The following is a 57,671-nucleotide window of genomic DNA, read 5'->3' on the forward strand; positions in this document are numbered from 1 at the left end:
AGATTCTCCAGACCAATTTGCGCAAGAGAAGATATTTCTAAGGGAGTTAGTGGAAATAAGTAAAGGTGTCCATCAGCTAATGATCAGCTTTGATAACATTCTGGATAAGAGTAGCCGATTGAAAAAAGGGCTTCAAATCTTTTCTGGACTCACAGTCTTAGCTGGTGTTTGTCCCGCTATTTTGCTTAATCAATTCCTTGTAGGTGCTTTAATTGGAACAGCTGGGACTGTTGTTTTTCCAGGGCTAATAGTTAGCATCATACAAGATTGGTTTATTAATAATTACGAGGCGATTCAAGAATATAAGAAGCAGGATGAAGTTTACTTGGCTTGGCGTATGGCTTACCCTGAAACTGATAGGTATTTCAAACCATCTAATTCTTGAACAAATTTTGAGGTGATTATACTTAACCTTTTGAGCTATTTGCCTAACAATTCGCTTGGAGCGGACTTTCGGCGAATCTTGGTCATGGCAGAAGTTATCTTCAGCCGCTCAAGCGAGCCGTTAGGTTCACTCAAAGCCATGTTCTGAACTGTAACTTGATGATCAAGAGGTTCAATAACCAGTGCATGAAAGGAAGCTGGCAAAGGCTGATATGGAGAAGACTGGTCCAATGATGGTTTGTCGGCTAGTCTTGCAGAACCTTTCTAAGCTCTCCGAAGCACCATTTTTATGACAGACGGAACCCAGACCCATTTCGCGACAAGTTAGGTTATCAGAGGATCTAGCATGACTGGCCAGGCACATTCCCACGCTGATCTCAACTCCGGCTCTGAGTTCTCCTCGTCTGAATGCATGAAAAAAGTCGAGCTCTTGCAGGGTTACTTAGAAAGTTCGATCAAGGATGTTGGCAGAAAGCGGAAGATAAATCAGCAGCGAGCCACTTCGATCAAGGTCTTGATTCTCTGTCTTTCAGGCGGAGCTACCGTACTGCTCGGGCTCGACATAGGCATGCATGCTCAACTGCCCCTTAAAAATCTTGCTTTTGCCTTCACAGCTATCGTTACTGTACTGAATGCTCTTGAACCATTCTTTAACTATCGTGCTCTGTGGGTTGAACATGAGCGAGCAAATGCTTCGCTCTATCAGTTAAAAGACCGACTTAACTTCTACGTTACAGGAAAAGAAAAAACAGGCTTAGATATCAGCGAACTAGAAGAATTCTATGCTCAGTACGAGCAGATATGGGAGATGCTAAATCAAGCGTGGATTGCTCAACGTCAACGATACCACGAGATTAGCTCTCAGCCGAATGAATAGAAAATAAACCTTGCCAAGGTTAGAGCGATCGCAGATCGCCTGTAGGTTGGGTTGACGAAGGAAATCCAAAAAGCTCGAAAGGGTTTTGCTCCTGAACCATCGTGTCTTAAAGGGTAATATCTTCATCAACTCCCTAATCATTTTGGCTGAATGATTGCGTTGTTTTTCTAGATGTTGGGTTTAGCTAGCTCAACCTAACCTGCTGACTAGCAAGAATTAAGAACTGAGTTTTAGTTCTCTATACTGAACTGAGTCTAGCCCAATTTCTGAGGCAGACAAGCAGCGGTGTGGGCTAAAATAGGGAAAGTCGCTGCCCACTTCCTACATGAGTGAAGCTGTCTACATTGAAACGAGTATCTTAGGATACCTCACTGCTCGACCCAGCAGAGACCTGGTTGTGGCTGCCAATATTGAGATCACCAGAGAGTGGTGGGATACACGTCGCAGTAAATTTCAGCTTTATACATCTCAAGCAGTCGTAAAGGAAACTTCCCAATGCGACGCTCAAATTGCAACCCAGCGGCTCGAAGTTATTCGTGATTTTGATTTGCTCGAACTGAATCAATCTGTCCTTGACCTGGCGGAGCAATTCCTAGAGCGTAGTAGTCTTCCTGCGAAAGCCGATGTTGACGCGGTTCATATCGCCGCCGCAACGATTCATGGAATGGATTATCTGCTCACATGGAACTGCAAGCATATCGCTAATGCCCAAATTCAGAAGAAATTGGCAGAGATCAGTTTCGATTCCGGGTATGAGTTGCCGATTCTTTGTACACCCTATGAACTGCTTGGAGATTAACTATGTATCAAGATGTAATTGTGGAAGAAATTCACAGAATCCGTGAAGAGTATTCACGGTCGTTCGACCATAACTTGAAAGCACTTTTCGCTGATCTGCAAAAGCAACAAGCTGAGAGTGGCAGAAAAGTTGTGAATTTGTCGCGGAAGCACGGTCTAACAACTCCAACGCAGCAGACGGACGAAAGTCGCTGATGCTGAGTTCGAGGTTATCTGCCGTCGCTGGTTGGGAACGTTGGGCCGCTTAAGGTAATCTGTTAGACGGTTATCCGAGCATATCGACTGAGTACCAGGGGTTGAATCGAATCAAGGCATTTAACGTCAGCATGTATTGACGATGTAAATACATGCTGCTTACAATATGGGGTATGGATGTATATTTCGTGCTCAATGGCGTTACCTTCGTTTGGAATGACGAGAAGGCCAGGGTTAATCCCCTAAACCACGATGGAGTTACTTTCCAGCAAGCTGCAGAGGCTTTCTTTGATCCATTCCTTTCGGTGATTGATGCAAGTCGCAATGAGGAAGCCCGCGATGCTGTCATTGGTTTAGACAGACGCTGGAATCTTTTATACGTCGTCTATATAGAGCGTGAAAACGACACCATTAGGATTATTTCGGCTCGTAAAGCGACACGCAAGGAACGTGAGTACTATGAAGGTTGATGCTTTGAAACAAAGATTGAATAGGGATCGACCCATGACAACGATCACTATTCGGATGCCAGAAGATGTAATTGAGGATCTGAAGCGTCTAGCCCCAATATTGGGTTTTTCCGGGTATCAACCCTTGGCACGTGCTTATATTGGTCAAGGGTTGCGTAGTGACCTTGAGCGATTAGAGGGAGATACCGTCTCTGCGTTGATTGCCAGTTTGAAGCGTCATGGTGTGAGTGATGAAGTACTTCAGGAGGCATTGGGTGAGGCTACTCAGCGCTAGCTTTAAGTCTACGCTACAGCCAGCAGCCCAACACTGCGTTGGTGCGGACGGTACAGAGGTTATCGGTGGGAGTTCAAGCCTGTCTGCCGCCGCACAACTTCACCGTTATGTCGCCGCCACCCCCCTCAATGGCATCATGGCTTTATACGATTGAATCAACTGTGACAGATGGCGAAACTCTACTACTGCGGTATGGCAGAGCAAAATGGTAAACCCAGGATTGGACGAAGCGCCCGATTGTTAGGAGTCAGACCCGGTGTTGACATCGATATCGAGAACGACTTGTTGCTAGCAAGCTAATCTAGAGCGATCGCTCTCGGCCTTCTATGGCATTTCTATCCGTCGCTGCCGCTGGCTTCCTACCCCCCAATGCCACAGCGCCCCGTGTGGACCTACACACGGGGCGCTGACTCAAAGCGGGATAACCCTGTCACTGGTGGCAAAGGTGACTAATGTTTGTGCCAGCCGATACTAGCCAGCGATCGCGCTTAAACCCGAAATTGACATGGCCTAGCGGTTTACCGCAGTTGGGCTAGGGCATCTGCTGGGGGGCGCACCACACGCTTAGCCAAACCGACCACTTCCAGAGTCCGAATCGCCCACCAGGTAACATCAACTTCCCACCAGCGCCAGCCCGCTGGGGCCACATTGGGAAACGCATGGTGATTATTGTGCCAACCTTCGCCGTAGGTCAGTAGGGCTGTCCACCACAGATTACGAGAGCCGTCATCCACATTAAAGCGACGCTTGCCCCACATGTGGGTAGCCGAGTTAATCAGCCAGGTGGAGTGCCACAGGGTGACAATCCGCAAAACACTGCCATAAATCACAAAAGACCAACCACCCAGGGCAAATAAACCGATCGCCACTGGAATTTGTAGCAGCAGAAAATACTTATCCAACCACAAATAATAGGGATCACGGGCGATATCAGGGGCAAAGCTGCGATAGATCTGACGGTCAAAAACCGACGGCTCAGGATAAAGCATCCACAGTATGTGGCTCCACCAAAACCCACGGCTGGCGGCGTAGGGATCTTTTTCCGCATCTTCAGTGTAGAGATGATGTTGACGATGTCCTGCTACCCAAAAAATAGGTCCACCTTGTAGCGCCATTGCCCCCACCGTGGCCAGCACGTACTCTAGCCACTTCGGTACCTGTAAACTGCGATGGGTCAGCAACCGATGGTAGCCCAGACAAATGCCGATGCTACCAAAAAGCCAATGCAGCAATACCATTACCCCCAAAGCCGACCAAGAGAAAAACCAGGGTGCCAATAGGGCGATGCCGTGCATTAGGCCAAAAAAGCCTAAGACACTCCAGTGCAGCTTGGCAGCTGTCGGCTGGGTGGGTGGCCGCGTCATTACTTGAGTCATAGAAAATCCTTATCCGTAAGTGCTTACCAAGGTCGTTTGATCAATGACGTAACGACCTCCAGGTAGCTACGCCTTGGCTGGCCCTGTAAGATTGCCTGCGCCCGGTGTAGCATGCAAGTGTTGCTTGCAAATACAGACTAACAATTTCTTTGGTAATATGCAAGTGTCACTTACTTTTATGCCAAGTCCAACTCGGCATCGATCGTGTCCGCTGGCAACACCTACCCTCTGGACTTGGATTCAATTGATCTATGGCAGTCAAACGCAAATCGGCGCGACAGCGCCTTATTAATGCAGCATTCCAGCTATTTTCCAGTCAAGGGGTAGCCGCCACCACCACTCGCCAAGTGGCCGACTTGGCTGGGGTAAATGAGGTGACGCTGTTTCGTCAGTTTGGCAGCAAGCACGGCTTGCTTTCTGCTGTGATGGAAGAGGCTGAGGTTCTGTCTAGATTAGATAGCTGTTTCGATCGCGAGACAGTCCAACAAATGACGCCGGATCAGGCGTTAAGAAACTATTTTGTACAATCCTTAGACACCCTAGACCAGTTAGCCGAGTTAGTCTGTTCGGTGGTGGGGGAAGCCGGGCAGTTTTCGACCACGAACCAGCAGGCTGTGGGACGAGGCTTACAAAGCGTCAAGGGGTTTACTAATGACTATTTTTCCCTGATTTTGGCTGATAGTGAATCCTCCAGCCCCCTAGCCACCGATCAAGTGGCTGGCCTGGTGACCGCACTGCTGGTGAGTTATGCCGTCATTGATGGTACGACGCCATACCACGCTCTCTGGCCCAACCGCGAGACCTTGATCGAGTGGCTGGTGCAGTGGCTCCTGTGTCTGCGATCGCGCCCACCCACCGGCCCCTACCTCAGCTTGGCCCCAGTCACACCAATGGCCAGTACCACCGCCGATCTACCAGCCCCTGTGGTCCATCGCATTTTGCAGACAGCCCGCAAAGCTGGGGCGCAAAGTTATGCCATTGTCTATGTTCTCTTCGGGGCAGGGTTAACCCCAGAGGAAATTGCCCAATTGCAGAGGGTCAATGCCGTCTATGATCAGCGGCAGCACATTCTGCAAGTGGGCCATCAGCCCCGTCAGGTACCCGTCAATCAGTGGATTATGGGCCATCGCTACGGCACTTACACTAAAAATCCCCTGACCCGCTGGCTCAAAAGTCGTAACGACGAGGCTGCGGCTATGTTTATCGGCAGTGCTGGTCAACCGATGACAACCCCCTTGGTGCGACAGTTGTGGACAGACCTAACCACTGACATTGTTGCCCCCACTGGACAGCCTCCCGCGATCGAACAGGCCCGGGCTACCTGGTGTATCGAAATGCTGCTTAAAGGACTGACCCCCCAAGGGCTGAGCTTACTGACTGGGTTGGCGGAAGATCAACTGATCCCATTGGTACAAAAAGCCCAAGAGCGAGCAGCCCTAGAAGAAGCGTTGCGGCTTGACCGTCAGCCTGATTAAGACTGGGTTAGCACGTAGCGAAGGATATGACTTAGATAAGCCCGATCACCTCAGCTTCAGTACTGCCCTATACAGCGTTCGCTGAAGGGCCGACCAGTAAGATAAAAGAAATGCGCCGCAACGGTACCGAGGCTAATGCCATGACCCCCCTATTTAAAAAGTTAAATTTCAAAGGGCAAACAGACCTGCTAGTGGTGAATGCTCCAACCAGTTTTGAGCCTGAGCTTGCAGCCTTAGCCGGAGTAACGATTCACCGCCATGTAGACAGCTTAGCGAGCATTGAATTTTCCTTAGCCTTTGTCATGCAGCAACAAGAGGTTGACCATCTAGCGGCCATCATTGGTCCCAAAGTGGAGGGGGATGGCCTCGTCTGGTTTGCATATCCTAAGCGCAGCTCAAAGAACTACACCAGTAGTATTAACCGCGATACCGGCTGGGCGGCCTTGGGGCGACTGGGCTTTGAACCCGTGCGGCAGGTGGCCATAGATGCAGATTGGTCAGCCCTACGATGTCGCCGGGTAGAGTTCATTAAAACGATGACTCGTGACGCTAAACGGTCCATTTCTGCCGCCAGTCAGGTCAAGACGACTCAGCCATAACCACCAGGACACTGACCATCTCTAAATCGTAACCAGGTCCAGCCGTAACAGTTCGCCTGGGAAAGCTACAGCTACAGATCCCGAGCTGGGCTTGGTATAAACCCGTAATTCTTAGACACCACTCTTTCTTCCTGTAACCATGATTTTAGCGTCAACCACCTCTGATACAGCCGTTCTGCTGGAGACGCTGCACTTTGCGGCCGTAAAACACCAAAACCAACGGCGCAAAAACAAAGAGGCCACCCCCTATATTAATCATCCCATCGCCGTAGCTAGACTATTGGTCGGCGAGGGGCAGGTCACTGACTTGGTCACCTTACAAGCGGCCATTCTGCACGACACCCTAGAAGATACCAACACTACGGCCACAGAACTGGACGAGCATTTCGGTGCTGCGGTGCGACAGGTGGTCGAGGAAGTCACCGACGATAAGCGTCTGCCCAAAGAAGAGCGCAAGCGATTGCAAATTGAGCATGCGCCGCACTTATCTAGCCGGGCGAAACAAATCAAAATCGCTGACAAAATTAGCAATGTGCAAGACATGATTGCGTCGCCCCCAGTGGGTTGGCCCTTGGAGCGGCGGCTAGCCTACCTGGACTGGTCCGAGCAAGTCATTGCCGGTTGCCGGGGTTGCAGTCCCTCCCTAGAAGCCCTGTACGATCAGATCATGGAGCAGGGACGGCAAAAGTTAGCCGCCAATCCTACCTAACCCGAAACTAGGATAACGCTGTCCCCTGATCGGGAGGGGTGGATCAAAACGCATACATCAGTAGTATCAAAGCCCTTAACGAGACTTGAACTCGTGACCTCTCCCTTACCAAGGGAGTGCTCTACCGCTGAGCTATAAGGGCCTATTTAACGTGGTGGGCCGGGCTGGATTCGAACCAGCGTAGGCGTAGCCAGCGGATTTACAGTCCGCCCCCATTAACCACTCGGGCACCGACCCGCCCTATCCACGATTTATAATCCTAGCATGGATGGTGAAGGATTAAAGGTCGCCAATGAAAATCACCCGAATTATTTTACTGAGAGTGAAATTTGGGGATCAGCCCCCGGTCAAACCTAGCCCCGGTAGATCAACCAGGCCAACCCCCAACCAATCAGTACCCCTATCCCACCAAATCGCGCGGCTTGCCAAAAGGGCTCTCGCAGGTGCTGCCAAGACAGGACTCGACTGGCCAGGTCGAGTTCAAAGTCAGTGACCTCGGCTTGAAGTTGGGCCACTTCTATCTGGACCATCTGGTGGTCTGAGTTGGACCCAGCGTCTTGGACCTGCTGAAGTTGAACCAGGTTGCCCACGCCCGTCCGCAGTCGTTTCAGGCGTTCTTCTAGATGGCTCAATTGCTGTAATAACTCTGGCAAAGACGATGATGGGACATTAGCCCCCTGACCGTCTGATCCTGGGCCAAGGGAACCTTGTTGAGAGGAGCGCCGAACTTGGCGATCGCGGGGCTTAATCATGCACAATACAGAAAGAAACAGAACGAACAGCGTAACTCTGCTGTTCTTAGTTAACCCCAATTGGCGCTTGAAACCATGCCACCTGCACCAGATTTTTCGCGACCTGCTACCTCAGATCAGCTCCTGAGCGAGTTATCTACCCTTGAATTGGCTCAGGCCCTGGCTGAACGCCTAGCCATACAACCCTTAGACTGGCATCGGTTAAACCGCGATCGCAAGATCCGAGCTGGCGAGCAACTGGCTGCCGCCTTGGTTTACCTACTCCGCCAACAACCCGACGAAGCCCTACCCCGAGCCGAGCAAGCGGTAGGCTGGCTAAACCAGACACTGACCCCTCCCCCCTGCCCCACCCATGGCGAGCGAGCTCAAAAAGCAGCCCATTAAAGCTGAGAATCACCTGAGCGATATATTCGGCATGTCCTTTTTGACTGCCTCGGCTAGCCCTGATGGGCTAAGCTCTCCTATCGAATCAGCGGCAGGCGCTTGGGTACTTTCAACGCTTTTCCCAAGTGCAGCTCCCGGCCCCCTTGATTCCAAATCACCTGATCAAACACCTGATACAGGATGTAGAGCCCCCGACCACAGTCCTCGGCATGAAAAATGCATTCCCCAGGGAAGGTATCGTCACAGCTACAGGGATAATTAAACCCATGCCCTTGGTCGGCAATCACCCACCAAAGAAAAGTACCGGAAACAGCATACTTAACAGAAACCTGCTTCGTGGGATCTAGACGATTGCCATGTTTAGCGGCATTGACCAAAGCCTCCTGTAACCCCAAGCGAAGCTCAGCATGCCAGGACTGAGGCACCTCCGCCAAGAGTAAATCTAGAACGGGGTGGAGGTATAAAGTCGAAACAAAGCTCAACGTGCTCCATTTCTGTCGGCTAACTGGCGGAGAAACTGCAACCACTCAACAATCTCCAGAGCCTCTAAGGACGCTATATAGCATCTGAGCAAGTTTCTCAAAGCTGCACTCTGAGTCAGTTACTGCATCAGTTATTTTGGATACCGTAACCTTAAGCTTCAGCCCTAGAGGTATTCACTCTGGGCTGTAACAGCTTGAGTCAAGCTAGCTCGAATGCCGAAAATTCAAATGATTAGAAACTAACAGGCAATTTATTATTTAAGTCTACTTTTTCACTATAGCAAACTTCGTTATGTATGCTTATGTCATTGCCTGGTGCTGCTGAGCGGCTTCAGCCACAATGGGGGACTCGTCTTGGGCGAGTTGCTGTAGGGCGGCTTTGGCTTCAGGCTGGGAAAATCGAGATAGCGCCTGCACCAGACGATGGCGCACTTGCCAATCGGGATGAGTGGTAAAGGGCAGTAGCACGGGCAAAGCACGATCGTCTTGCAATTCTCCTAACGCCCCAATCGCAGCGGTGGCAATCAACTCGTTGTCAGAGGTGACGGCCCCTTGCAGCAGGGTAAAGGCTTCAGGTTCGCCGAGTTCGCCTAAGGCCGCCACAATGCTGAATTTTACCAACCACTCGTCGGTGCTGTGGTACAAAGACATGAGTTCACCATAGATGCTTTTCAGCTGTAAGCCACCAATGGTATCGGCTGCGGCTGCCTGGACATCAGGTTCTGGATCCCCGGTGAGGGCTCGACGCAGCAACGCTTCTGCGGTGACTAAATCTTGGTGGCCCAGGCTGGCCAACTGGCTAACAGCAGCGTAACGAACCCGGGCGTTGCCGTCATTGGCCGCTAGCTGGACCAGTTCAAAGGCTGCGGCAGGGTCCAGTTCCCGCATTTGATTCACAGCTCGCAGCCGATCCCCATAGTCTTCGGAATGGAGCAGTTCTCTGACAGAATCTGGGGTAATAGCCATAGCGTAGTCTTCGGCACACATCTGCTCTTTCTACTATCGGCTATTTCGGGGATCAGCGATAGCCCCCTGGGGCGGTTCTCCTGTGGCAAGCTTGGCCTTTAGTCCAACCATCCAATCATCATGCATCTCTCCTCACTGCCGCCCAATTACCATCTGAGACCAGCCCAAACCCACGATCGGTGGCCGATTCGATGGTTGGTGCTGCGGGCCATGCTGGACCCTACCCAACTGCGTTGGCAACAATTTTGGCTCATTGAATGCGATCGCCACATTGTGGCTTGTGGGCAGTTACGCACCTTTGCCGACAGCCAAGAATTGGGGAGTTTGGTAGTGCGCCCTGGTTGGCGGCGACAGGGATTGGGGACAACGTTAACCCAACACCTGATCCAGCAGGCCACTCAACCGCTGTATCTGGAATGTTTGGGGACTGGTCTAGCCCAGTTTTATCGGCGGGTGGGGTTTGTCCCCATTGGTGACAAAGAATTACCCCAAGGCTTGCGGCGGAAGTTTGGGCTGTCTGGGGCGATCGCCCGTCGCTTGCACCTACCCCTCTACCAAATGTACTGGCCAACATCTGGGCCAGACTAGTGCTAATCAGTGCTTCGGGCCATTTCCCGCACAATATCGCCCCGGGTTAGCATCCCGACCACTTGCTTTTGGTCATTCACCACCGGTAGGCGACGAATTTTCTTGTCATGCATCAGGTGGGCCGCATCTCGTAGGGACTTGTCAGGGGTAATCGTAATCACTTTATCCGTCATCACATCTTTGACTAACTGCCCCAGGGCTTTGTGTAGCTCCTGGTTGTATTGGTTCGGATTCTTTAGATAGATGACGCTATCTAGCAGCATGATGTAAGCGGGCACATCAACGCCAGTGGTTTGCCACATCAAGTCAGATTCCGACAAAATACCCACCAAGTTATTGGCGTCGTCAATTACGGGAAGGCCACCGATGTGGTTGTCTGCCAGCAACTGAATGGCATCTTTCAGAATGGTTGTGGGGGTCACCGAAATCGGGTCGGTGGTCATCACGTCAGCAACGGTTTTAGCCATAGGTAGGGGTGAAAGTTGAGGGATGGTCTTGAGTATAGCTATCACCATGGGTGTGGGTGGTGACTTATGGACTAAGCCAGCAGCTATAGCTTCATTCTAGAAAAGGTTTTCACCCAACCGATCCCCTGTCACAGGTCGTTACAGTAATGTTCTAAAATGTCGGCGCAATGGGCGATCGCCCCCAGATGGGCAATCTCATAGCCATGGGTGTTGTGGGTCGGGAAGCTGAGACAGGCGGCTCGGGCCACATGGCCAAATTTCATCGCGATCGAGGCATCGCTACCAAAACCGCTGATGGTCGCCAGTTGAATTGGCAGGTTGTGCTGGGTGGCGGCACGGCGTAGCTCCCAGTTCAGCCCTTCATCGTAGAGGCCATAGCCGTCCTGGGACAGCAACACTGGAGCATCCCCCGCCTGGATCGGGTATTCAGCGGCGAGGGGGCAAATTTCCAGAGCAATTAGGGCATCTAGGCGCTGCCTTTGGGTGAAATATAGCGCCCCCAGGGCCCCCACCTCTTCTTTGGCTGAAGCCACTAAATATACGGTGACGGGTGGAGTGGTCAGGCGCTCTGCCAGGGTCAGCAAAATGGCCAGGGACGCTTTGTTATCAAGGGTGTAGCTGGCGATGTAGTCCCCCAGGGCAAAAGGCTGCTTGCGGTGCTTCCCTACCACCACCCGGGTGCCAGGGCGAATCCCGGCTGCCGCTAGTTCTTGGGGCGATCGCTTGGTTTCAATCCAGGCGGTTTCCCAGCGGATGGGCTTAGTCTCCTGCTGGGCTTTTTGGGGCGACTCATGGGACACATGGCGGGAACCAAAGCTCAAAATGCCGCTGATGGTGTGATAGTCGCCGATTAAGTCCACTACCCCTTCCCCATACACCCAGGGGTAAGCGCCCCCTAAGTTACGCACCGCCACTCGCCCATCGGTATAAATCGTTTTGACGATCATGCCAATTTCGTCTTTGTGGCCCGTGATCGCGATCGCGCGGCTCTCATCCTGCCCCGGAATTTTGGCAATAATATTATCCGCCTCATCCTGCCAGTGTTCGACCCCCAGGTCAGTCAAGAGCTCGATGAGTCGGTGGTTAATTTCCGTCTCGGCCCCACTGGGGGAGTGGCAGAGGACTAGGTCTGCGATGCATTGGAACAGGAGAGTGTGGTGGGGCATGAGGATTGGGGGGAGATGGGGAAGGTGGGGAGGTGGGGAGAGAATTTTGAATTTTGAATTTTGAGTTTTGAACTTTGAACTTTGCTGCCACTGAGTGTGGGCAAGGCCCTACGCACCAGCTAAGTTCTTCCCTTTGCTACGCACGGGCTACGCCCTACGTTTTTCGTTCTTCGTTTTTCGTTCTTATTTTGAGGAGGCCAAAGAGATGGAGAGAATTAGATCTATCTACGGCATTGTGCGGAGGGGCTGTTAGAGGCCAGGTGGCCTTGGGTTGACTAGGGCAGACGAGTCTTCCATTATGCTGTGCATCAATCCCATTCTTCCCACCCTCAACCGCTACGGTCTCCATCCACTCGCATCACCATCTATCGGTCCAAGCCCGCTTGGCGGCGCTGGCCCTGGTGGAAGTGGGCTATTGGATTTGGGGTGGGATTGCTGCTGGTTTTGGGGATCAGCCGCCAGTTTCAGGGCCAGGCTTCCCTAGAAACCCTGGATCCACTACCCCAGGATCCTTACATTCAGGTGTATTTCAACCAAAATCAAGCCGCCTTCTACACCGATCCCTATCGCCAGATCACGCGCCACGGCGATGATTTAGAGCAGGTGCTCGTGGATGCGATCGCCGCCGCCAACACCTCCATTGATGTCGCTGTGCACGAGTTTTCCCTACCGGGGGTAGCCCTGGCCCTGGCCCAACGGCAGCGAGACGGTGTCCCAGTCAGAGTGGTGATTGAAGACACCTACAACACCTCCATGGCAGACCGCAATCGCGGTACCATCGCCCAAATGGAGGACAGGGCCAGAACGAAAGCATCCGATCAGTTTCAGCTGATCGACACCAACCAGGATGGGGTGCTCAGCGACGACGAATTAGCTGCCCGAGACGCCTTAACCATTTTGGCCCAGGCCCACATTCCATTAATTGACGATACCGCCGACGGCAGCAAAGGCAGCGGCCTGATGCACCACAAATTCATGGTGATTGATGGCCGTACCGTCGTCACTGGATCCGCTAATTGGACCATGAGCTGTGTCCACGGGGACTATGCTAACCCCGATAGCCGAGGCAATGCCAACAGCCTGGTGGTGATCGATAGCCGAGAACTGGCCCAACACTTTCAAGCAGAGTTTAACTACATGTGGGGGGATGGTCCTGGGGGGGCGGCTGACAGTCTATTTGGCCTGCAAAAACCCCATCGCCCGTCCAGCCTGGTCTCAACCCCAGGTTCAGTGCTGGAGGTACAGTTTTCCCCCACCTCTAGAACCATCCCCTGGGCCGAGAGTGTCAATGGCCTGATTGCCAAAACCCTGGGCCAGGCCAGTCGCACCATTCATCTGGCGTTGTTTGTCTTTTCGGAACAGGCCATTAGCGACCAACTTTGGCCCCTAGCCCAACGGGGGGTACAAATTAAAACCCTGATTGACCCTGGTTTTGCCTACCGCAGTTACAGCGAAGGATTGGACATGCTAGGCATGGCCCTGCCTGACCACCGCTGCCAGTGGGATGCCAATAACCGGCCTTGGCCAATTCCGATTACCAGCGTTGGTGTCCCCAGCCTTAACGACGGAGACAAACTCCACCATAAATTTGCCGTTATGGATCAAAACACGGTACTGATTGGCTCCCAAAATTGGAGTCAGGCCGCTAATACCGTTAACGATGAGAACCTACTGATGATTCGCAATCCCACCGTGGCCGCTCACTTTGAACGGGAGTTTCAGCGACTCTACGACGATGCTCAACTGGGCCTCACGCCCCAACTTCAGCGCACCAAGGCCCGACTTAGAGAAACCTGTGGGGCATTCTAAGCCCCAATTTATCCAGAGGACTTTCCAGAGGACAGAGACGTAAGGGATACTAGAGGTATATCCTGTGGATTGTCCGGAGGACAGCCATGAGTCGCGGCGAAATCGATAAATTTCCGGTCAGCCAGTTGCCCAGTCGCTACGATCTGGCCCGTAGTGCGGTGTATAAGCGGATGGACCAGTTGGGCATTGTGCCTGAGCGGGTGGGTAATCGCGCGTTCCTCAATGTCGCCCAGGTGAAACTCATGGACGATTTGCACGCCTTTATTAATCACCAGGGGGGTAGTGCCGCTGAATTTATCGAGGCTAGGGGCCTACGGCAGCCTCGGACCAGCCCTGGTAACGCTGGAGGATCTGCAGCCAACGGATCTACATTAGCTCCGACCCCAGGGGACTTTGGCAGTCTCATTAGTGCCATCGTCTCGGAAGTGGTGAGCCGTCTGGGTGGTGCCCCAGCCCCTGATCCAATGCACTATTTCGATCGCTTAGAGGCCGCTGCCCGCAATGGCTGGATGCCTAGTACCAGCGAACTGGCAGAACTCTTAGACCTTTCCCCTCGGGACATTGAACGCTTGGGAGATAGCTTTTTTGAGGCTGGATTTATCTTTACTCGAGCTGGCTACCGCAAAAATGGGGAAGTGGCTTGGCGAGTCACCAAGCGATCGCGGTAGACCTGTCCCAATCCAGCAGCAGATGATAAGGGCTGGTAACAGGTTAAAATAAAAAGACCAGCGGGTTCAGCGCTGGTCTGATCTTCAACGACGTTGATGTTAGCTGTTGTTGTTGTTTCCTTTGGTGATGTTGGTGTTAGCACTGGCATCACCTCTTTGTATTTAAAAAGAGGGATGGACTGTCAACCGCTCTAGCCTTGAGTTTGCTAGGGGAAGCTGCACCCACCAGTGGAGGCGATATCTTCCTGAGCCCTTCAGTCTTGCCCCTATCCTAGCATGTCCTGAGGACAATCCTCAGGACAAAGTCATGTTTATCAGGAAAGTCCTCAGGACAATCCTCAGGACTGAAGTAGGATAAGTGCTTTGCAAAAGCCTTTTAATCTTCAGAGAGGTTGCTTCAACACATTAGGACCTTTCATCCCCTCCCACGGAGGGGTGCCCGGAGGGCGGGGTGGGTTCCTTCGGGCTTGCTTGACCCACCCCTACCCACTTCGACACGCTCAGCGCAGGCCTCCAAAGGAGGGGATTTCGGACATTGATGCCACCAAATCTCTACATCTGGAAGCCCTAAATTCAAGACTTAACAGACCACTAGCCAGGTGAGCACCAGCAACTTAGCCCAAAGCTTTTTCAATGGCGGCTTTAAGGCTGGGATCATCAGGGGCAGTTTGGGGTTCAAACCGGGCCACCACCTGGCCATCGCGCCCGACTAAAAATTTGCCAAAGTTCCAGCCAATGTCAGGACCATCGCCCACCAAAAACTGATACAAGGGGCTGCGGTTGGCACCATTTACGTCCTGCTTTTCCAGCAGGGTAAAGTCAACATCGTACTTAGTTTTAGTGAATTCTTTGATTTCATCAGGGCTACCGGGCTCTTGCTGACCAAACTGGTTACAAGGTACCCCAATGATCACCAGGCCGCGATCGCTGTAGGCCTTGTTTAACTCAACCAACCCATTGTATTGGGGGGTGAGACCACATTTGCTGGCCACATTGACAAAGAGTACCACCTTGCCGTCCAGAGTCTCAGGGGAGAGGGCATTACCGTCTAGGGTGGTTAACGTACTGGGAAGAGTCATAGCGTATAAAAACGTTACACAACGTCTTTATTATGGGCCATAGATGAAAGCTACAGGGGCAGCGGCCATAGAAATCCTGTGACGGACACCATCACTGGTGCCACTGGCTGGCGCACCATCACCATTAGTGTTAAAGGTCTCGCTGATACTCTTCCAGGGCTTGCAACAGATCAGCCTGGCTCCCTGTCGGCATCAGATCGCGCAGGTTAACTTGGGTGCGGCCACCCCCCAGGGGGACAGGCGTGCTCTGTAATATCTCAGCCAGCGAGTCTTCTGACAATTTGTTATCAGTCAGCAGTGGATAAAGTTTCTCAGCCAGGACAGTATGCAACTTGGCATCCCCCAGGTAGAGATGCCATTTCGCCACGTCCAAATACGCCTTATCCCCAATGGCGGCGGCCAGTTGTTCGATCTCCCTAGCGGTACTCGCATTGGCCATGATTATGAATCTCCTTGATCGACAGGGTCAGCCAGGGGTGACAGGGGGGAGGGGGAGTAATCTGCGATCGCAAAGATATAAACACCGTGGGCCATCAGCCCTGTCGCCCAAATCCCCGTCACCCATTGCACCCAAGTCACCCAAGCCGGATTCAGCGTGTGCAAAAACCAGAGCCCCGAGTTAACGGCCAGACAAGCCGCCACATGGACGGCGAAGTTCATCCTATCTTCCAGACGGCGATAGGCGGGATCTTGGCGAGTGGGTTGGCGGGGCCAGCGAGGCGGCATAGGGTACAGTCAACGCTACCCCTCTATTCTAAGGGGCAGCGGTCCTTGAAATCGTCTATGCTGCATCTAGCAGGGCAATGTTGGAAAAGATGAACTCCTGGAGGTCTTTGCCATCATCGGTCCTGGTTTCAATGGAGCGACGAGACAAAATGTGATAGTCGCCGACCTTTTCATACTCATCCTCAAAGGTGCTAAAGCCCCCCTTTTGCTCACCGGTTTTAGGATCGTGATAGACCGAATCGTACCGGTGGGATAAGTAGCCCTCACCAGTGTTGTGACTGCTATGGGTGTGAATGGTCACCACCACCCCATGAATGTGACGATGCACCATAGACACTTCGTTATGGTGCACCTGGTATTTGTCCCCTGTGGCCTTACCCCCCATTAAAATCTCGACCGCGCCATCGGACAGGGTTTCGCCGTAGGTAAAGGTATTGTTGCCATGGGTATCCTCAAATTTGCGCCGTACCCGGTGAATGGACACCTCAAACAACTGCCCATGAATCGCCTTTTGGGCCGCATCGTCATCAATGCCGTTGATTTCAGGCTTCAGATCAGCGCTGACTTTGATCTGGCCTGTATACGTGGTGCCATTATGATTAAACGTGACATCAGCGCTATAGCCAGGGAAATGTTGATCCCAGGTATAGCGGTTTTCGTAAGCCGCACGAAAGAAATCCCGGGCGGAAAGCTGGGTGCCAACCATTGACAAAGTCTCCTAATAGTGTGAGGTTCTAAGGCGCGCTAGCCTTTATAGGCCAGTCATTAACTATCGCCCTAGCCAATCTGGTCTCTCTTAGGATACCGACTTCTACCGGCTACGGGAATGCTGCCTAGGGTTTAGAGGGGGCTAATCCCCACGGCGGGACACCATATTTTCCCCTTGCAGCATACGTTTGGCCGCATCCAGCAGCATTTCTTCCAAATAGGGCTTGGTAAAGTAGCCTTTAGCGCCCAAGTCAACAGCCATTTGACGGTGGCGATCTGCCCCCCGGGAAGTCAGCATGGCAATCGGAATAGGGCTAAGACGCTCATCTTTTTGCATGCGTGACAGCAGCTCAAGCCCATCCATGCGGGGCATTTCAATATCACAGAACACCAAGTCACAAGGCAGTCCCGATCGCAGCTTTTCCCAAGCCTCTTGACCATCGCGGGCCTGTTCCACCCGATAGCCCACCTTGTTGAAGCTCATCGACAGCAGTTCTCGAACGGTGATCGAGTCGTCCACAATTAAGACAGTCGGTTCGCTCTGGGTCGAGTAGCCTGCCGGCTCTTCCACCTCGGGTTGAGTCCACAGAGAAACCCCGGCTTCCCGTCGCATCCGCCCTGTGGCAATATCAATCAGCTCTAGGACATCAGCAATGGGCATCACCCGGCCATCCCCTAACACCGTAGCCCCCGCAATGCCCACGGGTTTGGGCACTGGCCCCTCTAATTGCTTAATCACAATTTCCTGCTCGCCAATCACCTGATCCACTTGCAAGCCCACAAAGGTGCTGGCACTGCGCAATACCACCATGGAAATGACATCCTCATCCTGGGGACCACCATAGACCCGGCCTCGGCCCAGGCTGCGGTTAAATTGCAACAAGTCGCCGAGGGGGCGGAAGGGTAACCTCATATCCCGCCAAAGAACGCTGGCATAACCCTGGGCATCGATTTGAATGCGCTCTTTGGGCACATCAAACATATCCTCTACCCCGTCCATGGGGAAGGCAATCCGAGCCTGGTTATTGACACAACTTAGGGCCTTGGTAATGCTCAACGTCAGGGGCAGACGAATGGTAAAGCTGGTTCCCTTGCCCACGTCCGACTCAATGGTGATGGAGCCTCGAATTTCCGACAGGGCCGTGCGCACCACGTCCATGCCAACGCCCCGCCCAGAAAAGTCATCGGCCTGGTCGCGGGTACTAAAACCGGGCAAAAACAATAAGTCATAGACCTCTAACTCAGACATACCCTCTACCTCGTCGGGGGTAATCAGCCCTTTCCGCAGGGCTTTATCCTTAACAATGGTTGGGTTAATGCCGCCGCCGTCGTCGGCGATGTAAATCACCGTCTGGTTCCCTTGGTAAAAGGCCCGCACCGTAATCGTACCCTCGCGCGGTTTACCGAGGGCGGCCCGTGCTTCTGGTGATTCAATGCCGTGGGTAATGGCGTTGTTCACCAGATGGGTCATGGGATCGTACAGTCGTTCCAAGATCATCTTGTCAATCAGGGTGTCCCGCCCCTCCACCACCAGTCTGGCTTCTTTGCCACACTTAACCGAAATATCCCGTACCGCTCTGGGTAACCGTTCCGCCGTTTGGCTAAAGGGCACCATGCGAGCTTTATTCAGCCCTTCTTGCAGCTGCGTGGTCACCTGGCGAAATTGCCGCGCAATCTGATCGGTAGAGTCAATGGTGAACTCAATGTCGGAGGAGGCCTCCCGGACTCGGACAATCAACTCGATCATCTCCTGGGACAAGGTATGAAAGCCAGTAAACCGGTCCATCTCCAAGGCGTCAAAGGTGGCCCCCGTGGCATGACTACCACTAGATTGCCCCGTTCCCCCCAGGGCAAAGGCCTGACGGTTGGCCATTAACGAGCTTTCTAGCAGCGATCGCTCATATAAATCCCGCATCCGCTGGCCCACATCATTCAGTTGGGACACTTGGGCCAACAGGTTATCCAGAAACTGCCGCAGCCGATCTTGATCTTGTTCCAGGGAGTTACGGTTGACCACCAGTTCCCCCACCAGGTTGCTGAGGGTATCCAGGTGACTGACAGACACCCGCATGGTCTGGTCTGCCATGGTACTGACTCGACGCGGGGTCCGCCGACTGGCCGCAGCTACACTGCCCCGACGGCTGCTGAGCACTGGGGCACTCCCCCCCAGTTGGTCAGCGTCTTCCAGCAGCTTTTCCAAATCCCCAAATTCATCGTCGTCACTGGAGTCCGCCTGTTGAACTGGGGCAACTGGCGCCGGGGTATGGACTGGAAGCGGCTCTGGGGTTGGATCGGGAGCGGCGATCGCATCGTCGTCCAGTAGTGCTTCTAAATCCTCAAACCCTAAATCAGCCTCATCAGCTTGACCAGGCTCAGGGGTATCTAAATCTACCCCTTGGATGTCTGGCTCCCCCATCCCTGGCTCCTCGGGGGCCGTTGCGGCGGCAGCATCAGCAGAACTGCCATCCAGGGGCTGCTCTTGATCCAGGGTGAACTCTACCTCCGGGGCATCCGTAGCTTGGGGGACAGCCTCAGCCGCAGCCACTGGGGGCTCTGGCGTCATCCAGTCAGCGGCCATGTCAGGGGCAGGGGATTCGGAGAAGGTGGCCGTGGCATCCTCTGGGGCCAGGTCCTCTGGGGTCAGGTTTTCTGGGGTCAGGTTTTCTGGGGGTAAGTCCGCTGCCGCCGAGTCAGTCAGGGCCCCATCATCATCTGTGCCCCCCTCATCTAGGTAAAACTCTCCAAACGGATCTGAATCAAGCTCAGAATCACTCTCAGCGTCAACCCCAGCGTCACCCCTAGCGACATCGGCGGTTTCTAGCCAATCACCGAGGTCATAGTCGGTAGCGGTGCTGGTTGGCTGACCGGGTTCGGTTCCTAACCCTAAATCCCAGTCGTCATCAACCGCCGCCGCACTGTCGATCGCGTCATCAGCCCAAAAGTCAGCTTCAGTGGACGACGCTGTGGCGACCCCAGCCGCATCCTCACCCGCCTCAAAGAAGTCCGCCAAGTCCTCAGTGGTTTGTTCGGGGACCGCCACAGACTGATCCCCACGATCAACGGCAAAGAAGTTATCCACCTCAGGCGCAGCAGGAGAGTCCGCCGGTGCTGCATCCGTAGCCATATCCAGATCGGCTTCTAAATCAAGGGACACTTTCGGAGTATGGGTGGGCTCTAAAGTCAGGTCCAACGCCGAGTCTAGATCATCGAGATCAGCTGCATTTACGGCTTCATCCGCAGGCTCGGTCACATCTGGTAGGGCTGACTCGTCATCTAAGTCATAGCCAAATAAGCTGGCCATCTCATCATCTAAGTCAGTGTCAGTGGTCTCATCGATGCCGGAGACTGGCTCAGCGCCTAAAAAGTCGGCAAATTCACTGTCAAGATCAGTCTGATCGTCATCTAGGTCGAAATCAGGGAGGGCATCATCAGTAATCGGTTCCTCTTCCCACATGTCCGCTAGATCGCCGACATCTCCTTCAAATAAGTCAGCCAGGCTATTGAGTTCAGCCATGCCCACTTCTGGGCCCACCTCACCAGGGGCAGCTGTTGCAGCGCCATCTAAGCTGTCTAACATGGCGTCCAGTCCGCTGTCATCAGCGGGCTGGCTGGTCTGGGTAAGTTGCTCTAACCAGCCATCATCCGTATCGCTCGGTGACGGCTCGGTATCATCGACTTCGGCTGTGGCAAACAAATCGGCCAAATCATCGCCGCTAGTGTCGTCATGCAGGGCTTCAGCCAGCAAGGCATCCAAAGCCCCATTGTCACCAACCGCCGCTGACACGGTGTCGGCTGGGACCATCTCTAGCAACGCCGTCGACGTCGTAATTTGGTCAGGGGCCTGCCTCAGCACCTGTTCTTGGGCTTGCTTTAGGTCTTTAATTACGATGGGGGCCAAGGTCCGATAGGTGACCTGGGGATTGCCCACCGCCTGGCGAACAGCATGGGTGAGGTCGCACCAATGGGTTAGTTCAAACTGCTCACCGATACTGTGTAACCGCTGGCAGATATGCGCTAGATCTTGTCTCGAGGTAGGGGTATCGGCCTGTTTGAAGGTGGTCAACATATCCCGCAACAGGGCTGGGATATCGCTGCGAAACACAAGATTTAAAGCACTGGTTTCAGGATTAGAGGCAGGTGCCGCCGCCGCCACTACCGGTACCGGGGTGGGTGCAGATACAGGTTCGAGAACTGCGGCAGGGGCTGTCTTCAGGAGCTGCTGCAGGTGGGTATCGGTTTCGGCAAAAACCGGCTCCAACGTCGCCATGATGGTGGTAGCTTGGTCTTCGGTGAGACCAAAGGGTCCCTGCAATTGTTCTAACTGGTCTTTTAGCCCATCAAAGATACGAAGCAGCAGAGATTCAAGCTCGCGATCGGTTTGGATCGGCGCCTCTTTTAACAACTTGAAGAAATCTTCCATGCGGTGGGCTGTGCGCTGCATGCTGCCGATCCCCAGCATGGCAGCTCCTCCCTTGACCGAGTGAGCTGCCCGAAACACCTCGTTCACCATGTCTGGGTCTTCGATAGTCGCTTGCAGACTTAACAGGCCCTGTTCAATGGTGTTGAGATGATCCTTGGCCTCTTCGATGAAGTAACCCAAGATGCGCTTTTGATCTTCAGGCAGCATGGTGATTCCCTTCTAAACACGTGCTTATTTCCCACCTGGCCCCAACCAGGCTGACCCCTAGTTATCAGCTTTATCTACCTTAAATCGCTCTACCGATGTCAGCAGATCTCGGGCAACCCCCACCAGGTTTTGCAGCGACCCCGACACCCTCTGAGATTCTTGGGAGGTTTCTTGGGCGGTAAGTTCTACCGATTGCATCACCTGAGCTACAGCCCGAGAGGTTTCGGTTTGTTCTACGGTGTCAGCGGTAATCGATCGCACCAGCACATCAATGCGGTTTGACACCTGGATAATGTCTTCCAGGGAGCGCTTCGCCTGTTCTGCCAGGCGAGTCCCTTCAATCACCTGCTGGGTGCCTTCTTCCATAGCGGTCATCACACCGCCAGTCTCACTTTGAATTTGCAGCACAATTTGCTCAATTTCCTTCGAGGCTTTGGCCGCCCGGTCAGCCAACTGCCGCACCTCGTCGGCGACAATCGCAAAGCCCCGACCAGCTTCCCCAGCCCGAGCCGCCTCAATACTAGCGTTGAGAGCCAACAGGTTGGTGCGGGAGGCAATCTGGGAAATTAACGCCACAATCTTAGAAATTTCCTGGGAGGATTCCGCCAGACGCTTGACCTTGCGGGTGGTTTCAGCCACCGTTTCACGAATTTCTAGAATCCCGGCCACAGTCCGTTCCACCGACTCCCCTCCCTTAAGGGCCGTGGTGGATGCTGTGCGCGCCACTTCCTCCGCTTCACGGGCACTCTCGGCCACCCGTTGAATCGAGTCAGTCATCACCTGCACCGAGTTCAGCGTCACCGCTAGCTCTTCCGCCTGGCGCAGCGCATCGGCGGATAGGCTACGGGCAAAAATCTCATTTTCAGTAGAGCCCTTACTGACTTGACGGGCCGCCACACTCACCTGCTGTACAATCTCTCGCAGGTTTTGAATGGTCAAGTTAAAGGAGTCTGCCACAGCCCCCAGCACATCAGCGGTAACTTCAGCCTGAACAGTCAAATCTCCCCGAGCCGCCCCTTCTACATCATCCAGTAGGCGAATCACCTGGCGCTGCAAGTCTTCTTTGGCCTGTTCTTGCTCTTGGGCTTTGCGCTGGGCCTCGCTGGTGGTAGTCAAAATCACCCGAGACATCTGGTTAAAGCTACTCGATAGGCGGCCAAACTCATCCTCTGAAAGGACCGTCGCCCGAGCGGCTAAATTGCCTTGAATCACTCCATTAAACTGGTTTTGTAGATCCTCGACGCTAGCCCTAATCCGGCGGTGAGATAGATGCCCCGCCCCCCAAGCTGCTCCAAAACCCACACCCCCAGCCGCTAGCGCCATCATGGCATGCACGGCCTTGGGGTAATCACGCTCGGGCTCCAAGGTTGAAGCCGCAAAGTTAACCACCCCAACCGCTAGCGCGGAAGCGACCCCAGCGGTAACCGCCACAATCAGCTCCTTGCCCGATAGGGTGGCATTATCCAGAAAGCTTAGCCAACCCTGACCATCGGCTACCGGCTCCACCTCGGCCCTGTCCCCCTGGGTAAAAACGGGTAGGGTGCTGGTTGTCCCAGAGAGGCTGAAAATATCTTCGTCACTCATGACCGATTGGTCACTCACGTCAGCCAGGTCAAAGGCAGAGGTGCCCGCAGTACTATAGTCCGTAGAGTCATCCGTAGAACTCAGCCCTGAGGCCCCTACCGAAGGGGTGGTAAACCCGGCAGAACTGTCCGATAGTTCGAAGTCGGGCAGGCTGCCTAAATCGTCAAACTCACTAAACTCGTCGAGGAAATCCACATTGCTGGACAGTTGAGAGCTACTGTCATCGTCAGCCGTCGGCACATTGCCATTCTTGGCATAGCTATCGCCTACATCATTCGCTAGCCCATCGTCCGCTAATTCATCGTCCGCTAGACCACTACCAGCAGTATCAAAATCTTCGCCCATCAGGTCGGGTTCTGGAGCAAAGACAGTCATGTCGCCACCGTCGTCCTCCAGGGCTGACCAGGCTTGGTCAAAGGACTCATCCGCCAGCCCAACATTTTGGGACGGGCGATCGCCTCTAGCCCCTGAGCGCTGAATCGCTTCACCGTCATCCCCATAGCTCCCAAAATCCTGACCACCAAAGTCTTGATCCCCAAAGGGATCGGCCTGTTGACCGTCCCCTAAAGCATCCGCTGGAGAGTCATCCTCGAAGGTAATATCCTCTAAGCTGTCTGCCAAACCTGAATCCATAGCTGCAAACGGATCTTCAAACGCCTGACTTTCGCCCAGGGAGATGGCGTCTGCTTCAAAGGGGTTGCTAGGGCTGGCTCCAAACGGATCGTCAGGTATGTCAAAGCCAGGATCACCGAAAGGTTGACTGAACTCAGTTTGCTCCGCAGCAAGGCTCTGGGGGGAGTCAAAATCAACAAAACTGTCCTGTTCCAGTAAGGCCTCATCACCTGAGGTGGCCTCTAGGGGCACGGCGGTATCTGCCATTGGGCTGGACTGGGAAGACTCGGGGCCAAAGGCGGTGCTCCCCCCGTCACCATCAACATCGGGAGCTGAGTGGGGCAAAAACTGAGTGGTGTAGTCTAAGCCGTTGGTAGCGTAGTCCACATACTCTTCTTCGGAGGTCACTTGCAGTACTGTGGCATAGAGATCTCGAGCCAGATCGTACTGTTGCAAGCCATAGCAATAGATGTGCCCCCTTAGCAGTAAAACGCTGGGATCGTCAGGGTACTCCTCAGCAAGCTGATCAATGGCCGCTGCGGCATCCTGATAGTTGCCTTGTACATAGGCTCTCTCAGCTTTTTGATAAGCCTGAGAGTAATCAATGCCTGAAGCCATAATCTTCTCCTGCCAGTGCAAATGTCCTAAAGGGGTGAAGCGGGTCTGAGCGACTAGGTAGCCCACCGGGCTGAGCGAATCACGGCAATGTGATCCAGCAGCCGCAGAGTTTTATTTTTATCAGGGTCAATCATCCACTCTCCGCGCAAAAATGGAGCCATGGCATCTGGGCTATCGTTTGGGACCCTTGTTTTATCGGGGTTTAGCCAGCGAGTTCCGACAATTCGATTAACGGCTAAGCCTAGCATAGTTCCCTGATCTTCAACGGCAATCACGGAAATTTCCGGACGGTCTGTATTTAGTATGGAGGAATAACCTAAAAACTGACCTAAATCGGCCACCCAAATCACTCGCCCTTGCTCATTCAGGGTACCGAGTAGGAGATGAGATACGTTGGGAATGGGCGTAATCCGATCGGGGGGATGTTCGATAATGCGACGAATACCGGTGGCGGGCAGGGCGAATTCATCGTCTGAGGTCACAAAAAAACGGAGAAATAATTCGCCCTCAGGGGTTTCAAGTTCCTGAAGCTCTGGGTCTTGATCTTGCCCAGTTTGAGTTAAAAAGTCTGGATTGCCTACCATAATGCTTGTGCGGTTGCTTATCCCCTAAGTAGCTGTTTGACGGTACCAACCAATTCCATCGGCTGAAACGGCTTGGCAATATAGGCGTCGGCTCCCTGTTTCATCCCCCAGTAGCGATCAAATTCTTCCCCTTTCGATGAACACATCACCACCGGCACATTTTGGGTAGCCGGATCGGCTTTAATTCGACGACAGAGTTCATAGCCGTTCATGCGGGGCATGACAATATCGAGCACCACCATATCAGGTGACTGACTTTGGAGTTGCTCTAAGGCCTCCATGCCATCGCTAGCCACAAAGACTTGCAGGCCAATACCCCGCAATAACTCTGAAATCATTTCCCGTTGGGGAAGGCTATCTTCTACCACCAGAACTTTACGCATAAGTTGATGCTGAGAGGGTGAATACCTCGGTGACATAGGCTGACACCCTAGCCTGTCTATGGAACTACCAGGGACGGTTGGCAATCAGTGGAATGCCTTCAGTTGTGATTCTAAGGTACCCGGAATGGCGACTGATCCTGCTAACCGTGGCGAACTCCTCAACCCAGTAGTTCAAATTATGGCGAATCTTGAGGAAATTGGAGCAAGATACCCCTGGACAATAAGGAATGTTACCGGGAAAGGGGCGGGGAACTCAGGTCGATGTCCAGGTCATCTTCGATCGCATCGGCCAGTAATTGATCAGGGGCAGGGCGATCGAGATCCCCAGGACCAACGTACTTCTCCACCAAGGCCAGTAGTTCGGTAGCACCAAAGGGTTTAGTTAAATAGTCTGTGGCGCCGCTCATTCTAGCCTTGACCCGATCTAAAAAGCCATCTTTACCGGTAAGCATGACGATGGGGGTTTGGCAGAAGGCACTGGCATGACGCAACATGGCACAGAGCTCGTAGCCATTCAACTCAGGCATGGCGATGTCGCACAAAATCAAATCCGGTTGCAGCTGAAACAGTAATCCCAGGGCTTTAAGGGGGTTGCCCAGGGAGGTCGCTTCATAGCCCTGGCCAGATAGCATTTGCTCTACCGTCTGGCGAATCGAAAGACTGTCGTCGATACACACAATCCGGGGCAAACGCTCCTGCCAAGGTCGGCCATTGTCAGGCTTGGCGGTCAAGGAGGAGGACAGTGGGCCATAAACCAAGCTAATTTGGCCATGCTGAATAGCTGGCAACAGGCTACGAGCGACGGTAACAAGATCGCGATTGAGATAGCGGGCGATACGCCGGATCGAGGTTTGGCCATCCATCCACTGGCTCAGGCGGTTATAGGCTGCCTCTGACACACTGGCTCGAAAGGCAGCGGGGTCGAGCAGCAGAGGACATTGATCGGGGGATTGCAGATTGGGGTGGAGCTGATGCCAGGTTTGAATTTGCTGGGTTAGTCCACTGACTAAATCGCTAATTTTGTGGGTCATCAGCTGAGGGCTCAGGGCTGAACCCAGCTGGAACACAAAGGCCCCATGGTGCAGACTCAGGAGATCAAAGAGGGTCTCGTGCACCATATGGCTGAGAATTGAGCGTCCTTGGTCTGGGGTGATCAGATGCTGCTCTAGCAGAGCCCAGAGGGTGCCATACTCGGGAGAATTAAATGAGGCGATCGCAGAGGTGATACTCGGATCTGGCAATGACTGGGCTAAACCGTAGCGCTGCAGATGATCCCACAGGCGATCGAGGCTGTTGTCGGTGGTGCCAGCGTACACCAGCTGACCATTCGCTAAAAACACCAGCCATGAATGGCCGCGATCGCTAAATTCCCGATCCGCGTCTCCGGGCTGCCCTAAGGATTTTGGTCCCGCAGTACCATAACTTTCCAAATAAAGCTCACCCGTCCGTTGCCCCAGCTCGATCAGCTGCAGCATGCTGCGAATGTCAATTTCCGACAGATAACCCTGCATGCAGCCCCAAAACCCTCAAACAAATCAACCAAAAGGTAACCCTATTGCCCCTCGTAGGCCTTGATAACGGCGACATCAGCACTACCGGCAGAGCATTCCCCGCCCAAGGGACAACTCGCTGACTTGCTAGAGCCAATCTGGGTAGATCAATCATCTGTTTCCAGTACCAGTATAAGACTCCCTTACTCAAACCTTACCCATCATGTTTCCCCACCAGCAGCAACCGCTCAGGCCACAGCACCAGGAAAATTGATGGAGTCATAGGCTTAGCCCTTTCGGGTTTCCGGGCACATTAATCTTATCTATGTAAATAGATTCAGAGTTCGGTTCCCAAAGAGACCTATGCATCGGGCCAAAATTAGCTAAGATCCGTTGTAGCTTCGGGGCAATTTAGATTCGGGTCATGTTCTACTTAGGTTGTCAAGGCCCACAGTGCCTGTTAACCCGGTATACAAACTGGATCAAGGCCCTGTTTATCGGCTCTTGGAGTCCAGCGCATCTGTTCTGACCTTCAGAGCTCGGGTGACCTATTGGGTTTGACTGACTATTGCTTGACTGACTATTGAAATTACTACGTTTTTAAGCGACGAGGACCACCAGCGTGCTGTATCTTGCAGAAGTCCAAAAAAAGTCAGGATTTATTGGTACTGGTAAACCTGAGTTTAAGTTACTGGCTTGCCAGCGTAGCGAGCATAGCTGGAGCGCCGTTACCGGTGATGAAACCTTAGCCGCTCCTGATGATGCCTCCTACAATGCTGGCGCTCTAGTGATGGTTGAGGTGAGTGGTAGCCGCCAGGTCCAACGTCACTATGAGGCGGGGCGAACCCTGACTAGCATTCTGCAGAACTTTTCTAACCTGAGCAAGAAATCGAAAACTCAGGAAGAAGAAATTGAGCAATGGAAGCAGTCCTTGACCTTCCAAAGCCAAGAGCTAAACCGCCGGGAACTGGAGATTGAAACCCGCCAGGAACAACTGGAACAAGCAGAAGCCGATTTCGAGCAGCTAGACGGCCAGCGGCAGGAATTGGAGCAACTGCGCCAAGCCCTAGAGCAACAGCAGGCTGAGCTCGATCGCAAAAATCAAGACCTAGAGGGAGCCTGGGCTCACCTGAATGGTGAGATGCGGCGTCTGGACGAACTGAAGGCTGATATGGGTGCTGGCACTGGTCTGGCCCCTGGGCAGATTGATCAACTCCAGGCCGCCCTCAACCGCCTCACTGAGACCGTGATGCCGATGGAAGGGCTGCGGGAGCCCTTGACCCACGCCAATGATGGCCTCACGTATCATCAAGGACTGCTCGGAGATTATCGTCAGTCCTTAGAAAACCAGCGTCAAGAGTTGGAGCAGCGTCAGCAAGAGCTGGATCAACAGTTGGCTCAGCTACAGCAGCAGTGGGCTGACTGGCACCAGGCCGAGGCGGCTCTAATCGCCAAAAAAGAAGATCTTAAGCTGCGCCAGCAGGCCATAAAGGCCCAGCAAGATCAGCTGCAAACCCTCTCAGATACGCTCCACATTCAAGGGAATTTGCACCAAAAGTTATACGACCTGCTCAACACCTCCGATAAGGTGCGCTTAAGCAAGAAGGTGGACGTGGCTTCCTTAGAGGCGATGGATCTAGATGCCCTGCAGACTCTAGTCACAGACTTAGAAAAAGATATGGAGAAGGTTTCTCGGTTTGTGTCCGACCAGGAAGAGGAACTGGCCCTAGAGAAGCAGGCCATGGACGATATCAAAGCCAAGATTGAACAGGCCAACGAGTTTGAGCGCCTGGAACTGGAAACGGAGTTGGCCGAAGAGGATGATCGCTACCAAATGTTGAATGAAACCCTGGTAGGACAGCGGCGTAACCTACTGGAACGAGAAGAGGTACTAAGCCAACACCAGGCTGTGCTCAAGCGGCGGCAGGGACTAGTGGTTGAAGAAACGCCGGTTAATGCCGTTGATCTAGAGCCCATTCTCAATAGTGTGGATGAGCAACGGCAACAAACCCTAGATGCCATTAGTGCCCTAGAGGCCGCCATGAAGCAGGCCCAAGAGGACGTGAGCCAACTGAAGCTAGACATTGATGCCGATGACCAGCAACTGGCGGCTGAACGGGCCGAGGTGGAAGCCTTTGACCATCAAGTGCGGCAACAACAGCTTGATCTGGCAGAGGTACGGGGTAAGCTGGGCGTCTGCGAAGACCTGCTGAACCCAGCCCAAGATAGTGTGAATGGTATGAGGCAATCCCTTGATCGCCTGGCCGATGGGGTGGCTAAGTTGCAAGAGGTGAATGACTATCAACTCCAGGCGATCGCCGAGCTACGCCAAGCGGTGCACAATACCACCAACTCGGCTGCACCAATGGCGGCGTCATAACCCCGTGAACACCTCGGCAACTGTGCTCAAAGTGTTACAGTGCTCCGGTACCCTGCTGCAATCGCCTGTCCTATGATTTGGATCAACGAACAAATCGATCCCTCTGGCTTAATTTACTCTTGTATTGCCTGCTGTGATCAGACCCAGGCCCAGGCCTGCCACCAATCCTTTCAAGAAAACTTAACCGATGACCAGATCCAGGCAGGTTGGGTCGCCCAGCTACGCACCGTTGAAAGCTGGGATGAGGTGCCTGTGAATGCCCTGAAGTTGAGTTATTAGCAGCGATTAGATCGCCCCCTGCACCCCTAGTATTGGCTGACAGCAAGATGACTACCTTGGCTGAGGGGGTCAGATATTAGGTTCTAGGTGTATAAGTGTCAGATAGTGATTTGCAGGCTTATGCCGTATTGTACTAGTGACTCGACTGTCGCCAGCGCCAGCGCTGATCTAATAGCGTTTTACTCAAAACCCTGACTGGATCCTGAGTTTCCCCCGAAAATAAGGCGAAATCCACGGGTCCCCAGGTCTGCTCGGCTTGTTCAGCCAGGGTCAGCAGGCTGGGATCATTGAGGGCGATACGATGGTTAAGGCGTAAGGTAATCAGAGGTAAGCCGTTGTGGCCAGCCCCAGAGACAATTCCCCAGTCATACTCATCGAGTACCGTCTGAAGTGGCTCGCTAGCGGTATTCCGAAAGGTCTCTAGCTGCAGCTGCTTTTGCCGAAGCTCTTGCAGGAGTTGTTGATTGGTCAGCATCCTTTCCTCTACGTAGTCAAAAACAACGCGCGGCCTTATCACGAGTGTAAACGGCCTAGGGCTGTCCATACCTGAAGACTTTCTGCTATTAAACCCAGTGGATCCGCTGCTGTTCAGCAGGGCAGCTAGTGCGATACTACTGATAATGCAACCCCTATCGGTATAGGCCCTTTATTCCAAGAGTATGCCCAACATTGACTACATCAAACTCGATCAATTCCTGAAGCAGATGCAGATGGTCTCCACGGGCGGACACGCTAAGTTGGTTGTGCAAAGTGGTGACGTCAGCGTCAATGGAGAAATTGAAACTCGTCGAGGGCGTAAGTTAGTGACGGGCGATCGCGTCGAGTTTGCCGGCCAGTGCCTGACGGTTGACCTGACGCAGTTGAACTAACCTTCTGTGGTTCGGTGATATTCTGGTTTGACATTGCCCCAATCTGCGAACCGATTGATCTATCTTTCAAAGATTTACAGATTTGTTAAGTCCTGTTCAACTGGGGAGAATAACCCTAGTCCTGACTCAACAATCAGAAAGAATAGGGAAAGCAGACTGTCAACCAAGCCAAGCCTAAAGGCGGCGTTTTGCCTGCGGGATAACTCCTGTGGGGCAACGATAGATCCGGAAATGGGCTTGGCATAACCAAATTTCTATAGGAAGACCTATGACCCTAAGTGATATGCTTAATGATTCCAACACCAAAGCAAGCATGGTTCAAGCCTGCACTGGACTGATTGATCAGCAGGTGGCTGCTAAGGGTGGAGTATCTGGGCTGGCGTTTAAAGCTACGTATAGTTTGGTCAAGGGCCTGGGCCCTAGCTATATTCCAGGGGCCATTGATCGACTATTGCCCGACATTGTAACGGCCCTAGAACCAATGTGGGCCGAGGGCTGGCAAGCGGGTGATCCAGTCCAGTACTTGCAGCAAAACAGCGATCGCGCCGCCGACCAGGTCCTGAGTGTTACCGACCGTAGAATCGCTGGGTCTAACAATGGGGTAGTGCGATCTTCGTACCAGAAGTTGCGCAAGTCAGTCAAAGGGGATGTGGCCGCCGCCGTGCCGGGGTTAGCGAAAATTCTGGATGCCCATGCGCCGGTAGCCTCTTAGCAAGGTGTCAGAAAGGTCGGAGGCTAGGCCACAGCTTTGCCCCCCCGCCCCCCAATTCTGGGGGGATCTGAAGCCCCAAGATTGGGGGTTTGGGGGCAAAAGTTCATACGGGCAATATTCCTGTTTAACAATGAAACAGCCCTGGTATCCTAGAGCATCGGTACAGTATTGCAAGATCCCAGGGTTCTTAGGCTAATGGGCAACGAATTTTGGGCCATCCAAGGATAGAACCCTGGGATCTGTACCGGCGTTCTAGGGCAGAATCCAGGGATCTGTACTGGCGTTCAAATCAGCCGATGGGGTTATACAGCTGCTCCCAGAAGGGTTCGGCAAACTGTGCCAACCAAGCTTTAACGTGGTACGTAGCTCGGCAGTCGTCTTCGTTGTAGCGCAGAATGGCGTCTAGATACGTGCGATCGCCGGTTTCGGCCCAGGCGTTATACCAACAGATTGACTGAGCCCCATTGGCACCCTCATCCCGCCAGTCAAAGCCCATCCAGCGGGCAATATGTTTGAGGGCATAGCTTTCGATCGGCAGGGTTACCCCCTCTGTAATGCACTTATGTACATCAAAAAAGCGATCAAGCAGGGCATTGACATGGCGATTTGGGGTGCCATACAACTGCCCTAGCTTGCGCACGGTCTGGGCCTCATAGGGACAAAAATGATATATCGGGGCATGGGGATAGGCATGCACCAACTCTAGAAAGTCGCGCCAGGCCTGGCGTTCCTGGCGTTGGGTTTCTGCCAGCAGGGCATGAAAGGTTTCTTCCCCTGTCCGGTGGTTAACGGCCAGCACCCCATGCAAATAAATCAGATTTTGGTCAGGAGCTGCTTCGATATCAAAATACAACTCCACCTCCCCCTCGGGCAGGTCTTCAGGCCAGAGGGGAAACCCATGGGGAACGTGGGGGGCTGAGCGGGGAATCGCTCGATTGTCCAGCATGGCCTGAGCTTGGTGCACCAGCTTTTCAGCCACCTGTTCCCCAAACCCTGGCAAGTGGGCTAAATAGGTGGGATTAGCGGCGGCCAAGGCCGCCACGGTAGTCAAATGGTGCTGCTTTAAGAATTGGTAGCGGGCCGGGGTAACCCCTGGCAACAGGGACAAATGGCGGGTCGCCTGGGCCTGGGTGTAACACTGGTTAAACCAGTGGCACATGTCACAGCGGCTGTGGGAAATAAACAGTTCGGGGGCTTGGGTGGAGCGTAAGTCTTGCAGACAGTGGCTCAGGATGTCTTGCAGCTTCAAGACTAGGCGGTCGAGATCGATCGGATAATGTTGCCCACCCCGCAGGGCCAGGCTGCTGGTGGCTGGCCATACCCCCTGCACCCGGGACAACACATAGGCATGGTAAGCGGCCACCACCTGGTAGTCGAGCTTAGGCTTTTTACCCAACTTGATGTCGATGGGAGCATAGACCCAGTGGCCCCAACAGGACCAACCAGGCTGTTTGACCAGGAGATCGGGTTGGCTAACAAGTTGTACCTCGGCCAGAGAAGATGGGGCAACTAACACCCCTTGATGAATCACGTCTACCCCTTGGGCCATCAATGCTGTGGTGGCTCTGGCTCCATCAACCCAGTTGCCTGTGGCAAACTGGGGGCGAGACAAGGGCTGAAAGGATTCTAAAACGCTTTGACGATGTAGGTTACTGTCTTGACGCAGCTTGAGTAGGTAGTCTGAGGGGGGCCGTTGCTGGCTGCGATCGCCATAGAGATCTAGAAAGGCTCGCCGGTTGCAACGCTGATAGTGAAAGAGAACATCGTCAGTCAGCCAGCGAATCAGGGCTTGGGATGTTGGTGTTGTGGCCTCAGCCGGAAACCTCAGAGGGCCTCCTGACAAACCCCCTGAACCGGACTGTGGTGGCAGGGAGGCACTAACAGACAAAACAGTTGAGTGAATTGACGCAACAGCAGGAACCAGTCAAGCCCATGGTTGGGGAAGTGCACTCAACGGCTATCCTGCCGGGCCGCTGGCCCTGGTCCTGAATGTCGGACAATGGATGACAATGAGGCAACATAGGCATGTAGAAGCAAAGTCAGTCTCAGTTGACCAAAACGTTTACTAAGACGCGATCGCGCCTAGTTAGGTTGATCAAACCACCCACTTGCTTCACAAGCGGGTCTTACTGAATGTTATACCGTATCGCCGGGTTTGCGTGAACTCCACCAGAGGGCCAGGGGGTGGTATAGGGTGTAAACAGACGGCAAGTAATGGAATCCAGCGTGAGTTATCCCCCCCTGTTAGATCAGCTGCAACAGCACCGTAGTCAGTTTACGGCCCTAGGGCGGCATCAGTACTTTAACTATGGGGGGCAGGGGCCCATGGCTGATGTCAGCCTGGAGGCCATTCTGCAAGCCCATCAGCAGATCCAGGCAGACGGTCCCTTTTCAGCAGCGGTTAACCGCTGGGTCACCGCCCAGGCGGCCCAAACCCGAGCCGCGATCGCGGCAGAACTGGGCACCACTGCTGCCACCATCAGCCTCACAGAAGATGTCACCATGGGTTGTAACATTGCCCTGTGGGGGCTGCCATGGCAACCGGGGGACCACATTTTGCTGTCAGACTGTGAACATCCTGGGGTGATCGCTGCCGTGCAGGAAATTTGTCGGCGCTATGGGGTGACCCATAGCTACTGTCCGCTAGGGGATACGGTCAACGGGGGCGACCCGGTCACTGTCATCGACCAGCACCTGCAACCCAACACTCGTCTGCTGGTGATTAGTCATATTTTTTGGAATACTGGCCAAGTCTTGCCCTTGCAGGCCATTACCCAATGCTGCCACAACCGTCCTCAACCGGTACGCATCCTGGTAGACGCGGCCCAGTCAGCGGGGGTACTGCCCCTGGCTTTACCAGAGTTGGGGGTCGATTTCTATGCCTTTACGGGCCATAAGTGGTGGTGTGGCCCCGCTGGTGTCGGCGGCCTCTATGTCAGCCCCCAAGCCCTAGGGGAGCTGCATCCCACTTTCATTGGCTGGCGCAGCATTACCACCGATGGGGCGGGTAACCCCACTGGTTGGCAACCCGATGGACGCCGGTTTGAAGTGGCGACATCTAACTACCCGCTGTATGTCGGTCTGGAACAGGCGATCGCCTATCAGCACCAGTGGGGTACAGCCCCAGAGCGCTACCAACGCATTTGTACCTTAGCTCAACGCCTATGGCAGGGGCTGGCGACCCTGCCGCAGTTGCAAGTTGTGCGTCAAACCCCTCCCGATTCTGGGCTGGTTTCGTTTTGGGTACTGGTGGATGGACAGCCATCCCCCCCAATGCATCGCCAATTAGTCGACCAGCTAGAAACCCAAGGGGTTTTGCTCAGAACCCTCTTAGCGCCTCACTGTGTCAGGGCTTGCGTCCATTACTTAACCCTTGAAACCGAGGTCGATCAGCTGATTGACCGCCTGGGCCAAGCCCTAACCTAATGTTGGCTGGGCGCGAGCTGGGCCACCACCCGATCTAGCGCCACCGATCGCGATGCCTTCAGCAATACCCGATCACCAGGCTGCAGTTGGTGGTTCAGGTAATCCGCCAGGGCGTCATGGTCTTTAAAGGCTTTGGTTTTAACCCCCTTGGCTCCAGTCGCCAGGGCGATCGCTTCATCTGGATCAGCCAGCGTTAGCAGTAAATCCAGATTCAGTTGCTGGACGACTTTCCCCACCCGCTGGTGCAGCGGTACCGATTGCTGCCCCAGCTCCTTCATGGTGCCTAGTACAGCAATGTGACGCTGACCGGGGATTTCCGCCAGCAGGTGCAGGGCGGCGATCATCCCTTCAAACCCGGCGTTGTAGGTTTCATCCAGCAGCACAATGTCGTTGGGCAGCGCCACCTGACGGGCTCGCCCCGTCGGTAAGTCCACAGTCAGACCTGAGGCCAGCGATCGCCAGTCTAAATCAAGGGCTTGCATCACCGCGATCGCCGCCAAAAAGTTCAGGGCATTGTGTCGCCCCGGCAGGGGCAACGGCAACCTGACCCCGTCCACCTCAATTTGCTGGGAATCGACCAGGGTACCCTGCACATCCCCACCGTCTAGACCAAAGGTGAGCGTATGCCCCGACCAAACGGTGGCGGCTGTGGCCATCAACCGCTGGTTGTCGTGGTTGAGCACGGCCACCCCATGGTCCGGCAACTCCGCCAGCAGCTCGCATTTCGCATTTGCGATCGCTTGCTCCGAGCCCAGGCGACCAATATGGGCTGTTCCCACATTAGTAATCACGGCCACATCGGGCACAGCGGTTTGCGCCAGCAGCGCAATTTCCCCTGGCCCCCGCATACCCATTTCAATCACCCCAAAATTGTGATCAGGCTGGAGTCGCAATAGGGTTTTGGGTACTCCAATCTCGTTGTTGTAGTTAGCCTCGGTTTTCAACACTCGGCCTTGGGTGCCCAGGGCGGCGCCAATCAACTCCTTAGTAGTGGTTTTTCCCACGGAGCCGGTGATCGCAACAATCTTAGCCCGCTGCCGATTCCGCCACCAGCGGGCTAGGGCCTGGTAGGCAGCCAAGGGGTCGGCCACCGGTAGACAGGGAAGGTCAGGATCCTCTCGACCTTGCTGTACGACAGCCGCTAAAGCACCGTTGTTCAAGGCCGCTTTAACAAAGCTGTGGCCATCAAACCGTGCCCCGGCAAGGGCCAGGAATAGGGCATTTTTACCGATATTTCGGCTATCTGTGGTGATATTAGATACATCTAAATTCCGTAAATAGACGGGTATCCGGTCTAAGGGAGCCCCAAGTACTTCGGCCAAATCAACGAGTGACGCAAAGCTCATAGTGCCTACTTCTATTGCTGTAGCGCAGTTAGCCAAAGCTGACAGCTTCATTTAATGTTCGCCTGAGGGGGGCTAAATTGTAAAGGCATGTTGTTGATATCGGTCAGCTATCATCCCCTGAATCCTGAGGGGAACACTAACCCCACCAGGGGACATCATGGTATTACTCGCCAACCATCTAGGCAGCAGCCAGGGGGGTTTACATCAATCTCATGATTTAACTGGCAAATTTACTAGATCTTATTGAACACAGTTGTTACATTCCCCAAAGAGGGGGAATTCACGCAGTATTTTGAAAGTAAGCCCTCGAGAGTCTGGTGTAAAAACTGACGCAGCAGCCCCCACTGTGATCGTTTAATGAGGACAGGGTTGACAGCCATCTAGTCTGTGACTCTTACTAGCCAACTCGACTCAACCGTATCCGTCCATTTCTGGCTATTTTCTCAAGGTTGATCCCATCGTTGCTGACTTACAGTTCTGTCGCGACTGGGCTAAGGCGATAAAGCAGTGAAGACGAACACTTCCTATAACCACCGTGCCACTACCCCTGACGAGCAGCGTCTTTACAACCATTTGTTGGCATGCGCAGCGGTAGAATCGCCCGAAATTATGATTGAACGGTTTCAATCCTTGTTTCTCCACGGCTTTGGCTACCCAGATCGAGAGGTCATCCTCACCCTCGACCAGCTTTTGACGTCTCCAGATATTGACGAATACTTTCGGTTTATTATGAACCGCTGCTGCCATATTTTGATCAACCGGTGGCAGACCAACGCTCAGCTTCAGTCGGCGATTCCTGTGCTGGTTAATTTACTGGAAACACCGCCTCCCAATCGCATTCCCGAGCTGTCGCGATCGCGCCATATTCGTCATCTGCGCCAGATCAACAAAGACTTTCTCCACACTGAGCAATATCTGGCCCTAAAGCGACTGGCCCGAGTGATCGAGGCCCGTCAGACCAACCGCGTCAAGCGAGATGACAGTCTCCCCCTGGGCTCCTTAATTAACCGCTATCCCTATCTTTATGAGCACTGCCTGGTGACGGAGGACAGCGACTTACAGCACCAGCAGCATGTGCGCACCATGCAAGCCGAGGCCCAGCACAAGTTTGAAGTTGACTTGTCCCATTACATCACCTATCGCATCCGCCAGGTGCGCCTCCATCGTCAGGGGCAAGGGGACGCCGCCAACAACCTGCGGGTGATTACCAACCCTACTCTGCTGGATGATCGCGAGTTGCTATCGTCCCTGAAACAGTTTGCCCGTCGCCGGGATAATGGGCCGAGCTATCGGGATGGGGCCCAGCGTTTTTTACTCACCCATAGTCAGGGGGCATCCTTTCGGGAATTTAAAGAGGATTTATTCGACTACATTCTGGCCGATGTTGATCCGAGCTATGGTCAGCGACAGTTCAAAACCATGCTCCAGGATCATTTGTTCACCACCTTTGCGGACAGTGACCACAAACCAGTTGACGACTTTCTCACCGTGCGCACCTGCAGCAGCCTGTTTAACTTTTTAGTCGTGGATCCATCTGCTGGGCGGCAGCACTATGTATTTCTCGACTTAATCAATAATTTAGGCCCTTTGCACACCACTGGCCTACTGTTGCGAATTCTGCTGATTTGCCAAAAGGTGCGCCCCTTTTTGGAACGGCGCTTTTCAATTCTGTTTAATCACTACGAAACTGCCTCCAGCAATACTGTGGCGTGGCTAGTCAGCGTATTAGAAAACATTAACATTGCCCTTAGCCTCAACTTTGGCACCTTGGATCTATCCCACACAGGTCGCCGTTCAGCGTGATCGCGCCTCCGGGCCAGAGCGTCCATGGGGTCACGAATCAGGAGGTCAAATGACTAGTACTGCCTGGCATAAATATGACCACTGTTGCTGAGGGTGCCAGGTGTCGAAATCCCCTCCTGGGAGGGGTAGGGGTGGGTTACACAGGTGTCAGGAATGGTGGGCCGAATATGCCTCAGAGTACTAGAGCACCAGTTGGGTGAAACGGCGTGGAATCCAACAGCAGTCAGCCTTGTTGGGTTCTGCTGACGCGCCACCCAACCTACAAATTTAGAGTCGGCAGGCCACTAGAGCATCGGCACAGGACTTTAAGATCCCAGGGTTCTACCCCAGATTGGCCGGACATTCAAGGCCAATGAGCCTAAGAACCCTGGGAGCTGTACCGACGTTCTAACGCCTGGGGCCAAACACTGGCTGCCAGAGGGGATGGCGGTTACCCTGGTGTTGAATGCGTTGCAGGAGTCTTTCCAGCCGTCGTCGTTCTTCTCTAGAAAGCCCCCATAAAATATGGCGACTCTCGTTCACCAGCAGAGCCACCGTTAGGCCTACGCACAATCCCAGTCCTAACGCCGCCAGCCGATTGTAAGCCAGGGCATAGCGTACCGCGGCCCAGGTAAAGTAGCGTTGCACCTGGGCAATCTCGTGGCGCAGACTCCAAAGGCTGAGGCTGCCCACCGTTAGCCAAAGGCAGACAGTCGTCAGCCACCAGCGCTGTAGCAGGACGACCCGTAAGCGCTCTAGGTATCGAGAGTGGATATCATCGCAGTCCACAGTAGCCCACTAAATGTTGGATGATTAGTTCGGCGACTCGGCTAGGGCTTCGGGCGTGTCATCGCTGTCGCCATAGGCCTGACCGGTACGTTCTCGCCACAGGGCGAGCAGGGTACTGGCGATAAAGATACTGGAGTAGGCCCCGGCTAGGAAGCCAATGATCAGCGCCAGGGCGAAAAACTTCAGGGTTTGGCCGCCAAACACCACAATCGCCACCAGCGGCAGCACCGTGGTCAGGGAGGTGTTAATCGAGCGGGTTAAGGTTTGGTTGACGGCATCGTCAACCACATCATTAATGTGCCGGTCAGGGTGCAGCTTCAAGTTTTCCCGGATGCGATCGTAAATGACCACCGTGTCATTCACGGAAAAGCCCACAATCGTCAGCAGCGCCACAATGAATAGGCTGTCAATCTCCACGGCCAGGGTTAACCCGAGAATGGCGAAGGCCCCCAGGGTAATCAGCACATCGTGGAGCAGCGCCACAATCGCAAATACCGCATAGTCGAGCTTAAAGCGCAGGCTGAGGTAGCCGACAATACCGGCAAACGCCACCAGCAGGGCCAAAAGGCCTGACGCCAGCAGTTGCCGACCGATCACTGGACCCACCGAGTCGATCTGTAATGTATCAATATCAAACGGGCCGACTTCTTCGTCCAGGGCGGCCTGCAGGGTGGTGCGCTCGTCCACATCCAGGTTAATGGTGCGGATAGAGAGGGTTTCTTGATTCTGCCCCAGCAACTGCAGGCTACTGGACTCTAGCCCCTGCTGGCTTAAAATCTGGCGCACCTCCGCCAAGTCGATGGCATCAGGGCAAGTATTCTCGATGGCACAGGCCCGGGTCAACTGCAAACGGGTGCCGCCCGCAAAATCCAGCCCAGGTCGCAGGGGAGCGCCAAACTGCTGCCAGGATAACGCCATGGCCCCAATACCGATGGCAATCACCAGGGCCGACAGGCTCCACCACAAGGACCGCTGCTTAATAACATGTAGCTTCATGGGGCTAATCTCCTAAGGGCGAGCGGTGGCTATGCCAGGACAAAACAGGTTGGGTTTGCGGAACTGGGGCATACTCAACACGAAAAATAGCAGGGTGCGGCTACAGGTAAAGGCCGTAAACATGCTGATTAGCACCCCAATCGCCAGGGTCAGGGCAAAGCCTCTGACCAGCCCGGCCCCAAACCAAAACAGGGCTGCACAGGAAATCAGGGTGGTGACGTTACTGTCCAGAATGCTAGAAAAGGCGCGGTAAAATCCAGATTCGACGGAGCGGTAGAGGGTTTTGCCCGATCGCAGTTCTTCCCGGGTACGCTCAAAAATCAGCACATTGGCATCGACCGCCATGCCAATACTCAGGATGAATCCAGCGATGCCGGGCAGGGTGAGGGTGACCCCCAACAGGTTAAAGGCGGCCCAGGTAAGTAGGGCATAAACAACCAGGGCGATATCGGCTAACAGGCCCGGCAGTCGGTAGTACACCGCCATGAAGATGAGCACCAAGACTAGACCCGCTAGGGCGGCATAGAGGCTGCGCTGAATGCTGTCTCGCCCCAGGGTAGGACCAACGGTGCGGTTTTCCACCACTTCTACCGGCAGGGGAAGCGCCCCTCCCCGCAGCTGAATTTCTAAATCGCGGGCCGACTGGGCGGTAAAGTTGCCAGAAATCACAGCGCTGCCGCCGGTAATGCCGGTTTGGGCATACTGCACATCGACGGTAGGAGCACTGAGCAGCCGATCATCTAGAAAAATGCCGATGCTGCGCCCTGTACCAGCGATCTCGCGGCTGAGCTCGGCAAATTCGTTGCCGCCCTCATTATTAAACTGAATCACCACTTCCCAGAGGTTACCGCTGGATGGACGGGCGATCGCATCGGTCAGCTTATCGCCAGTGAGCTGCCTGGGTTCAAACAAATCGGCGATCGCGGCTTCGCTGGCTTCAATCTCCTGCTGCAACTGCTCAATGCGCTCCCGGGTTTCGGGATCGATGGCGGTACCCTCGGGTACGCTGGCTTGTAGGGCGGCCAATTCGCCCTGGTGACTTTGCAAAATTTGGTTTTCAATCGGTAGCTGCTGCTCGGTACCAGGTCGCTGGGCCTTAAACTCTAACTGGGCCGTTCCCCCCAGCACCCGCTCCGCCTGTTGGGGATCGCTGACCCCTGGGAGCTGTACCAGCAGCTGATCATTACCCAGTTGCTGCACCACCGCTTCGGAAACCCCCAAGCTATTCACGCGGCCTTCGACTACGGTTTGGACGGCCTCCAGCTCCCGCTCGCCAATATTGGGAATGGTTTCGGTGGGCTGCACCTGAATGGTGAGTTGGGAGCCGCCCCGTAAATCTAACCCAAGGCGAGTGGGCACCTGGCTAATCACAACCACCGCGGCGATGGTCAGCACCACAATTATCCCTAACCAAGTTCGATATTTAGCCATAGTCCCTCAGTTACCTTTTGCTGCGGTATAGCTTGTGTAGCTTACAGAGGCTACGCCACAGATGCCCTAGCCGTTACCTAGCCCCCAGACATCATAAATCGTAATCCGCCCCCAGCGAGTCAAGCCTTGACCACTGGATGGGTGGAGCCAGATAACCATGATATCGCGGTGGATTATCACCGGCCTCGTGGGGGAGAAAGGCGCATATTCTTGCCCCAGTCTAGAGTAGCTAAACCCTTTGGAGCAACAGCCTTGCTCTTCAACCACGGGGCGATCGCGCTACCCACTGAAACACCATCGGTGCGCCAGCGGCAATCCAGCCGCCGATCAGGCTATAGCGCAGGTAACGTAGGCCATAGGCCGTCACTGTGGTGTCATCTGGAAACCCTCGACCTAACCCGGCCCAAAGCGCGATCGCCACAGTGATGCCGATCAGGTAGCGTGTCCCCCAGGCCAGCTGGTTTGGCCCAGAATTTAGCGATCGCCGCTGAGCCAGCCACAACACCCCAATCACAAAGCCCAACCAGGTTCCAGCCACAGCCACAGCTGTATCGGGGGCAAGGGGGGAGGGCAGGGGACCTGGTTGGGCTAGCAGTGGCGGTTGTCCCCAGATGGATGGCAACCCCCAGGCCTCCCGGACCTGGGCAATCACCAGGCTGGGTAGCAGCAGTAGGCCAGAGGTCATGATCGCGATCGCGCTCTGCTGCTCAAACCGGTACCGCCAAATCCATTGACCCACCGGTCGAGAGTAGCGCTTAAACGCCAGCAGCACGCCTGCCCCCACCAGCCACCCCACCAGAACATCAATCAAGAAGTGAACGCCTAAATAAAGTCGAGATAGGCCAATTAACAGTATTAACAGCAAAATCAACCCTCTCAGCCATCTATGTCTGACCACCTGAGCAATGACCCCCCCCACCGCTACCGCATTTTGGGCATGGGCAGAGGGCAATCCAAAGGAAGACTCCAGCTCGATGGCTGTGATGTCAGGATCTACCCAAGCGGGACGCGGGCTGGCAAACAGTAGCTTCAGCCCACTGTTGAGGCTGGTGCTCAACAGGAGAATCAAGGCTACCTGGATCCCAAGTCGCAGATCTACGCACCAGTATAAGTAGGCAACAAATAGCAGAAAGAATAGCTCTGAGCCCAGCCAGGTAATCACCTGCATGGGCAGTTCTAGCCAGCCGACAGTCTGAAATATCTCAATCATTAATTATTAATCAAACCAAAATCGAACCAAGTCCAAGTCCACACCTAAAATTTTGGCGGTGATCAATCTCCAGATTGTGAACTGGACTTGGTATGGCAACGTAAGCATGAAAGATTGTTTACACAGCTTAAAACTCAAATGTTCAAAACAAGCGAAATTCCATGGCTACTTTCATGGTTGCCTCATATGCCAAATGTTACAACTACCAGGGATCACGAACCGATGAATTGTCAATTTACTCATGACCTCTAAAGGTGAAAAACACTCATCTATACCTTTTGATAGAGGAAGCTACATCAGGAATTCACAAAAATGAGCACCAAATGCACAAGAAAATCTGTTTCGCTGAGAATTCAGGAAAAAGCTGGACACCTGTTTTTTCTCTTCGAAGTCGAAAATGTTTGTTTTTCATCAAGGCTAAATTATACATGTTCTAGCTGTAGAAGGCTGTATAAACATTGTGATTAAATGCCTGAAAAATTAAAATTATTGAATTGTAATACCAGCCATAGCTAACCAGATTTTTCTAGAGAAAAAATAGGGCGAAAAGAGCGATGATTTATGATCACTTCAGCTTTCCCAGTTTTTCAAGCACAGTCACACCACCTACTCCAGGCGTCCCCATTATCTAGCGTTGAGTTCACATCTAATCTCATCTAAGTAGATGTTCTAAGCAAATTCACGTAGAGGTAGTCTAATGAAAGCTTTATTTGAGCCAGAAATTCGCCTACTGCAAGATAGTGAAGGGCATTATGTCCTTCAGGCCACCACACCAACCCCAAACAGTTGTCATGTTGCAGGCGAAACTAAAGTCTCTCCGCCTCCACCCCCTTTTCAACCTGGTGATCAAGAGGATGGCGCTAGTCCATTACCTGGACCACGACCGATGATGGTTAAGCTCAAGATTGAGGAAGTCGATAGTGATATCTGTCTGCCCTATGTTAAACCAGTACATCATTGTGTAACGCTTTATCCGCCATCCCATGTTACTGAGATTCAAGCTATCGTGATGCTGAATGGAGAGAAACTAGAGGAAGAGTTACTTCCCCTGGACTCATCAGATTCAAGTTCGGAAGAACCTGACTCGATTCTTGGTACAGAAGACTTTCAAGCCTGGCTTAATTTGATGCCTCCAGGTCAGCCGACCCTACATGTTCAAGGAAGTGTTATCTTTCCTGATGCCCGGTATCAAGCGAGTCTACAGAAATCAGAACAGACTGAGCAAGGGGATACCTTTGTCTTAAATCTAGACGTAGAACGCCGCACGGGGATTTTTCCCCCAGTGGTTACCACACGCTCCGTTGAATTTGAACAATCAGGTACAGATCTGGAGCGCTTTAAGCGGGTGAAAGTTTTACTGCCAGGTGAGAAGACAATTAACCTCACCCTTCATAACCTCACCCTTCATAAGGTGTTCTCGGATAATGTGTCGAGATGTCGGATGAAGGGAGAGGACGAAGAGGAGTTTCGGGCATTTCTCGACCTAATGCCTCCAGGCGAACCTACCCTGCGGGTTAGAGGTTCGGTGCAAGTGGCTAGTTCTGGCTATCAGGTGAGCTTGCAACCCAAATCCAAAACTTCACAGGATAAGACCGATAAGACCCTGGCTCTGGAATTGATGCTAGAGCCACCCGAAAATGTCGCTCAACCAGTCATCTCACTATGCCCGGTTGAATATGATCAGTCTGGTTCAGAGACGAAAGAATTAGAACATGTTCTAATTCTTCGTCCAGGAGGAGAACGACCAATTCAAGTTCCTATTAAAGAGGTGAACTAGCCATTAGCTGAAAGACACCTTATCAATGAAGTAGCACAGAATCAAGCAAGCGGTTCCAGAAATCCTGATCTCTGAAACCGCTTAATTTTCTATTCTATTGACTGAACAAAATTTAAGGATACGATCGCCTGCAGAACCAAATGTCGTCAAACACTTGGAAGGTTTCAGGGTTTACTCTTTCACCTAGCTCAGCAACAGCCTCCTTTTGATGAGAATGGCTGTCTGGATCATAGTATTTGGCAGCATTAATCAGTGACAGCAGTGGACCCGGTGGTATTTGCCGGACCTCACCCTCGCTCCAGGTCTGATCAAATTCAATTAAAGAATCTGGGGCAGTCCTTCTGAATTCTCCTTCCAAGAAAGTTAATGCCAAATCGGCACATTCTTGGTTGGGTCCGGGATATTGTCTGAAATAAACTGGTAACGGTTGTAGATCACCCATAACTGAGATGACCTCCCTGTTAAACATCAAGCTTCAGCCACCGATTGACATTTAACATACTCAAAAATCTTGCCATGTTAAACCCACAAGAAATCTAGCATCCACGTCAATCAATGAATTCAGCTACAGATGCATCTGCTATTTAAAGGCTAACAATTTAGCCCCCTTACCTTCAACCCCCCTTAAACTTTCAGCCCTACCATGGCTTCCACAGCCGCTTCGATTTGCTTTGGCTGCACGATAGTCAGACTTTCGAGCTTGCCGTTATAGGGGGTGGGAATATCCTGGGAAGACAGGCGCACCACCGGGGCATCCAGTTCATCAAAGAAGCGGTCATTGATGGAGGCCACAATTTCGGCCCCAATGCCGCCAGTTTTCATACACTCTTCCACAATGATCACCCGATGGGTTTTGCGAATTGAGGCCCCGATAGTCTCGAAGTCGAGGGGCTTGAGGGAAATCAGGTCGATCACTTCTGGATCAAAACCATTTTTCTCGAGACCTTTGACCGCTTGGGTGACATGGTGCCGCATGCGGGAATAGGTGAGGATAGTCACATCTTTGCCTGAGCGCACGATTTCGGCCTTATCTAGGGGCACCAGATATTCGTGGTTGGGCAGATCTTCTTTGAGGTTGTAGAGCAGCACATGCTCGAAAAACAGCACTGGATTGTTGTCGCGGATGGCAGACTTGAGCAATCCCTTGGCGTTGTAGGGGGTAGAGCAGGCGACAATTTTGAGCCCGGGCACCGCCTGGAAATAAGCCTCGAGCCGCTGGGAGTGCTCAGCCCCCAGTTGACGACCTACCCCACCAGGGCCACGAATCACCATGGGAATTTTGAAGTTGCCGCCAGAGGTGTAACGCAACATGCCAGCGTTGTTGGCAATTTGGTTAAAGGCCAGCAGCAAAAAGCCCATGTTCATGCCTTCGATGATTGGGCGCAGGCCGGTCATTGCCGCACCGACGGCCATGCCAGTAAAGCTGTTTTCGGCAATTGGTGTGTCAAGCACCCGCAGTTCACCATACTTGTCGTACAGGTCTTTCGTGACCTTATAGGAGCCACCATAGTGGCCCACATCTTCGCCTAGAACAAAAACGGTCTCGTCGCGTCCCATCTCTTCGTCGATGGCTTCGCGCAGGGCATTGAACAATAGGGTTTCTGCCATTGCTTTGGAAAGTAATTAAAACGTGCAGGACAACTTAATCAAACGGTAGACAGACGTAAACTGCTACTTCAACGGTCTAACCAGAGGGGCAAAGACTAGTACTCTGCGGCATCAGTAACTCACATATTGGAAAAGGCAGGAGCCCTGACATAACCAGACATTCTTTTGCTATGCACGGGCAAAGTCCTATATTCTTCTGCCTTCTTACTTCTGCCTTTCTATACTAGTCGTCCGCAAAAATATATTTATATAGATCGTCAGGGTTGGGTTCGGGGCTCTCTTCGGCAAAGGTGAGGGCGTCATCAATGTGGGTTTGGATGCGATCGCGAATAGCCTTGAGCTCCCCTTCATCAGCCAGGTTATGCTCCAGCAGGTAAGCCTCAAACCGCTTGATTGGATCCCGAGCCAGCCACTCTTCTTTTTCTGCCTTAGACCGCAGTTCATCCGGGTCGGCCAAGGAATGACCCCGGAATCGATAGGTTAAGCATTCCAGCAAGGTAGGGCCCTCCCCGGCCCGAGCCCGGGCAACCGCCTCCTGGGCCACCGAGCGTACCGCCATCACATCCATGCCGTCGACCTCTACCCCAGGCATGCCAAACACCGAGGCTTTTTTGTAAATTTCTGGCTGGGAGGTAGCCCGCTCATGGGCCATACCAATCGCCCATTTATTGTTCTCGACCACAAACAGGATCGGCAGCTTCCACAGGGCAGCCATATTCAGGCATTCAAAGAACTGACCGTTGTTGGTGGTGCCATCCCCAAAGAAACAGGCGGTTACCTGGTCAGCACCGGCATTCCCCAGGGCATCTTTGCGGTAGCGGGACTGGAACGCCGCCCCCAGGGCTACCGGAATCCCCTCCCCGATGAAGGCAAACCCGCCTAGTAGGTTGTGCTCCTGGGAAAATAGGTGCATGGACCCACCCCGACCTCGACTACAGCCAGTTTCTTTGCCAAATAGCTCGGCCATGACGTTTTGGGCGGGCACCCCGGCACTGAGGGCATGGACGTGGTCTCGATAGGTGCTACACACATAATCATCAGGGCGTAGGGACTTAATCACCCCTGTAGACACGGCCTCCTGACCGTTGTACAGGTGGACGAAGCCAAACATTTTGCCCCGGTAGTACATCTCGGCACATTTGTCTTCAAAAAAACGCCCCAAGATCATGTCTTCGTAAAGGGTTAAACCTGCTTCAGAAGAGAGCTGGGCGGGGGGAGTCTGGAATTGAGGTAATGTCCGTTCTTGAACCATGGATCTACTGAGTCCTACGCCGCGATGTCCAACACCTGAATATACCGAAAAGTACCCCCCTCTGGGCAAGGGGAACTGAGAAGCTGTCCTCCATCATACCCAGCGGCTGAGCCAATCTGGAGGATGAAACATGTCCCTAGCCTCGACAATGATACAAACTTCACCTTATAGTCTGGTTTTTTTGAGTAACGCGATACGCTGTAGATAATGTTTCTGACTATCGTTGACTGTGCGGGAGAGGGGTCAACCCGCGTTAGCCTTGCCCTCAGGGCATTTCCAGCTAGTTCTACGGTGAGCATAGGCCCTGGGGTACTATCTACAACCAGACTATAAACACCAAACCATAAAAAACTGGTAGGGAAGACGTTTATCCAGAAAACTATCTGGGCAGAATCTGTGGCAAAAAGGGTTTGTTACACAGCTTTTTGGATACCATTTCGGGTGAGTTGAGTGAGTTCGCTGACGGGGACGGGATCTGTGCATATTCCATTAGACTATTACCGCATTCTGGGACTGCCTATTCAGGCCACGGCCGACCAACTTCAGCAGGCCCATCGCGATCGCGCTCTGCAACTGCCCCGGCGCGAATTTTCTGATGTGGCGATCGAGGCCCGTAAGCACCTCATTGACGAAGCCTATGATGTGCTCTCTGATGGCGATCGCCGTCAGACCTATGACAGTAAGTTTTTGGCCAATGCCTACAGTGCTGACCTGCCACCGGATCTGCTGACCGCCAACGGGAGCGAGGTGAGTGCTGATTTGGGAGAGGCGGCCCTGCGATCTCTAGCCACAGACTCCCCTGGCCCTGAAGCCCAAAGTTCTACCATCGAGATTGATCCCAGCCAATTTGTGGGGGCGCTAGTAATTTTATTAGAGTTGGGAGAATACGAACAGGTGATCCAGTTGGGTCGTCCTTTCCTGACCGGCAGCCTACCCCTGGAAACCGAAACGGCCCTGGGGGATCTCCAGGCGGTGCGTGGGGACGTGGTGCTTTCCCTAGCCTTGGCCTGCCTGGAACTGGGCCGCGAACAGTGGCAGCAACGCCACTATGAAACCGCGGCCGAGTCTTTGGAAACCGGTAATGATTTGCTGGCCCAGGAGAACCGGCACCCCACCATTCGAGCCGAAATTCAAACCGAGCTGTACAAGCTGCGACCCTATCGAATTCTGGAACTGCTGGCCCGCCCGCTGGACCAAACCCGAGAGCGGCGGCAGGGGCTGAAGCTGTTGAAGTCAATGTTAGAAGATCGGGGCGGCATCGAAGGCACCCAGGACGATTTGTCTGGCTTACCGATCGATGACTTTCTGCGGTTTATCCAGCAACTGCGAGACTATCTGACCGCAGCCGAGCAGCAAGAGCTGTTTGAACAAGAGGCCCGCCGCCCGTCGCCCGTGGCCACCTATTTGACGGTCTATGCCCTGCTGGCCAGGGGCTATGCTCGCCATCAGCCCGCCCTGGTGCGTCGGGCTAAGCAACTGCTGATGCGGCTGGGCAACCAACAGGACGTGCACCTGGAACAAGCGGTGTGTGCGCTGCTGCTGGGGCAAACTGAGGAAGCCAACCGAGCCTTAGAACTCAGCCAGGAATACGAGCCGCTGGCCTACATTCGAGAACATTCCCGCAACTCCCCCGATCTGCTGCCAGGGCTGTGCCTTTATGCCGAGCGCTGGCTCAAGGATGAGTTGTTTCCCCATTTCCGAGACTTCAAAAACCAAGAGGCCACGCTCAAAGCCTACTTTGCCGACGCCCAGGTGCAGGCTTACCTAGAGGCCATCCCCGTGACGACAGCGGCAGAAGCTGGGGTTCAGGCCTCCCAGGCCTCCCAGTTCCCTACCATTGAGGGCTCCTTACCCATCGGTGCCCCAACCTTAGAATCGCCTCGGTCGACCATGGGCCGGGTTGGCGTACAGACTCCTCCCTCTGCCTTTGGGGCGGCGGGACCATCGAGTAATGGCAATGGGGCTTACATGCCGCCAAAACCAGCAACGGCCCGTCGCCATCCAACCTCCCCTACCGACCCTGGAGCCCCTACGGCCTCCCCTAAGCCGCCTACGGCGAAGCCCCTTGCCGGGAAGGCAGGCCCGGCTCAATTAGACGTCGATTCGCCGAATTCAGCCGATTCCGTAGCAGAGCAGGTGGCCCAACTGTCCCCGGAAGGGCAGCTCACCCCAGCAACAGGGCGAGGGGAGCGAGGCCGCGATCGCCGCCGTCAATCGGCAAAACGGCGAAAAAACCCCTCCCCCGCCACTACCCTAGCCCCCGGGCAGGGGTTTCCCGCCGCTAGTTCTGGCTTGCCCCAACGGGGATCAGCCAATGCGCCTCACTGGGGCCGGTTGGCTCTAGTGGGCGTTGTTGGCCTCCTGGGATTGGGGTTTTTGGGCTTTGCGACGATGCGCACTGTGGGCTGGGTCACCAGTCGGCTGAGTGGTCCTAACTTACAAGGTCGCCCCTTAGACATTAGCTTGGCTCAGCCCGCCATTGAAATTCCCCCTGCGCCAGGCCCGGAGGATCAAATCGGGGTTAACGATATTGCGAGTCGCACCATTAACAATTGGTTAGAGGCTAAGCAGGCAGCCCTAGGCAGCGACTATCAGGCCGAGCGGTTAGAGGATATTCTGCTGGAGCCGCTCTTGACCCAGTGGCAGCGGCGAGCTACGGCAGCGGCCCAAGAAAACTGGCACTGGCAGTACGAACACGAGGTTGAGGTGGAGTCGGTGACCCCCGATGACCCCACTGCCGATCGCTTGCAGGTGGTGGCCGTGGTGTCGGAGACAGCCCAATTGTTTGAATACGATGTGGAAAATACCAGTGCTTCTTACGATGCGGTGCTGCGGATGCAGTACGACCTGGTACGCCAGGACGGTAATTGGTACATCGAGGGGGCAACCCAGCTGGGGGATATGAGTTAAAGATGCCCATTAAATTATCCCCCCGGGGCAGTAGCGTCTCGGGAGGGGGATGCTGTGGGCTTTGGCCTCAGGGGATGATGGCCCTAGGCGTTGACATTAGAACTGGTATCCCAAGGAAAAGTAGAATTGGACACCGGTTTGGCGATCGCTGATTTCATTCAGCTGAATAATGGGCACTCCCACATCCAGGCGGGCGTCTAGGCCCGGTAGGGGGGTCGCCAGTAAGCCTACCCCGGCTCCCCAGAGGAAATTTTGCTGGGTGGGCTGGGTGGCCGCATCCTTAAACCACACAGCACCCATGTCCGTAAAGGGGGCCAGTTGCACGATCGCGGCTCCAGCGTCGTTACGACCTAGTACAATGCGGTCTTCGATGGATAGCCGGAAGCCATTATCCCCAGCTCGCACGTTTTGGCTGTAGCCCCGCACCGACTGGCCACCACCAATCACAAACTGTTCGCTGCCCAGTAGCGAGTCTGAGCTGAGTTGTAAATCAGCCCTGACCAGCAATAGGTTATCGGGGCTCAGCACCTGGACCCGCTGCACCTGCCCCAGCCAACTGAAAAAGCGACCATCGGCCTGGGGAGAGGGGTTGATGGTGGCCCCCAACAGACCAGTGCCCAGGTTAAACTGCGATCGCGCCGCCCAGGCTCCAGATCCGTCCCGCCGCAGGTAGTCTTGACCAAACTGAAATACGCTAGTCGTGCTGGGGACGGTGAGGGTATCTAAAATCACGCTTTGGCCATCCCGATGGCGAAAGCCCACAGACAGAGCTAACTCCTCTCGGGGGGTGCGAATCAGCGGGTGCCGAAATTCCGTTTCATAGACCCAGGAGTTGCCCCTGGCCCCCAGGGCAAAGGCCGGGTTATCCCGCTCTGTGATGTTGAAATCTTCGTAGGAGACCCCCACCCTGACCGTACTGTCGTGGGGGCTAACCGGTACCTCATAGCCCAAGTTGTAAGATTGCGCCCCGCCCGTAAAGGTGGTGCTTACCCCAGCGGTGAGCTTGTCTCCGGGGACCGCCAAGCCCCGATAGTTGAGGGTGGCGCCAATCCGTTCTGCCCCCACACTGCGCGGGGAGTAGTTATCCACGAAGACCCGCCCACTAAAGGGACTGGCTTCATCTAGCTGTACGGCCAGTACACTTTCGCCAGGGGCTTCTCCCCGTTGAAGTTCGGCGTCTATTTGCTCAAACAACCCACTCAGTTGCAGCAGTTGGAGCTGGTCCTCTAATTCAGGCTGACTGAGGGGATCGGTGCTGGCCAGATTCAGACGGCTGCTGACGTAATCCCGGTAGCGATCGCTGCCCTCCACCTCCACCTCAGCCAGTCGTCCCTCCAGCACTTCAAGGGTGACCTGACCATCGGTCAAAACCTGTTCAGGAATGCGTACCTGGGTGGTGATAAAGCCCGCTTCCAGGTAGCGCTGCTGGAGTTCGTTAGCTAGCCCCTGCAATTCCCCCAGGGTGACAGTACGCCCTTCAAAGGGGGCGACCCAGTCGGCTAACTCCTGGGGGCTAAAGACTGTACTGCCCACCACCTGAATGGTCGTGACCTCAAAGGTCGTGGTGTCGTCCTCAGGTAACGGCAAAGGCTCGACCTCAGGCGTTTCTATCTGGGGTGCTTCAGGCAAGGGCTCAGGAATTGGCAGCGGGTCGGGTTGCAAGTCTACCTGAGCCTGGGCGGCCCCCGCCAGGGTTAAAACAGCACTCAACGGCAAGGCAACAGCGAAAAAACGATAGGACATAATTACCCCTCACAGGGAAAAAGTTGAAACATTGAAAATGGATCGAAGAAACTGGATCGAAATCGTGGTCCTGATCGACAGGTGATGGATCAATCCCCTGCCAGGTTTGGGGCCAGATATGAGATGACGGAAGACAGATCGTAGACTCCGGCTACAACCACCAGGGAGTGAACTCCCTGGCTCATAGCCAAAGTCTGCTAAAGCAGACTGGGGAACTTGGCTATCAATCCTCTTCAGAGGATTTTTGCTTTGAGCCTTGGACTTTTAGTCCTTGGCTCAGCGGCCCGTCTGAAGGATCGATCGCTAATCTGCACTTGGCCTACTACAGGTTCACAGCTCGTAGAGTGGGCATTGCCCACCACTGAGAGGGACGTTTTCTAAACGTCACCTGCTACAAAACTCGGCCAACTAAACCAGATTCAAGTCCAGACCTGGAGTTCTGCCTGTGGGAAAACTCCAGATCCCGAGCTGGACTTGGTATATAGGTTCACAGGCTACTCGTCCGGACAGACCTCTGAATCAGCCCCCATAGCGCCTTCAACCCGGCAGCTTTCCTGCTCCTCCTCATCTTCCCCAGCATCTTCCTCATCCATGGAGGACTCTGGTGAAGCCTCTTGGCTATCAGCAGACTCGTCCTGATCATCCCCAGAGAAATCAGAGGAATTGTCTTCGGTATCGGCGGCAGAATCATCTTGCTCTTGCGTCGACAAATTCAGCTCTTGGGCCAGCTCCGGCTGGATGCTAAACCGCAAGCCCCCCGCCACCCGTTCAGCGGCGAATGCTGGCATGCGGGTCAGTGGCCATTCGGGAAATTCAGGGGTGTTTTCTGGTGCAGGGGGCTGAACTTCAGGGGGTTGAGGCGCAGGGGGCTCAGGTGCAGGGGGCTCAGGTGCAGGGGGCTGAGGCACAGGAGATGGGGCAGCCTCTGAAACGGTTTGAGCAACATCCTCGATGATGCTGGCAGGTGCTGCTGCATAGAACCAAGTTAGGGTACCAGAGGTTCCTTCCGCCAAATCCCCAAAGTTACTGTAGACCGCGTATGAACCATCTCCCCTTCGACTTGGCTGCACGGTAGTTGGGTCTAGCCTGGTTGCATTAGTAAATGTGCAACAATTAGCGTGAGTGGCTTGTGCTTCAGGATTGGTTGAGTAAAATAGCACAGACGCGCCTGAGTCATTAGTGGTTTCGTCAATCCTTAAAACATTGCCTACCTCTCCAACTTGTGTGATTGGCACAAAACTACCGTTGACAAAGTTGCCAACTATTTTTGTAGGGCCATCTACAAACCCGACATAATCATCTCGGGTACCTACCCATAGCCCCAGGTTTTCCACGCCAGAAGATAAGGCTGTAGCTGTCGTGTCAACCCTTAGGAAGTAGTCATTAGGTTGAAGCGTATATCGATTAGTAATGTTGACAGATTCTGTGCCAACTAGGACATTAACTGAACTTTCAACTACACCTGAACCTTGAGGCCCACCACCTGGACCAGCACCAACTCCTGGTAAATAACCAGCAATTTCAAGGAAGCTGCCAGGTTGGGACACAAAATTAGTTTGCGAGTTGATGAAGTCACTATTGCCATTCCACCGTTCACCCTCAGTACCAAGGCCCAGTTCGATATCTAAGGGATGACTGCCGAACGTTAGCTTATAAAAGCCATCACGTCCAGCGGTTAAATTGTCGTAATAAAAAGGCTGAGTTAGCTGCCCAAATTGATTGATTGACGACTGATTTGGCGCCATTTGGGCGCCTTGGTTTCTTGGTGCAAAACTAATGAAGCCATTATTCAGGACCAAATCATTACTGGTTCCTTCGGAGCCCTGTTTCCAGCGAAAGCCAGAGGTTGCGACATTCGTTCCTGTGGGCAAAGGGATTCTTACACTCGTCCCTGGCGCAACTGTATAAGAAGCACCTGACCCGTCAGGGGTCCCTTGCCCAAATTCAACCACCAAACCGCCACCAGCCGAGGCATCTAGATTGGCGTTGATTTGAATGTTGCGGTGGGCTGACAAAGTAAGCGTGTTCTGCCCCCAGGTAAGGGGAGCGTCTACAAAAATATCCCCGTCTTGGTCGCCCTCACTGCCTGTTTCTACGATCACATTAGCGCTGGCAAGGGCATTTTCTAGGGTGCTAGCCTGCAAAATTGAATCATTTTGATTCGGCGTAAAGGTGCCACCACCAAATGTTATGCTCTCAGTGCCTGAGGCCACAATCCTAATATTGCGAGGATCTAGCAGTAGGGTTCCGGTTTTGCCGCCCTCTCCACCACGCAAGTCAACTTGTCCGGTGTAGTTGAGCACTCCTCTGGCAGATACTTCGGCAAAGCCACCATCCCCAGCCAGAGCGCCCCCTCGGGCTAAAATCTGTCCAGCAAACGAGGTATAGTCATCAGCCCAAACAATCACTCGGCCGCCGTTGCCGGTTTCCAGGGCGTTGACGGTAATCAGAGAGTTGCTATCAACTAGGGTGGTTTGGGCAGTGGGTAAATCCCCCTGACCCATGTAGTCACCACCAATGTAAACCTGGCCACCGCCATCGGTGCCATTGGCGGCGATCGCGGCTCCTTGTAAAGCGACCGATTGCCCCAGCACTTGCACCTGGCCTGCCTGGGTCCCTGAGACATTGACGCCCCCGGCCAGGGTGACGGCTCCGGGGACAGTTTGAATCGCAGATTGATTAGCGGTCAGCACGACGGTGCCATCCGCCAACGTTTGCACACGGGTTGCAGCTCCGCCCCATGCCCCCGCCAGCAAACTAGGTAAATCTAGGGCGGTCATGCCCGCTGTCAACTGTCCTAGGCTGTCGTTGGGCACAGCCAGGGCCATCACCAGGCCCTCCTGGGAAATGCGCAAAACGCCCTGGTCTGGTACAGCGGTGATGGAAATGTTGCCCCCTGGGGCATCAAGGGTGCCTGTGCTCACCACGGTGCTGCCCGCCAGGGTAATATTTTGCCCGCTGCCAACGGCTAAATCCGCTTCATTCAGCAAGACCCCCTCTTGCCCCAGGAAAATATAGCCCGTGGGGTTGCCGGTCAGAGCACTGTAGTCATGGCTGCCGGTGGCACTCAGGATCTCATCCCCAAAGGCCAGGCCGCTGGCGGTGCTGACTGAGAAAGACCCGGCCAGGTCCAGGCGGGCATTGCGTCCCAGCAACACCCCCGCCGGGTTCAAGATAAACAGGTTGGCGTTGTCGCCCCCACTCACCTGCAACAAACCATTAATAATTGAAGCCTCGCCTCCAGAAACCCGGGCCAAAATATTAGAGATGTCAGGCCGGGCCAGAAAGTTGGCGATTTCATTCGCATTCAGGCCAAACCGCTGGAAGCTGTGGAACAGGTTGGCGTCGATCTGGGTACCCCCGTTGATGGTGTACATCTGGGTCATGGCATCAAAGGACACCTGGGTGCCGGTGCCATCATGGCTGGAGGTAATGGAGTCTTGGGCGATCGCGGGCAAGGCAACAACTAGGGCAGCGCCACCGCAAGTCAAAGCTACTAAACAACTCTGCAAGAATCGCTTTTGAGAGTGATATGTCATAGTGCTGAAAAACGATCGCCCCTGCGATCGCGCTTTAGAATGTGAAGCGATAAGGTCATTGGTTAAACCCTGAGTTTTTGGGGCGAAAAAACTCGATGAGTTAGCTTTTGGCCTATCGGCGTTAGTATGCCCCCACAGACTGGGGCTTATCGTCGAATTTCGTGAATTTTGGTAACGCACGGCGGTTAGATTTGTCAGAAGGTTCGGCAATCCCTCCGGACAGGCAAGGTCAACCTGTGTTTTGATAGAATGCTGTTCGAATCACCCAGAGAACTGAATGCCAGTCAATAGCCCGCCAGTTCCCCAGCCCCCTCTAATGTTGGATGCGCTTGCCACCCCTGAGCTTGCCACCGACGAGTGCCCTCGCCGGGCTCGTACCCAACTTGATTTACTCTTGCTTGCGATCGAAGCCCTGGACCTGGGGGGCAGCGAAGCCATGCTGGCCGCCTGCCGAGAACTGGCCCTACATGGGCTGGTGCGAGGGCGTGTACATCTATGGCTGTTACGCAGTACCAATCCCATGCGTCGCTACAGCCAGCGACGACCGATGCCGTTGAACGAGGCCAAAGCCTTGGTGGTGATCATTGCTAACCTGGCTCGACGGCTGACAGTGGTGATCAGACAGTTGCTGTTAGGGTATCAACAGCTAACTGACAAGCAGCTTTCCCTAGATCATCATTTTCGGCTGGCAGACTATTTGACCCGCTTTCGCAGCCACTTTCGCGCTCGCATGAACCCCCGGCGGGCGGGGGTGATTGCCTACAGCACTGATGAAAAGCTGAACGAGTTAGCAATTCAATTGTTGGAACAGTTGCTACTGTGCTCTGGGGTACTGGGTGCCGAAAGACTCTGGAGTAGCTTATTTGATGGAGAGGTGTCATGACTATTCAGCGTCAATACACCCTACCCCACTGTAATTTAGTGCTACAGGGACTTAGCGCTAATGAGCATGACCCCATGTCCCCCTTGGCCGTGTTGATGAACGTTGAGTGTCATCTGCCGGGGGCCACCGATGCCACCCTGACTGGGGGGCGAGAGTTTTTAGATAGTTTGGTGGCAGCCGTTAGCCGTTACGGCCAACAGATCCTGAGTGGGGTGATTCGCCCCCTGTCAACTGCGGGTGTAGCGCCGCCTATGGTTGATTTGAAGCCAGGGGAGGGGGGCTACCACCATTTAATTGTGCAACAGCAGCCCATCGACCCCCCCGTCACTGACACGAATGCGCTGCCGCCACTAGACATTAAGCTGACGACGGTACAGTTTTATGACCTGATGGAGGCCGTGGATCAACTGTTGGCCGACACCCAGACCCTACCCGACCTGACGGCCCAGTTTCAGGCGGTGCCCCGGCGGTTGGTGAAACCGGCCGAGCCCATGACCAAGCGAGCCGCCCCAGCGGCCATTGGGGCAGCGGCTTTGGCGGCTGCTGGCTTAGCGCTCTTCTTTGTGCCACCGCCTGTGTTTGAGCCCAGCCGACCCGAGCAGCAGACCGAGTCCTCTGAGGCCGGGGCAGATCCCCTGGCGGGGAATGGAGGTGATAATCTGGCCAACGACGACAACCTGACTGATCCTAATGCAGCTGAGGCGGCGGTCGATCGCTTAGAAGCGGCGCCAGCCATTACCGATGCCGATACCATTGCTGTGCTCCGGCAAGATGTGGCCAATCGGCTTCAAGACGCTTGGGCTCAAGATCCGCTCCCCACTGAAGCGTTAACCTACCGCATGGTGGTGTCAGAAGATGGGGATATTTTGGGCTACAAGTATGAAAACGAGGCGGCCCTAGCGGCGGTCGATACGACCCCCTTGCCACAGCTCACGTTTCTGCCGGTCAATGCCAATCAGCCTGTACAGGAAGCCGTAGCCCAATTTATCGCTACCTTTACCCCGGATGGGACTGTGGTGGTGGAACCGGCTAACCGAGCCAGTGGGGCTGCTACTCCAACCAACAGCGAGGCCAACAGCGAGGCCAACAGCGAGACCGCATCAGGACGACTCCCGGCCCTAGAGGCCCAGATCAATGATGGCGATCGCATTCGCACCCTGAACAGCACCCTCTACAGCAGTATTCTAGACAACCTAGAACCTCTGTCCGCCAATGAACCCCTAAACTTTCGGGTACGGTTGGATAGAGATGGGACTGTGGTCGGCTACGAACCCACTAACGCGGCTGCCGTGCTGCTGGCTGAGGAAACTCCCCTGCCGGGGCTGGTGACTCGCACCAACAGCGATTCAGAGCAGGCTGACTTTTTGGTAGTCTTTACTGAAACTGGGGTCTTGCAGGTGAGCCCCTGGGATGGTTGGCCCCAGTAGCAACAGTTCCAAACAAGCATCTGGCCCTCGCCACCGTCTGGTATGTCTGATCCCTCTGAAATGCCCCCAATTCCCCCTGAACAGCCCCAAGGCGTTCAGCCCTCCCCCATGACGCCAACTCCCCCGACTCTCTCGCGGCCTGGGGGCCTGAAGCGGGGGGTTTACAGCCTCTGGTGGCTGGTCAGTCGTCTAGTGGTTCTGGGGGTCACTGCTAGCCTGGGTTGGACGTTGGGCATGGTAGTGGCCCAGGTATTTCCGTCCCGCAACCCAGATCCTCCGATCGCTGAGGTAGCCCTGCGCCAGGTGGGACAAACTACCCGGCGATTGCGCCAGCTGCCTCAGTGGTGGCGAGGCAGTGTGCCAGACCCCATCGACCCAGACCCAGTCGAACCGGGAGAGGATGAGGCGGTAACGGATACCCCGACAGACATGGCTCCAGTGGAGCCGATAGCCCCTGAGGCC

The 57,671-nt window shown here is 54.0% G+C and carries 51 protein-coding genes and 2 tRNA genes (2 of these 53 running past the window's edge); 24 read left to right on the plus strand and 29 right to left on the minus strand.

Annotated features, from left to right (window positions below; genetic code table 11):
• From E1H13_RS01505 to E1H13_RS01530, 6 genes are all read left to right on the plus strand, one after another.
• A protein-coding gene (locus tag E1H13_RS01505; RefSeq protein ID WP_169611627.1) for a hypothetical protein crosses the window boundary here: on the plus strand, positions 1-385 show its end. Its footprint begins 725 nt before the window's first position; 385 of the gene's 1,110 nt are visible here — the last part of the coding sequence; its start codon lies off the left edge, out of view; its stop codon occupies positions 383-385.
• A 345-nt stretch (positions 386-730) separates the two neighbouring features.
• Entirely contained in the window at positions 731-1,261 is a 531-nt protein-coding gene (locus E1H13_RS01510) for an SLATT domain-containing protein (protein WP_169611628.1), read from the plus strand.
• Positions 1,262-1,586: 325 nt separating this feature from the next.
• A complete protein-coding gene (locus tag E1H13_RS01515; RefSeq protein WP_169611629.1) occupies positions 1,587-2,060 on the plus strand; it encodes a type II toxin-antitoxin system VapC family toxin in 474 nt (157 codons plus the stop codon).
• Positions 2,061-2,062: 2 nt separating this feature from the next.
• Positions 2,063-2,254 (plus strand): hypothetical protein, encoded by a 192-nt coding sequence (locus tag E1H13_RS27845; protein WP_169611630.1) that lies wholly within the window; start codon positions 2,063-2,065, stop codon positions 2,252-2,254.
• Between the two features lie 173 nt (positions 2,255-2,427).
• On the plus strand, positions 2,428-2,724 hold the full coding sequence (locus tag E1H13_RS01525; protein ID WP_169611702.1) for a BrnT family toxin: 297 nt from the start codon (positions 2,428-2,430) through the stop codon (positions 2,722-2,724).
• Complete coding sequence (locus E1H13_RS01530) at positions 2,714-2,998, plus strand: hypothetical protein (protein WP_169611631.1); 285 nt, start codon at positions 2,714-2,716, stop codon at positions 2,996-2,998. Before E1H13_RS01525 ends, E1H13_RS01530 begins: the two co-directional genes overlap by 11 nt.
• Before the next feature lie 518 nt (positions 2,999-3,516).
• Here the strand turns inward: E1H13_RS01530 and E1H13_RS01535 are convergent.
• Positions 3,517-4,374 (minus strand): fatty acid desaturase, encoded by an 858-nt coding sequence (locus tag E1H13_RS01535; protein ID WP_169611632.1) that lies wholly within the window; start codon positions 4,372-4,374, stop codon positions 3,517-3,519.
• Between the two features lie 251 nt (positions 4,375-4,625).
• Here E1H13_RS01535 and E1H13_RS01540 point away from each other — a divergent pair, with 251 nt between their 5' ends.
• From E1H13_RS01540 to E1H13_RS01550, 3 genes are all read left to right on the plus strand, one after another.
• Positions 4,626-5,849, plus strand: coding sequence for a TetR/AcrR family transcriptional regulator (locus E1H13_RS01540; RefSeq protein WP_169611633.1), 1,224 nt, complete (start codon positions 4,626-4,628; stop codon positions 5,847-5,849).
• Between the two features lie 140 nt (positions 5,850-5,989).
• The gene (locus E1H13_RS01545) at positions 5,990-6,448 is read left to right on the plus strand and encodes a hypothetical protein (protein WP_169611634.1); all 459 of its coding nucleotides are present in this window, start codon (positions 5,990-5,992) and stop codon (positions 6,446-6,448) included.
• Between the two features lie 139 nt (positions 6,449-6,587).
• Positions 6,588-7,157 (plus strand): HD domain-containing protein, encoded by a 570-nt coding sequence (locus E1H13_RS01550; RefSeq protein ID WP_169611635.1) that lies wholly within the window; start codon positions 6,588-6,590, stop codon positions 7,155-7,157.
• Between the two features lie 70 nt (positions 7,158-7,227).
• Here the strand turns inward: E1H13_RS01550 and E1H13_RS01555 are convergent.
• The 3 genes from E1H13_RS01555 to E1H13_RS01565 all read right to left on the minus strand — a co-directional run bounded on the left by E1H13_RS01555 (position 7,228) and on the right by E1H13_RS01565 (position 7,909).
• A tRNA-Thr gene (locus E1H13_RS01555) sits at positions 7,228-7,299 on the minus strand.
• Between the two features lie 10 nt (positions 7,300-7,309).
• Positions 7,310-7,394, minus strand: a tRNA-Tyr gene (locus E1H13_RS01560).
• 116 nt (positions 7,395-7,510) lie between these two features.
• Positions 7,511-7,909 carry a hypothetical protein gene (locus tag E1H13_RS01565; RefSeq protein WP_169611636.1) on the minus strand — a complete coding sequence of 133 codons (399 nt, stop codon included), beginning with the start codon at positions 7,907-7,909 and terminating at the stop codon, positions 7,511-7,513.
• Between the two features lie 75 nt (positions 7,910-7,984).
• Between E1H13_RS01565 and E1H13_RS01570 the strand changes: the two genes are divergently transcribed.
• Complete coding sequence (locus E1H13_RS01570; RefSeq protein WP_169611637.1) at positions 7,985-8,293, plus strand: DUF6439 family protein; 309 nt, start codon at positions 7,985-7,987, stop codon at positions 8,291-8,293.
• 77 nt (positions 8,294-8,370) lie between these two features.
• Here the strand turns inward: E1H13_RS01570 and E1H13_RS01575 are convergent, their stop codons facing one another.
• Positions 8,371-8,820: an ATP-binding protein gene (locus E1H13_RS01575; RefSeq protein WP_169611638.1), complete on the minus strand. Its 450-nt coding sequence runs from the start codon at positions 8,818-8,820 to the stop codon at positions 8,371-8,373.
• Positions 8,821-9,075: 255 nt separating this feature from the next.
• Positions 9,076-9,741: a phycobilisome degradation protein NblB gene (gene nblB, locus E1H13_RS01580; protein WP_169611639.1), complete on the minus strand. Its 666-nt coding sequence runs from the start codon at positions 9,739-9,741 to the stop codon at positions 9,076-9,078.
• Positions 9,742-9,861: 120 nt separating this feature from the next.
• Here nblB and E1H13_RS01585 point away from each other — a divergent pair, with 120 nt between their 5' ends.
• Positions 9,862-10,329 carry a GNAT family N-acetyltransferase gene (locus E1H13_RS01585; protein ID WP_169611640.1) on the plus strand — a complete coding sequence of 156 codons (468 nt, stop codon included), beginning with the start codon at positions 9,862-9,864 and terminating at the stop codon, positions 10,327-10,329.
• A 2-nt stretch (positions 10,330-10,331) separates the two neighbouring features.
• On the opposite strand, the gene E1H13_RS01590 is transcribed toward E1H13_RS01585, so the two are convergent.
• Positions 10,332-10,796, minus strand: coding sequence for a CBS domain-containing protein (locus E1H13_RS01590; RefSeq protein ID WP_169611641.1), 465 nt, complete (start codon positions 10,794-10,796; stop codon positions 10,332-10,334).
• 128 nt (positions 10,797-10,924) lie between these two features.
• Positions 10,925-11,962 carry a M42 family peptidase gene (locus E1H13_RS01595; protein WP_169611642.1) on the minus strand — a complete coding sequence of 346 codons (1,038 nt, stop codon included), beginning with the start codon at positions 11,960-11,962 and terminating at the stop codon, positions 10,925-10,927.
• Between the two features lie 303 nt (positions 11,963-12,265).
• Here E1H13_RS01595 and E1H13_RS01600 point away from each other — a divergent pair, with 303 nt between their 5' ends.
• Positions 12,266-13,771, plus strand: coding sequence for a phospholipase D-like domain-containing protein (locus E1H13_RS01600; RefSeq protein WP_347404101.1), 1,506 nt, complete (start codon positions 12,266-12,268; stop codon positions 13,769-13,771).
• Positions 13,772-13,857: 86 nt separating this feature from the next.
• On the plus strand, positions 13,858-14,439 hold the full coding sequence (locus E1H13_RS01605; protein ID WP_169611643.1) for a hypothetical protein: 582 nt from the start codon (positions 13,858-13,860) through the stop codon (positions 14,437-14,439).
• A gap of 614 nt (positions 14,440-15,053) precedes the next feature.
• Here the strand turns inward: E1H13_RS01605 and E1H13_RS01610 are convergent.
• From E1H13_RS01610 to E1H13_RS01650, 9 genes are all read right to left on the minus strand, one after another.
• Positions 15,054-15,518: a glutathione peroxidase gene (locus E1H13_RS01610; RefSeq protein ID WP_169611644.1), complete on the minus strand. Its 465-nt coding sequence runs from the start codon at positions 15,516-15,518 to the stop codon at positions 15,054-15,056.
• 130 nt (positions 15,519-15,648) lie between these two features.
• On the minus strand, positions 15,649-15,957 hold the full coding sequence (locus tag E1H13_RS01615) for a DUF3181 family protein (protein WP_169611645.1): 309 nt from the start codon (positions 15,955-15,957) through the stop codon (positions 15,649-15,651).
• 2 nt (positions 15,958-15,959) lie between these two features.
• Positions 15,960-16,244 carry a 2TM domain-containing protein gene (locus E1H13_RS01620; protein ID WP_169611646.1) on the minus strand — a complete coding sequence of 95 codons (285 nt, stop codon included), beginning with the start codon at positions 16,242-16,244 and terminating at the stop codon, positions 15,960-15,962.
• A gap of 55 nt (positions 16,245-16,299) precedes the next feature.
• Complete coding sequence (locus tag E1H13_RS01625) at positions 16,300-16,950, minus strand: DUF3386 domain-containing protein (protein ID WP_169611647.1); 651 nt, start codon at positions 16,948-16,950, stop codon at positions 16,300-16,302.
• Positions 16,951-17,094: 144 nt separating this feature from the next.
• Positions 17,095-21,579 carry a hybrid sensor histidine kinase/response regulator gene (locus E1H13_RS01630; RefSeq protein ID WP_169611648.1) on the minus strand — a complete coding sequence of 1,495 codons (4,485 nt, stop codon included), beginning with the start codon at positions 21,577-21,579 and terminating at the stop codon, positions 17,095-17,097.
• Positions 21,580-21,636: 57 nt separating this feature from the next.
• A complete protein-coding gene (locus E1H13_RS01635; protein ID WP_169611649.1) occupies positions 21,637-24,393 on the minus strand; it encodes a HAMP domain-containing methyl-accepting chemotaxis protein in 2,757 nt (918 codons plus the stop codon).
• A 53-nt stretch (positions 24,394-24,446) separates the two neighbouring features.
• Entirely contained in the window at positions 24,447-24,977 is a 531-nt protein-coding gene (locus tag E1H13_RS01640; RefSeq protein WP_169611650.1) for a chemotaxis protein CheW, read from the minus strand.
• A 17-nt stretch (positions 24,978-24,994) separates the two neighbouring features.
• Positions 24,995-25,360, minus strand: a complete 366-nt coding sequence (locus E1H13_RS01645; RefSeq protein ID WP_169611651.1) for a response regulator — start codon at positions 25,358-25,360, stop codon at positions 24,995-24,997.
• A 230-nt stretch (positions 25,361-25,590) separates the two neighbouring features.
• Positions 25,591-26,871: a response regulator gene (locus tag E1H13_RS01650; RefSeq protein WP_169611652.1), complete on the minus strand. Its 1,281-nt coding sequence runs from the start codon at positions 26,869-26,871 to the stop codon at positions 25,591-25,593.
• Between the two features lie 601 nt (positions 26,872-27,472).
• On the opposite strand from E1H13_RS01650, the gene hmpF reads away from it, so the two are divergent.
• Both hmpF and E1H13_RS01660 read left to right on the plus strand, forming a co-directional pair.
• Positions 27,473-29,230, plus strand: coding sequence for a pilus motility taxis protein HmpF (hmpF, locus tag E1H13_RS01655; RefSeq protein WP_169611653.1), 1,758 nt, complete (start codon positions 27,473-27,475; stop codon positions 29,228-29,230).
• A gap of 72 nt (positions 29,231-29,302) precedes the next feature.
• On the plus strand, positions 29,303-29,509 hold the full coding sequence (locus E1H13_RS01660) for a glycogen debranching protein (protein ID WP_169611654.1): 207 nt from the start codon (positions 29,303-29,305) through the stop codon (positions 29,507-29,509).
• 133 nt (positions 29,510-29,642) lie between these two features.
• Here the strand turns inward: E1H13_RS01660 and E1H13_RS01665 are convergent, their stop codons facing one another.
• The gene (locus E1H13_RS01665) at positions 29,643-29,984 is read right to left on the minus strand and encodes a hypothetical protein (protein ID WP_169611655.1); all 342 of its coding nucleotides are present in this window, start codon (positions 29,982-29,984) and stop codon (positions 29,643-29,645) included.
• Positions 29,985-30,168: 184 nt separating this feature from the next.
• Here E1H13_RS01665 and E1H13_RS01670 point away from each other — a divergent pair, with 184 nt between their 5' ends.
• Positions 30,169-30,378, plus strand: a complete 210-nt coding sequence (locus E1H13_RS01670) for an RNA-binding S4 domain-containing protein (protein ID WP_169611656.1) — start codon at positions 30,169-30,171, stop codon at positions 30,376-30,378.
• Between the two features lie 268 nt (positions 30,379-30,646).
• Positions 30,647-31,090 carry a hypothetical protein gene (locus E1H13_RS01675; RefSeq protein ID WP_169611657.1) on the plus strand — a complete coding sequence of 148 codons (444 nt, stop codon included), beginning with the start codon at positions 30,647-30,649 and terminating at the stop codon, positions 31,088-31,090.
• 289 nt (positions 31,091-31,379) lie between these two features.
• Here E1H13_RS01675 and E1H13_RS01680 read toward each other — a convergent pair whose 3' ends face one another.
• Positions 31,380-32,933, minus strand: coding sequence for a TM0106 family RecB-like putative nuclease (locus E1H13_RS01680; protein WP_240966354.1), 1,554 nt, complete (start codon positions 32,931-32,933; stop codon positions 31,380-31,382).
• Positions 32,934-33,304: 371 nt separating this feature from the next.
• On the opposite strand from E1H13_RS01680, the gene E1H13_RS01685 reads away from it, so the two are divergent.
• Positions 33,305-34,516 (plus strand): aminotransferase class V-fold PLP-dependent enzyme, encoded by a 1,212-nt coding sequence (locus E1H13_RS01685; RefSeq protein WP_169611658.1) that lies wholly within the window; start codon positions 33,305-33,307, stop codon positions 34,514-34,516.
• Here the strand turns inward: E1H13_RS01685 and murF are convergent.
• Positions 34,513-35,862 carry a UDP-N-acetylmuramoyl-tripeptide--D-alanyl-D-alanine ligase gene (murF, locus tag E1H13_RS01690; RefSeq protein ID WP_169611659.1) on the minus strand — a complete coding sequence of 450 codons (1,350 nt, stop codon included), beginning with the start codon at positions 35,860-35,862 and terminating at the stop codon, positions 34,513-34,515. The two genes, E1H13_RS01685 and murF, sit on opposite strands and share 4 nt — an antisense overlap.
• Before the next feature lie 507 nt (positions 35,863-36,369).
• Here murF and E1H13_RS01695 point away from each other — a divergent pair.
• A complete protein-coding gene (locus E1H13_RS01695) occupies positions 36,370-37,665 on the plus strand; it encodes a hypothetical protein (RefSeq protein ID WP_169611660.1) in 1,296 nt (431 codons plus the stop codon).
• A 387-nt stretch (positions 37,666-38,052) separates the two neighbouring features.
• Here the strand turns inward: E1H13_RS01695 and E1H13_RS01700 are convergent, their stop codons facing one another.
• The 4 genes from E1H13_RS01700 to E1H13_RS01715 form a co-directional block, all read right to left on the minus strand.
• On the minus strand, positions 38,053-38,433 hold the full coding sequence (locus E1H13_RS01700; protein WP_169611661.1) for a hypothetical protein: 381 nt from the start codon (positions 38,431-38,433) through the stop codon (positions 38,053-38,055).
• A gap of 24 nt (positions 38,434-38,457) precedes the next feature.
• Positions 38,458-39,429 carry a protein translocase subunit SecF gene (gene secF, locus E1H13_RS01705; protein ID WP_169611662.1) on the minus strand — a complete coding sequence of 324 codons (972 nt, stop codon included), beginning with the start codon at positions 39,427-39,429 and terminating at the stop codon, positions 38,458-38,460.
• A 12-nt stretch (positions 39,430-39,441) separates the two neighbouring features.
• Positions 39,442-40,860, minus strand: a complete 1,419-nt coding sequence (secD, locus tag E1H13_RS01710) for a protein translocase subunit SecD (protein ID WP_169611663.1) — start codon at positions 40,858-40,860, stop codon at positions 39,442-39,444.
• 259 nt (positions 40,861-41,119) lie between these two features.
• On the minus strand, positions 41,120-42,070 hold the full coding sequence (locus tag E1H13_RS01715; protein ID WP_169611664.1) for a phosphatase PAP2 family protein: 951 nt from the start codon (positions 42,068-42,070) through the stop codon (positions 41,120-41,122).
• Positions 42,071-42,767: 697 nt separating this feature from the next.
• On the opposite strand from E1H13_RS01715, the gene E1H13_RS01720 reads away from it, so the two are divergent.
• On the plus strand, positions 42,768-43,847 hold the full coding sequence (locus E1H13_RS01720) for a hypothetical protein (RefSeq protein WP_169611665.1): 1,080 nt from the start codon (positions 42,768-42,770) through the stop codon (positions 43,845-43,847).
• Between the two features lie 112 nt (positions 43,848-43,959).
• Here the strand turns inward: E1H13_RS01720 and E1H13_RS01725 are convergent, their stop codons facing one another.
• From E1H13_RS01725 to pdhA, 3 genes are all read right to left on the minus strand, one after another.
• Positions 43,960-44,289, minus strand: a complete 330-nt coding sequence (locus E1H13_RS01725; RefSeq protein ID WP_169611666.1) for a hypothetical protein — start codon at positions 44,287-44,289, stop codon at positions 43,960-43,962.
• 182 nt (positions 44,290-44,471) lie between these two features.
• Entirely contained in the window at positions 44,472-45,455 is a 984-nt protein-coding gene (locus E1H13_RS01730) for an alpha-ketoacid dehydrogenase subunit beta (protein ID WP_169611667.1), read from the minus strand.
• A 223-nt stretch (positions 45,456-45,678) separates the two neighbouring features.
• Positions 45,679-46,707, minus strand: a complete 1,029-nt coding sequence (gene pdhA, locus E1H13_RS01735; RefSeq protein WP_169611668.1) for a pyruvate dehydrogenase (acetyl-transferring) E1 component subunit alpha — start codon at positions 46,705-46,707, stop codon at positions 45,679-45,681.
• 477 nt (positions 46,708-47,184) lie between these two features.
• Between pdhA and E1H13_RS01740 the strand changes: the two genes are divergently transcribed.
• On the plus strand, positions 47,185-49,617 hold the full coding sequence (locus tag E1H13_RS01740) for an IMS domain-containing protein (RefSeq protein WP_169611669.1): 2,433 nt from the start codon (positions 47,185-47,187) through the stop codon (positions 49,615-49,617).
• Between the two features lie 96 nt (positions 49,618-49,713).
• Here E1H13_RS01740 and E1H13_RS01745 read toward each other — a convergent pair whose 3' ends face one another.
• On the minus strand, positions 49,714-51,360 hold the full coding sequence (locus E1H13_RS01745; protein WP_169611670.1) for a ShlB/FhaC/HecB family hemolysin secretion/activation protein: 1,647 nt from the start codon (positions 51,358-51,360) through the stop codon (positions 49,714-49,716).
• Between the two features lie 494 nt (positions 51,361-51,854).
• Positions 51,855-54,899 (minus strand): filamentous hemagglutinin N-terminal domain-containing protein, encoded by a 3,045-nt coding sequence (locus E1H13_RS01750; RefSeq protein ID WP_169611671.1) that lies wholly within the window; start codon positions 54,897-54,899, stop codon positions 51,855-51,857.
• 277 nt (positions 54,900-55,176) lie between these two features.
• Between E1H13_RS01750 and E1H13_RS01755 the strand changes: the two genes are divergently transcribed.
• The 3 genes in view from E1H13_RS01755 to E1H13_RS01765 are tightly spaced (at most 42 nt apart) and all read left to right on the plus strand, a layout consistent with a single transcriptional unit that may run on beyond the window.
• Positions 55,177-55,782: a DUF3038 domain-containing protein gene (locus E1H13_RS01755; RefSeq protein ID WP_169611672.1), complete on the plus strand. Its 606-nt coding sequence runs from the start codon at positions 55,177-55,179 to the stop codon at positions 55,780-55,782.
• Positions 55,779-57,209: a DUF4335 domain-containing protein gene (locus E1H13_RS01760; protein WP_169611673.1), complete on the plus strand. Its 1,431-nt coding sequence runs from the start codon at positions 55,779-55,781 to the stop codon at positions 57,207-57,209. The genes E1H13_RS01755 and E1H13_RS01760 overlap by 4 nt, the downstream gene beginning before the upstream one ends.
• A gap of 42 nt (positions 57,210-57,251) precedes the next feature.
• Positions 57,252-57,671: the 5' portion of an OmpA family protein gene (locus E1H13_RS01765; protein ID WP_169611674.1), read on the plus strand. The gene runs 657 nt beyond the window's last position; only the first 420 of its 1,077 coding nucleotides appear in the window; its start codon is at positions 57,252-57,254; its stop codon lies beyond the right edge, outside the window.

The sequence above is a fragment of the Nodosilinea sp. P-1105 genome (genome assembly GCF_012911975.1).
In the GTDB taxonomy this organism is placed as follows: Bacteria; Cyanobacteriota; Cyanobacteriia; order Phormidesmidales; family Phormidesmidaceae; genus Nodosilinea.

Bases quoted from the DNA above. Each gene is read 5' to 3' on its own strand.
- E1H13_RS01510 (WP_169611628.1), top strand. From the start codon at position 731: ATGACTGGCCAGGCACATTCCCACGCTGATCTCAACTCCGGCTCTGAG.
- E1H13_RS01515 (WP_169611629.1), top strand. From the start codon at position 1,587: ATGAGTGAAGCTGTCTACATTGAAACGAGTATCTTAGGATACCTCACT.
- E1H13_RS27845 (WP_169611630.1), top strand. From the start codon at position 2,063: ATGTATCAAGATGTAATTGTGGAAGAAATTCACAGAATCCGTGAAGAG.
- E1H13_RS01525 (WP_169611702.1), top strand. From the start codon at position 2,428: ATGGATGTATATTTCGTGCTCAATGGCGTTACCTTCGTTTGGAATGAC.
- E1H13_RS01530 (WP_169611631.1), top strand. From the start codon at position 2,714: ATGAAGGTTGATGCTTTGAAACAAAGATTGAATAGGGATCGACCCATG.
- E1H13_RS01535 (WP_169611632.1), bottom strand. From the start codon at position 4,374: ATGACTCAAGTAATGACGCGGCCACCCACCCAGCCGACAGCTGCCAAG.
- E1H13_RS01540 (WP_169611633.1), top strand. From the start codon at position 4,626: ATGGCAGTCAAACGCAAATCGGCGCGACAGCGCCTTATTAATGCAGCA.
- E1H13_RS01545 (WP_169611634.1), top strand. From the start codon at position 5,990: ATGACCCCCCTATTTAAAAAGTTAAATTTCAAAGGGCAAACAGACCTG.
- E1H13_RS01550 (WP_169611635.1), top strand. From the start codon at position 6,588: ATGATTTTAGCGTCAACCACCTCTGATACAGCCGTTCTGCTGGAGACG.
- E1H13_RS01565 (WP_169611636.1), bottom strand. From the start codon at position 7,909: ATGATTAAGCCCCGCGATCGCCAAGTTCGGCGCTCCTCTCAACAAGGT.
- E1H13_RS01570 (WP_169611637.1), top strand. From the start codon at position 7,985: ATGCCACCTGCACCAGATTTTTCGCGACCTGCTACCTCAGATCAGCTC.
- nblB (WP_169611639.1), bottom strand. From the start codon at position 9,741: ATGGCTATTACCCCAGATTCTGTCAGAGAACTGCTCCATTCCGAAGAC.
- E1H13_RS01585 (WP_169611640.1), top strand. From the start codon at position 9,862: ATGCATCTCTCCTCACTGCCGCCCAATTACCATCTGAGACCAGCCCAA.
- E1H13_RS01590 (WP_169611641.1), bottom strand. From the start codon at position 10,796: ATGGCTAAAACCGTTGCTGACGTGATGACCACCGACCCGATTTCGGTG.
- E1H13_RS01595 (WP_169611642.1), bottom strand. From the start codon at position 11,962: ATGCCCCACCACACTCTCCTGTTCCAATGCATCGCAGACCTAGTCCTC.
- E1H13_RS01605 (WP_169611643.1), top strand. From the start codon at position 13,858: ATGAGTCGCGGCGAAATCGATAAATTTCCGGTCAGCCAGTTGCCCAGT.
- E1H13_RS01610 (WP_169611644.1), bottom strand. From the start codon at position 15,518: ATGACTCTTCCCAGTACGTTAACCACCCTAGACGGTAATGCCCTCTCC.
- E1H13_RS01615 (WP_169611645.1), bottom strand. From the start codon at position 15,957: ATGGCCAATGCGAGTACCGCTAGGGAGATCGAACAACTGGCCGCCGCC.
- E1H13_RS01620 (WP_169611646.1), bottom strand. From the start codon at position 16,244: ATGCCGCCTCGCTGGCCCCGCCAACCCACTCGCCAAGATCCCGCCTAT.
- E1H13_RS01625 (WP_169611647.1), bottom strand. From the start codon at position 16,950: ATGGTTGGCACCCAGCTTTCCGCCCGGGATTTCTTTCGTGCGGCTTAC.
- E1H13_RS01630 (WP_169611648.1), bottom strand. From the start codon at position 21,579: ATGCTGCCTGAAGATCAAAAGCGCATCTTGGGTTACTTCATCGAAGAG.
- E1H13_RS01635 (WP_169611649.1), bottom strand. From the start codon at position 24,393: ATGGCTTCAGGCATTGATTACTCTCAGGCTTATCAAAAAGCTGAGAGA.
- E1H13_RS01640 (WP_169611650.1), bottom strand. From the start codon at position 24,977: ATGGTAGGCAATCCAGACTTTTTAACTCAAACTGGGCAAGATCAAGAC.
- E1H13_RS01645 (WP_169611651.1), bottom strand. From the start codon at position 25,360: ATGCGTAAAGTTCTGGTGGTAGAAGATAGCCTTCCCCAACGGGAAATG.
- E1H13_RS01650 (WP_169611652.1), bottom strand. From the start codon at position 26,871: ATGCAGGGTTATCTGTCGGAAATTGACATTCGCAGCATGCTGCAGCTG.
- E1H13_RS01660 (WP_169611654.1), top strand. From the start codon at position 29,303: ATGATTTGGATCAACGAACAAATCGATCCCTCTGGCTTAATTTACTCT.
- E1H13_RS01665 (WP_169611655.1), bottom strand. From the start codon at position 29,984: ATGCTGACCAATCAACAACTCCTGCAAGAGCTTCGGCAAAAGCAGCTG.
- E1H13_RS01670 (WP_169611656.1), top strand. From the start codon at position 30,169: ATGCCCAACATTGACTACATCAAACTCGATCAATTCCTGAAGCAGATG.
- E1H13_RS01675 (WP_169611657.1), top strand. From the start codon at position 30,647: ATGACCCTAAGTGATATGCTTAATGATTCCAACACCAAAGCAAGCATG.
- E1H13_RS01685 (WP_169611658.1), top strand. From the start codon at position 33,305: ATGGAATCCAGCGTGAGTTATCCCCCCCTGTTAGATCAGCTGCAACAG.
- murF (WP_169611659.1), bottom strand. From the start codon at position 35,862: ATGAGCTTTGCGTCACTCGTTGATTTGGCCGAAGTACTTGGGGCTCCC.
- secF (WP_169611662.1), bottom strand. From the start codon at position 39,429: ATGAAGCTACATGTTATTAAGCAGCGGTCCTTGTGGTGGAGCCTGTCG.
- secD (WP_169611663.1), bottom strand. From the start codon at position 40,860: ATGGCTAAATATCGAACTTGGTTAGGGATAATTGTGGTGCTGACCATC.
- E1H13_RS01715 (WP_169611664.1), bottom strand. From the start codon at position 42,070: ATGATTGAGATATTTCAGACTGTCGGCTGGCTAGAACTGCCCATGCAG.
- E1H13_RS01720 (WP_169611665.1), top strand. From the start codon at position 42,768: ATGAAAGCTTTATTTGAGCCAGAAATTCGCCTACTGCAAGATAGTGAA.
- E1H13_RS01725 (WP_169611666.1), bottom strand. From the start codon at position 44,289: ATGGGTGATCTACAACCGTTACCAGTTTATTTCAGACAATATCCCGGA.
- E1H13_RS01730 (WP_169611667.1), bottom strand. From the start codon at position 45,455: ATGGCAGAAACCCTATTGTTCAATGCCCTGCGCGAAGCCATCGACGAA.
- pdhA (WP_169611668.1), bottom strand. From the start codon at position 46,707: ATGGTTCAAGAACGGACATTACCTCAATTCCAGACTCCCCCCGCCCAG.
- E1H13_RS01745 (WP_169611670.1), bottom strand. From the start codon at position 51,360: ATGTCCTATCGTTTTTTCGCTGTTGCCTTGCCGTTGAGTGCTGTTTTA.
- E1H13_RS01750 (WP_169611671.1), bottom strand. From the start codon at position 54,899: ATGACATATCACTCTCAAAAGCGATTCTTGCAGAGTTGTTTAGTAGCT.
- E1H13_RS01755 (WP_169611672.1), top strand. From the start codon at position 55,177: ATGCCAGTCAATAGCCCGCCAGTTCCCCAGCCCCCTCTAATGTTGGAT.
- E1H13_RS01760 (WP_169611673.1), top strand. From the start codon at position 55,779: ATGACTATTCAGCGTCAATACACCCTACCCCACTGTAATTTAGTGCTA.